This window comes from Neolewinella lacunae (assembly GCF_014349155.1).
GTDB classification, from domain to species: domain Bacteria; phylum Bacteroidota; class Bacteroidia; order Chitinophagales; family Saprospiraceae; genus Neolewinella; species Neolewinella lacunae.
Window position 1 is genome coordinate 1 of the sequence record NZ_JACSIT010000154.1, and the last position, 57671, is coordinate 57671.

44 protein-coding genes (1 of these 44 running past the window's edge) are annotated in these 57671 nt (G+C 58.5%); 19 read left to right on the forward strand and 25 right to left on the reverse strand.

What is annotated here, in order from left to right:
• Positions 1-88: 88 nt before the first annotated feature.
• Positions 89-1729, forward strand: coding sequence for an IS1182 family transposase (locus H9S92_RS21070; protein ID WP_187464761.1), 1641 nt, complete (start codon positions 89-91; stop codon positions 1727-1729).
• Positions 1730-1932: 203 nt separating this feature from the next.
• On the opposite strand, the gene pdeM is transcribed toward H9S92_RS21070, so the two are convergent.
• Complete coding sequence (gene pdeM / locus H9S92_RS21075; RefSeq protein ID WP_187468689.1) at positions 1933-2580, reverse strand: ligase-associated DNA damage response endonuclease PdeM; 648 nt, start codon at positions 2578-2580, stop codon at positions 1933-1935.
• 168 nt (positions 2581-2748) lie between these two features.
• On the opposite strand from pdeM, the gene H9S92_RS21080 reads away from it, so the two are divergent.
• Both H9S92_RS21080 and H9S92_RS21085 read left to right on the forward strand, forming a co-directional pair.
• Positions 2749-3648, forward strand: a complete 900-nt coding sequence (locus tag H9S92_RS21080) for an SdiA-regulated domain-containing protein (protein WP_187468690.1) — start codon at positions 2749-2751, stop codon at positions 3646-3648.
• An 87-nt stretch (positions 3649-3735) separates the two neighbouring features.
• Positions 3736-4710, forward strand: coding sequence for a polyprenyl synthetase family protein (locus H9S92_RS21085; protein WP_187468691.1), 975 nt, complete (start codon positions 3736-3738; stop codon positions 4708-4710).
• Here the strand turns inward: H9S92_RS21085 and H9S92_RS21090 are convergent.
• Positions 4707-5726 carry a glycosyltransferase gene (locus tag H9S92_RS21090; protein ID WP_187468692.1) on the reverse strand — a complete coding sequence of 340 codons (1020 nt, stop codon included), beginning with the start codon at positions 5724-5726 and terminating at the stop codon, positions 4707-4709. The genes H9S92_RS21085 and H9S92_RS21090 overlap by 4 nt on opposite strands.
• Positions 5726-8158 carry a DUF3536 domain-containing protein gene (locus H9S92_RS21095; protein WP_187468693.1) on the reverse strand — a complete coding sequence of 811 codons (2433 nt, stop codon included), beginning with the start codon at positions 8156-8158 and terminating at the stop codon, positions 5726-5728. Before H9S92_RS21095 ends, H9S92_RS21090 begins: the two co-directional genes overlap by 1 nt.
• Before the next feature lie 181 nt (positions 8159-8339).
• On the opposite strand from H9S92_RS21095, the gene H9S92_RS21100 reads away from it, so the two are divergent.
• Positions 8340-8945 (forward strand): superoxide dismutase, encoded by a 606-nt coding sequence (locus H9S92_RS21100; RefSeq protein WP_187468694.1) that lies wholly within the window; start codon positions 8340-8342, stop codon positions 8943-8945.
• Between the two features lie 89 nt (positions 8946-9034).
• A complete protein-coding gene (locus tag H9S92_RS21105) occupies positions 9035-10009 on the forward strand; it encodes a tocopherol cyclase family protein (protein WP_187468695.1) in 975 nt (324 codons plus the stop codon).
• A gap of 84 nt (positions 10010-10093) precedes the next feature.
• On the opposite strand, the gene H9S92_RS21110 is transcribed toward H9S92_RS21105, so the two are convergent.
• Complete coding sequence (locus H9S92_RS21110) at positions 10094-11959, reverse strand: AAA family ATPase (RefSeq protein WP_187468696.1); 1866 nt, start codon at positions 11957-11959, stop codon at positions 10094-10096.
• A gap of 168 nt (positions 11960-12127) precedes the next feature.
• Positions 12128-13798, reverse strand: a complete 1671-nt coding sequence (locus tag H9S92_RS21115) for an AMP-binding protein (RefSeq protein WP_187468697.1) — start codon at positions 13796-13798, stop codon at positions 12128-12130.
• Positions 13799-14117: 319 nt separating this feature from the next.
• On the opposite strand from H9S92_RS21115, the gene H9S92_RS21120 reads away from it, so the two are divergent.
• Complete coding sequence (locus H9S92_RS21120) at positions 14118-14507, forward strand: hypothetical protein (protein ID WP_187468698.1); 390 nt, start codon at positions 14118-14120, stop codon at positions 14505-14507.
• Positions 14508-14650: 143 nt separating this feature from the next.
• Here the strand turns inward: H9S92_RS21120 and H9S92_RS21125 are convergent, their stop codons facing one another.
• Both H9S92_RS21125 and porN read right to left on the reverse strand, forming a co-directional pair.
• Positions 14651-15304 (reverse strand): hypothetical protein, encoded by a 654-nt coding sequence (locus tag H9S92_RS21125; RefSeq protein ID WP_187468699.1) that lies wholly within the window; start codon positions 15302-15304, stop codon positions 14651-14653.
• 353 nt (positions 15305-15657) lie between these two features.
• Positions 15658-16530: a type IX secretion system ring subunit PorN/GldN gene (porN, locus tag H9S92_RS21130; RefSeq protein WP_246464039.1), complete on the reverse strand. Its 873-nt coding sequence runs from the start codon at positions 16528-16530 to the stop codon at positions 15658-15660.
• A gap of 185 nt (positions 16531-16715) precedes the next feature.
• Between porN and H9S92_RS21135 the strand changes: the two genes are divergently transcribed.
• The 3 genes from H9S92_RS21135 (at position 16716) to H9S92_RS21145 (ending at position 20516) form a co-directional block, all read left to right on the forward strand.
• On the forward strand, positions 16716-18605 hold the full coding sequence (locus H9S92_RS21135) for an amidophosphoribosyltransferase (RefSeq protein WP_187468700.1): 1890 nt from the start codon (positions 16716-16718) through the stop codon (positions 18603-18605).
• A 106-nt stretch (positions 18606-18711) separates the two neighbouring features.
• A complete protein-coding gene (locus tag H9S92_RS21140) occupies positions 18712-19260 on the forward strand; it encodes a hypothetical protein (protein WP_187468701.1) in 549 nt (182 codons plus the stop codon).
• A gap of 77 nt (positions 19261-19337) precedes the next feature.
• On the forward strand, positions 19338-20516 hold the full coding sequence (locus H9S92_RS21145; protein WP_187468702.1) for a cystathionine gamma-synthase: 1179 nt from the start codon (positions 19338-19340) through the stop codon (positions 20514-20516).
• A 309-nt stretch (positions 20517-20825) separates the two neighbouring features.
• Here H9S92_RS21145 and H9S92_RS21150 read toward each other — a convergent pair whose 3' ends face one another.
• The 5 genes from H9S92_RS21150 to H9S92_RS21170 all read right to left on the reverse strand — a co-directional run bounded on the left by H9S92_RS21150 (position 20826) and on the right by H9S92_RS21170 (position 26586).
• On the reverse strand, positions 20826-21938 hold the full coding sequence (locus H9S92_RS21150) for a mechanosensitive ion channel family protein (protein ID WP_187468703.1): 1113 nt from the start codon (positions 21936-21938) through the stop codon (positions 20826-20828).
• 274 nt (positions 21939-22212) lie between these two features.
• Positions 22213-23475 (reverse strand): hemolysin family protein, encoded by a 1263-nt coding sequence (locus H9S92_RS21155; protein ID WP_187468704.1) that lies wholly within the window; start codon positions 23473-23475, stop codon positions 22213-22215.
• A gap of 9 nt (positions 23476-23484) precedes the next feature.
• Positions 23485-24057, reverse strand: coding sequence for an LPS export ABC transporter periplasmic protein LptC (gene lptC / locus H9S92_RS21160; protein WP_187468705.1), 573 nt, complete (start codon positions 24055-24057; stop codon positions 23485-23487).
• A 12-nt stretch (positions 24058-24069) separates the two neighbouring features.
• Positions 24070-24249, reverse strand: coding sequence for a hypothetical protein (locus H9S92_RS21165; RefSeq protein WP_187468706.1), 180 nt, complete (start codon positions 24247-24249; stop codon positions 24070-24072).
• Between the two features lie 198 nt (positions 24250-24447).
• Positions 24448-26586: a peptidylprolyl isomerase gene (locus H9S92_RS21170; protein ID WP_187468707.1), complete on the reverse strand. Its 2139-nt coding sequence runs from the start codon at positions 26584-26586 to the stop codon at positions 24448-24450.
• Between the two features lie 1168 nt (positions 26587-27754).
• On the opposite strand from H9S92_RS21170, the gene H9S92_RS21175 reads away from it, so the two are divergent.
• On the forward strand, positions 27755-28360 hold the full coding sequence (locus H9S92_RS21175; RefSeq protein WP_187468708.1) for a toxin-antitoxin system YwqK family antitoxin: 606 nt from the start codon (positions 27755-27757) through the stop codon (positions 28358-28360).
• 2 nt (positions 28361-28362) lie between these two features.
• Here the strand turns inward: H9S92_RS21175 and H9S92_RS21180 are convergent, their stop codons facing one another.
• Positions 28363-29127: a helix-turn-helix domain-containing protein gene (locus H9S92_RS21180; RefSeq protein WP_187468709.1), complete on the reverse strand. Its 765-nt coding sequence runs from the start codon at positions 29125-29127 to the stop codon at positions 28363-28365.
• A gap of 374 nt (positions 29128-29501) precedes the next feature.
• Here H9S92_RS21180 and H9S92_RS21185 point away from each other — a divergent pair, with 374 nt between their 5' ends.
• From H9S92_RS21185 to H9S92_RS21210, 6 genes are all read left to right on the forward strand, one after another.
• A complete protein-coding gene (locus tag H9S92_RS21185; protein ID WP_187468710.1) occupies positions 29502-31784 on the forward strand; it encodes a hypothetical protein in 2283 nt (760 codons plus the stop codon).
• 125 nt (positions 31785-31909) lie between these two features.
• A complete protein-coding gene (gcvP, locus tag H9S92_RS21190) occupies positions 31910-34807 on the forward strand; it encodes an aminomethyl-transferring glycine dehydrogenase (RefSeq protein ID WP_187468711.1) in 2898 nt (965 codons plus the stop codon).
• A 134-nt stretch (positions 34808-34941) separates the two neighbouring features.
• Complete coding sequence (locus H9S92_RS21195; protein WP_187468712.1) at positions 34942-35484, forward strand: hypothetical protein; 543 nt, start codon at positions 34942-34944, stop codon at positions 35482-35484.
• A gap of 457 nt (positions 35485-35941) precedes the next feature.
• A complete protein-coding gene (locus H9S92_RS21200; protein WP_406612329.1) occupies positions 35942-37315 on the forward strand; it encodes a M28 family peptidase in 1374 nt (457 codons plus the stop codon).
• Complete coding sequence (locus tag H9S92_RS21205) at positions 37302-37862, forward strand: phosphoribosyltransferase (protein ID WP_187468714.1); 561 nt, start codon at positions 37302-37304, stop codon at positions 37860-37862. The genes H9S92_RS21200 and H9S92_RS21205 overlap by 14 nt, the downstream gene beginning before the upstream one ends.
• An 8-nt stretch (positions 37863-37870) precedes the next feature.
• Positions 37871-38401, forward strand: a complete 531-nt coding sequence (locus H9S92_RS21210; protein WP_222936199.1) for a GNAT family N-acetyltransferase — start codon at positions 37871-37873, stop codon at positions 38399-38401.
• A 99-nt stretch (positions 38402-38500) separates the two neighbouring features.
• Here the strand turns inward: H9S92_RS21210 and leuB are convergent, their stop codons facing one another.
• From leuB to H9S92_RS21245, 7 genes are all read right to left on the reverse strand, one after another.
• Positions 38501-39562, reverse strand: a complete 1062-nt coding sequence (gene leuB / locus H9S92_RS21215) for a 3-isopropylmalate dehydrogenase (protein ID WP_187468716.1) — start codon at positions 39560-39562, stop codon at positions 38501-38503.
• Between the two features lie 56 nt (positions 39563-39618).
• On the reverse strand, positions 39619-40221 hold the full coding sequence (leuD, locus tag H9S92_RS21220; RefSeq protein ID WP_187468717.1) for a 3-isopropylmalate dehydratase small subunit: 603 nt from the start codon (positions 40219-40221) through the stop codon (positions 39619-39621).
• Positions 40218-40664 (reverse strand): PIN domain-containing protein, encoded by a 447-nt coding sequence (locus tag H9S92_RS21225; RefSeq protein WP_187468718.1) that lies wholly within the window; start codon positions 40662-40664, stop codon positions 40218-40220. The genes leuD and H9S92_RS21225 overlap by 4 nt, the downstream gene beginning before the upstream one ends.
• Positions 40661-40909, reverse strand: a complete 249-nt coding sequence (locus H9S92_RS21230; protein WP_187468719.1) for a hypothetical protein — start codon at positions 40907-40909, stop codon at positions 40661-40663. Before H9S92_RS21230 ends, H9S92_RS21225 begins: the two co-directional genes overlap by 4 nt.
• A 34-nt stretch (positions 40910-40943) precedes the next feature.
• Positions 40944-42344, reverse strand: a complete 1401-nt coding sequence (gene leuC / locus H9S92_RS21235) for a 3-isopropylmalate dehydratase large subunit (protein WP_187468720.1) — start codon at positions 42342-42344, stop codon at positions 40944-40946.
• Positions 42345-42501: 157 nt separating this feature from the next.
• On the reverse strand, positions 42502-43752 hold the full coding sequence (locus tag H9S92_RS21240) for an ATP-binding protein (protein WP_187468721.1): 1251 nt from the start codon (positions 43750-43752) through the stop codon (positions 42502-42504).
• Positions 43753-43855: 103 nt separating this feature from the next.
• Entirely contained in the window at positions 43856-45010 is a 1155-nt protein-coding gene (locus H9S92_RS21245; protein WP_187468722.1) for a 2-isopropylmalate synthase, read from the reverse strand.
• Between the two features lie 248 nt (positions 45011-45258).
• Between H9S92_RS21245 and H9S92_RS21250 the strand changes: the two genes are divergently transcribed.
• On the forward strand, positions 45259-46824 hold the full coding sequence (locus tag H9S92_RS21250) for a hypothetical protein (protein WP_187468723.1): 1566 nt from the start codon (positions 45259-45261) through the stop codon (positions 46822-46824).
• A 43-nt stretch (positions 46825-46867) separates the two neighbouring features.
• Here the strand turns inward: H9S92_RS21250 and H9S92_RS21255 are convergent, their stop codons facing one another.
• The 3 genes from H9S92_RS21255 to H9S92_RS21265 all read right to left on the reverse strand — a co-directional run bounded on the left by H9S92_RS21255 (position 46868) and on the right by H9S92_RS21265 (position 51955).
• Positions 46868-50638 (reverse strand): reprolysin-like metallopeptidase, encoded by a 3771-nt coding sequence (locus tag H9S92_RS21255; protein ID WP_187468724.1) that lies wholly within the window; start codon positions 50636-50638, stop codon positions 46868-46870.
• Between the two features lie 348 nt (positions 50639-50986).
• Complete coding sequence (locus tag H9S92_RS21260) at positions 50987-51526, reverse strand: hypothetical protein (RefSeq protein WP_187468725.1); 540 nt, start codon at positions 51524-51526, stop codon at positions 50987-50989.
• Positions 51527-51577: 51 nt separating this feature from the next.
• Positions 51578-51955 (reverse strand): hypothetical protein, encoded by a 378-nt coding sequence (locus H9S92_RS21265; RefSeq protein ID WP_187468726.1) that lies wholly within the window; start codon positions 51953-51955, stop codon positions 51578-51580.
• 257 nt (positions 51956-52212) lie between these two features.
• On the opposite strand from H9S92_RS21265, the gene H9S92_RS21270 reads away from it, so the two are divergent.
• Positions 52213-53520, forward strand: coding sequence for a M16 family metallopeptidase (locus H9S92_RS21270; protein ID WP_246464042.1), 1308 nt, complete (start codon positions 52213-52215; stop codon positions 53518-53520).
• 103 nt (positions 53521-53623) lie between these two features.
• The gene (locus H9S92_RS21275; RefSeq protein WP_187468728.1) at positions 53624-55720 is read left to right on the forward strand and encodes a M16 family metallopeptidase; all 2097 of its coding nucleotides are present in this window, start codon (positions 53624-53626) and stop codon (positions 55718-55720) included.
• Positions 55721-55875: 155 nt separating this feature from the next.
• On the opposite strand, the gene H9S92_RS21280 is transcribed toward H9S92_RS21275, so the two are convergent.
• Both H9S92_RS21280 and H9S92_RS21285 read right to left on the reverse strand, forming a co-directional pair.
• Complete coding sequence (locus tag H9S92_RS21280) at positions 55876-56583, reverse strand: glycosyltransferase family 2 protein (protein WP_187468729.1); 708 nt, start codon at positions 56581-56583, stop codon at positions 55876-55878.
• A gap of 293 nt (positions 56584-56876) precedes the next feature.
• Positions 56877-57671 carry the 3' portion of a DUF4382 domain-containing protein gene (locus H9S92_RS21285; RefSeq protein ID WP_187468730.1) on the reverse strand. The gene runs 147 nt beyond the window's last position, so 795 of the gene's 942 nt are visible here — the last part of the coding sequence; the start codon falls outside the window, past its right edge; it ends in the stop codon at positions 56877-56879.

The following is a 57671-nucleotide window of genomic DNA, read 5'->3' on the forward strand; positions in this document are numbered from 1 at the left end:
GGGGCCGTCTAAAAAGTCTACTAGGGGGGCATTCTGGTACAAAATACGAAAAAGTAGTATTTTGAGGCTGTTCCCATCCCCGTAGCCGATGAGCACAAAAAGAGCAGTTTTCAAGCCTGACCTCCAGAACCAAGGCTTGCTATTCCCTCCACATCTTGCCGACATGGTACCGCCTCATCATAAGGCGCGGCTGATCAGCCAGATTATAGATGGGATGAACATTGATTCGATCCTAAGCACCTATTTAGGAGGTGGCAGTAGCGCGTACTCTCCTCGGATGCTGCTTAAGGTGTTGGTTTATGCCTATTCTGATCGGGTGTACTCATCTCGTTCGATTGAGAAGGCTTGCTATGAGAACGTGTGCTACATGTGGCTAAGTGGGATGTCCACTCCCGATCACAATACGATCAATAACTTTCGCAAGCACCGCATGGGTGGCCGGGTAAAGGAAGTGTTTGCCCACGTTTTGTTGACTTTACATGAACAAGGCTATGTCAAGCTGGATGATTACTTTTTAGATGGCACTATACTGGAGTCAGTAGCTGGCCGGTACACCTTCGTTTGGAAGTCAAACGTTGAGCGTTACAAGAAGTCGGTGCTAGACCAGATAGGGATGATCGTTTCTCAGATTGACGCTTTATGTGAAAAAGCGGATAAAGAGGATGAGCAAGCTGCCGATGGGGATGATCAAGGGGACAAACTCAGCGACAGTGCAGCAGTCCAAGAAACGATTGATCGACTCAACAAAGCCTTAGAAAGTCAGTCCCCCAGCACCAAGGAGGAAGCCAAAGAGGTCAAAAAGGCAAAGACAAAACTGAAAAACCTGGAGAGCAAGTCCTTGCCCAAACTCCAGGAATATGAGCGCCAGCAAGAATTACTGGGAGATCGGTCGTCTTACTCTAAAACGGATCATGGTGCTACGTTCATGAGGCCCAAAGACGACCACTTGGGCAACGGGGAGCTAAAACCCGGCTACAATGCTCAAGTGGGAACGGAAAACCACTTTGTTGTAAACTGGACAATGCACCAGACGCCTTCTGATGCGGCCTGCCTCATTCCTCATCTTGAAGACACCGAATCGATCTTAAGCCAAATCGGATTGAACTTGCCCAAGGCCATTACAGCCGATGCGGGGTATGGCAACGAAGAGGCCTATCGCTATTGTGAGGGCAAGGAGATAGAAGCCTACCTCAAATACCCGGGCTATTACAAGGAAGAGCAAGGAGTACTTAAAGCGCCATTTGCGCCAAGCCAGTTATACTATAACGAAGAGCAAAATGTGCTGATATGCCCCATGGGTCAGCATATGACGTATTGTGGAGAGGGAGAGGAGAAAACAGCAAGTGGGTATATCCGTGAAACAAGTAAGTACAAAGCCGTCAATTGCATAGGCTGCCCCTTGCGCGGGATGTGTCATAAACAAGACGGCAACCGAGTGGTAACCATTAGCCACAAAGGTCAAAGCTATCGCCAGCAAGCCCGAGCTCGTCTGAGCACGAAAGAGGGTAGAGCAAAGTGCCTGCGCCGTAACGCAGAAGTCGAGGGCTTCTTTGGCAACTTGAAGGCCAATCTGGGAAGACGTCGGTTTACACTAAAGGGACTTACGGGGGTTAACATTGAGATGGGCCTCCTTTCGATAGCCACAAATCTTCGTCGATTACATAAATTATCGATTGAGCAAGGGCGTAGTCTGCTTACTCCGGTCGTACAAAGGGCCCAAATGACCTAAAACGGCCCAAAAATCCGTCTAGACGGCATTTTTAACTCCCTGAAGGCCCACCCAGCATGTGGGGAGGCCCAAAAAAGGAACACATATTTTTTCTTAAATGTGTCAGAACGCAACCAGCACAGCCACCGTGGCGCACCCCACAGCTTTGGGGCTGACTTTTTAGACGGCCCCAGTCAGGATAAAGGAGCAAGGTAAGTCAGGAACTACATCCGGATCACCTGCCCCTCGGCCAGGACGAATACCTGATCGCCCGCCCGGACTTTTACCTCCGCGCACCCGGTAAATTCGCCGAAAGCGGGGAGGATACCCTGCTCCGCTCCGAAGTAAAAGGCGGGGAGTTTCAGGCCGTTGCCCGCCGCATCGAGCAGGCGGACGCAGGGGTGAACGTGCCCGCAAAGGTTATACTTGCCAGCGGGCCGTTCCTCCTCCGGCAGCGGATGGTGGCTCAGGGCCAACGGTCCGATGCACAGTACCTCCGGCTGCAACACCAGGCGGGATTCGGCGTAGGCGGAAGGCGGCAGGATATCGTGGTTCCCCGGGATGAGCTCAAACTGCACGCCGGGGAACTGCTCTAAAAAGCGGCAAAAGAGCGGCCAGACGTGGTTGTAGCTGCTGTGAAAGAGATCCCCCAAAAACAGGACGCGCTCCGGCAGGCAATCTTCCAACAGCATAGTCAGGCGACGAAAATTGGCCCCGGAAATGGCGGGGGGGACGGCAATGCCCGCCCGGCGAAAGTGGGCGCTCTTGCCCAGGTGCAGGTCAGCCAGCAACAAGGCACGCTCGGCTGGCCAATAGGCACCACGCGCGGGATGCAGCTGAAGGCGCTGCCCAAAGACCTCCACTTCTTCCATGCGGCGAAGGTAGGGAGGAGGAGTAAGGTTTGGCAGATAAATGCGATCTTGGGGGGCGGGATTTGCGCAACTTCCCTTCCACACCGGAGGGCGACCTATACCTAAGTGGAGGGTGGCGGCTAAAATATCCCCCGCCGGCTCACGTTTGTTGAACGAAAAACCAATTTAATGTTCCGATTCCTGCTGTTTATCCCTTTGCTTTTTGCACAAAGCAATGCTTTTCTTTCCGCCCAGTCTCCTTCCTTTGCTTACGATCTGGACGGTCTTTTACTCATCAGTGACCTGCCCGCCGAGCTGAATGAGGTCTCCGGCCTGTCCGTAGACCCGAACCAGAAAAACACCCTCCTGATGGTGCAAGACGAACTTGGCAAGGTCTACCGCGTATCCAGCAAAACCGGCGAAGTACTCTGGGCCACCACCTTCTGGAAAGATGGCGACTACGAAGACGTCGAAGCGGTGGGCAACGACATCTGGGTCGTGAAAAGCACCGGCACCCTTTACCAGATCAGCAACGCGGGCCAACCCGAACAGCACGTCGAGAAATACAATACCCTCCTGACGGAAGACAACGACGTGGAAGGGCTGGCGTACGACCGCGCGAAGAACCGGCTTCTGCTCGCCTGTAAAAACTACTCTACCGAGAACGGGGAGAGTAAGAATGGCCGTTACATCTTCGCATTTGACCTGGCCACCAAGACCCTGGGCAGCCAACCCGCCTTCGCCATTGAGCAGCAGGCCGTCCAGAATTTCCTGAGCAAATGCGATCAAACCGCCGGCCATGCCCAACTGTGCTCCTTTTTCATGTCCCGCGCTGAATACGACCTGGCACCTTCAGCCATCGCGGTTCACCCCTTCACCGGCCAACTCTTCATTACTTCCTCCGTTGGCAAGGTATTGATGGTGCTGGAGAGCAACGGACAAATTAGCTACCTCCACAAGTTAAACAGCGACCTTCTCCCCCAACCCGAAGGACTTGCTTTCGACGCCGAAGGGGAGCTCTACATCTCCACCGAACGCCGCAAGGACAGCCCCGCCCGTTTTTACCGTATTCCTTACCGGGCCAGGTAGAAAGCGCTTCCGGGATGTTTTCAATTTCTACTGAAAATACCCCGTCTTCAATTACCTTTGGGGCGCATCATCCTCCCCCGTCTTTATATGGGCCGTACCCTGGACCGGATCAAACAACCGATCGCCCAAGAGTTGGACGATTTCGAGAAGCGATTCCGGGATACCCTGCGTTCGCCGGTGGCCTTGATGGACCGCATCACCTACTACATCGTCCGGCGCAAAGGAAAGCAAGTCCGGCCCATGTTTGTCTTCCTGTCGGCAAAGGCCTGTGGCGGTTTTACCGACGAAAGCTACGTAGCTGCCTCCCTGATCGAAATCCTGCACACGGCCAGCCTGGTGCACGACGACGTGGTCGACGAATCCTACGAGCGCCGGGGGTTTTTCTCGATCAATGCCCTTTGGAAGAACAAGATTGCCGTTTTGGTGGGCGATTATTTTTTGGCCAAGGGTTTGCTCATTGCGCTCAAGCATAAGCAGTACCGCATCCTGGAGATTACCTCCACGGCGGTGCAGGCCCTGAGCGAAGGAGAGTTGCTCCAGATCGAGAAAGCCCGGCGACTGGACATCGACGAGGCGATCTACTTTGAAGTCATCCGTCAAAAAACGGCCAGCCTCATTGCGGCAGCCTGCGAAGCGGGGGCGGCATCGGTCACCCAGGACGAGACCACCCTGCGCCTGATGCACGACTTTGGGGAGAAAATCGGCATCGCCTTTCAGATCCGCGACGACCTGTTCGACTTTGGCACCGACAACGTCGGTAAACCCCTGGGCATCGACATCAAGGAGAAGAAAATGACCCTGCCGCTCATCCACGCCCTCAACCAGGCACCGGCGGGCGAGCGCAGCCACATCATCCGCCTGATCAAGAAGTACAGTGATAAGCCGGAGAAGGTAGCGGAGGTTATCCGTTTCGTCCACGCCAGCGCGGGTATTGCCTACGCCGAAGCGGCCATGTACCGTTACCGCGACGAGGCCTTTGCCCTCCTGCACCAGCTGCCTTCCTCCCCCGCCCGCGAGAGTCTGGAAGCCCTGGTCAACTACGTCGTTGAGCGGAAGTATTAGCCTGCGCAGGCTGCGGCGTAGACGGCCAGGTAGCCCGTCAGCATGGTCTCCACCTGAAATTCCTTTTCCACGTGGGCCCGGCAGGTCTGACGGTCTTTGCTCCTTTCGACTTCCCCCAGCACCTGCGTCAGCGCCGCCGTATCGCGTTTGGCGACCAAAATGCCCGTGGCGGGTGTAATGATTTCGGCTGCCGCCCCGCTCGCGAAACCCGCCACGGGCGTACCGCAGGCCAACATCTCGGCGTAGGCCAGGCCGAAAGGTTCGTCCCAGACGGGCGTCACCAGTCCCACGGCCGCCTGCCCGACCAGCGCGGCCAGCTCCGCCTGGGTGAGGTGTCCGGCGTAGTGAATGTCGCCGCCCAGTTGCGGGGCAATGGCGCGGGAAAAATAGTCCGGGTCGTACACCGGCCCGGCCAAGGTCAGCCGGTAGCCCGCCGCCCGCGCCGCAGCGATGGCGTACTCCGCCCCTTTTTCGGGGGTAAACCGGCCGTACCAGACCGCCGTCCGGGGCGACCCTGCGGCAGAATATGGCCAGTCTTCCAGGGCCAGACCGTTGTGCACCACGGTACTCTCCCCGACGTAGGGCGCCCACTGCCGGGCCACAAAATGGCTGATGGCCACGTAGCGGCAGCGGGCACTGGCGCGGGCCAGCCAACCCGTCAGCTGGAACGATCGGTAGGGCGGCGTATGCAGGGTGGTGACCAGCGGGGCGGGCAGGTGCCGGACCAGCAACGGCGGTAAAAAGTGAATGCTGTTGTTGTGGATCACGTCAAAATCACCCCGGCCCATGGAGCGCACGGCGGCGTAGGTGGCGCGTAAGGTGGCCAGGGCTCCCTTACCTGGGATGGCCTGTGGAACGATGCGGAAGCGGGGGTCAGAGTCGGGGTGGGCAAAGAGCGTGACGGAGTGTCCGCGGGCGCTCAGTTCGCGGGCCAGCAGGTGGGTGTGCATCTCCAGCCCGCCGTGGAAGGGCTCCCGGATGGGGTAGCGCAGGGGGGCGAGCAGGGCGATGCGCATCAGGCTACACTTAGTTCGGTGGGCTGGCCTACGAAGCCGAGGGCCAGGCGGAGTTCGCGGGCAAGGGCCAGACCAACAATGTAGCGTTCGCGGGGGAGACTGGCGGCGTAGGCCTCCGTCCAACCCTCCAGAAAAGCGTTCTGGGCGCGGTAGTAGTTGGGATGGATCTTGAGTTGCTTGAGGGCCTTGGTCAGGGCCAGGGCATCTTCCCAGCGCTTGGGCAGGGCGAATGCTTCGGTGATGAGGTGGTAGATGCGGTTTTCGGCGGCCTTTTCGAGGTCGGCGGGCTCCCGCCAGCGGTGTTTCCAGTGGTGGGAGTCGGCCACGATGCGTTCCAGGCGGGCGTGGTCGAGGGCACCTTCTGTTTCGAGCAACTCCTCCAGGCGGCGGTGCATCGTGAAGTTGATGGCCGCCTGGTAGGCATCGGGCAGGGGCATTCCGTTGGCGCGCATGGTCGACATCAGCTGGTAGTTGTCGTAGTAGACGTCGCTGAAGTTTTTGGCGGCAATTTCCATCGTCCGGTTGGTCATAAACAGCAGAATGCGCTGCTTTTCGTCCCGGAAAAGGTGCCAGATGGAGAAGGTTTCCGAGCCGAAGTTGGCGTTCATCATGGCGATGACCTCCCCCACGTGGCCGCCGCGGAACTCCCGCTCCAGGTCAGGGGTTACCGCAGCAAAGTCCTCCAGGTTGATGTCGTCGCGGATGCTCCCGATCAGGGTTTGCTGGCCGAGGTAGAGCACGGCAAAGCTGAAATCGGTACCACTCTGGGTGATGTTGGAGTGCACCGAAATATGGCCCATGGCCAGGCGGTAGGAGCCGGCACGGAGCTGGCGCAGGGTATGGATTTCGGCGCGGTAGTTGAACAGCTCCAGTTCGGCCATATTTTTCTCAAACAGGCTGGCGGCGGCAAAGTGCATGCCCACCCGGCGGAGGCCCACCCGGGCGGTCATGACCTCCTTGCGGTAGGCTACGGCGGCGCTTTCTACGCTGTTGCTCTCAATTTTTCCCAGGCGGTCCAGAAAATCGGGGTGGTAGTCCTGGCCAGACACCACTTCGCAGAGGTGGAGGGCACGGTTGGCGTACTGGAGCACCTGAAGGGTTTCGATGCCAGTGACTTCATTGAAGAACCAGGCGCAGCTGGTGTACATCAGCATGGCGTGGCGCTGCATCTCCAGCAGGCGGAGCATCGTGGTACAATCTTCCTTGCCGGGGTTGGGCAGGCGGCTGTGGCGGTTTAAAAAAGCCCGGACATTGTCCGGAGACCGATCCAGCACCAGTTCGATGTAGGCATCGCGGGCGGCCCAGGGGTCTTTGAAGAGGTTTGTGCCGAAGTTGGTAAAGACGGTGGCCAGGCGCTCGCGCACTTCATCCAGGGCCGCCCGCAGGGGGGCACGCCAGCGCTGGTGCCAGCCCGGTTGGCCGCCCGTGTGGCAGCCGCAGTCGCTGCGCCAGCGTTCGACGCCGTGGACGCAGGACCAGGAGCTGTTCTCAAAAATGCGGGCCTCCCACTCCGGGGGGTGTAGTTCCAGAAACTGCCCGTAGTTGGTAATCCGGTAGTCTGGGTGTTCTTCCAGATAATCCAGGCAGGCGGCCAGGGCCATTTCCCCCTTGCGGTGGTGGTGGCCGTAGCTTTCGCCGTCGGTGGCGATGTTGGCGAGTTGGATGGCGTCGTTGCGGTCGAGGCTATTGATCAGGCGGTTGGCCAGCAGACGGCCGTCGTTGAGCAGGCCTTCGAAGGCTACGGCCTTGGAGACGTCGCCGTCGTAAAAGAACAGGTCAATGGTCCGGCCACTGGGCAGTGGGCAGCGGTAGGCCCGCCGGGAATCCACCCCGCCGTGCACGTCGTGCCACTGGGGGTCGGCCTGGAAGCGGACGGCCTGACATTGCCGGGGGGCCAGGACGGTGAACTTGATTCCGGCGTCCACCAGGGCTTCCAGGCAAGCGGTATCCACCGCCGTTTCCGCCAGCCACATACCCTCGGGGGTTCGGCCAAAGCGAGCCTCAAAATCGGCAATCCCCCAGCGAATTTGCGTGCGCTGGTCGCGCGCATTGGCCAGGGGCATGATGATGTGGTTGTAGGACTGGGCCAAGGCATTGCCGTGCCCGCCGAAGCGCGCGCAGCTTTCCCGATCGGCCTTCAGCAGGCGGGCGTACGTGGCCGGGTCGTGCACCTCCAGCCAGGAAAGGAGCGTAGGACCGAAGTTCCACGACATCCGCTCGTAGTTGTTGCGGATCGTGGTGATGTGCTGCGCATTGTTGAGCACCCGGGCGGTAGCGTTGGGCGCGTAACACTCTTCGTTGATCCGCTCGTTCCAATCGTGGTATGGGGCGGCGGAATCCTGGACTTCAATGGTTTCCAACCAGGCATTTTCGCGGGGAGGCTGGTAAAAGTGTCCGTGGATACAGATAAATTTTTTCGCTTGTCCTGCCATAAGGGCGAAGATATGCAAGCCACCGAATGGACCGTTGCAATTAATCTTCAATATTCCGGTCCGTAGCAGCTGTTGCACCAAGAAAATAGCGGCCCCGAGCCAACCTGCCGCCCCTCCCGCTGTTAGTAAAGCGAACGCTGGAGCCAATCCCAGGCCCCCTAACTAAAAAAACACAGCAAAAATGTTCGAACTCCCCAAACTCCCCTACGCCTACGACGCCCTCGAGCCCCATATCGACGCCCGTACGATGGAGATCCACCACACGAAGCACCACAATGGCTACACGACCAATCTGAACAATGCCATTGAAGGCACGGAACTGGCCGGCAAAAAGATTGAGTCCATTCTCTCTAACGTCAGCAAAGCTGGTGCAGCTGTCCGCAACAACGGCGGCGGCTACTACAACCACAACCTGTTCTGGACCGTCATGGGCCCCAACGGCGGCGGCAAACCCAGCGGCGAGCTGGCCACGGCCATCGACTCCGCCTTCGGCAGCTACGATGCCTTTAAGGAAGAATTTTCCAAAGCCGCCGCTACCCGCTTCGGCTCCGGCTGGGCCTGGCTCATCGTCGGTGGAGACGGCAAGCTCCACGTCACTTCTACCCCCAACCAGGATAACCCCCTGATGGACGTTGCCGACACCAAAGGTACCCCTATCCTGGGCCTCGACGTCTGGGAGCACGCCTACTACCTCAACTACCAGAACCGCCGCCCCGACTACGTCCAGGCCTTTTTCTCCGTAGTGAACTGGGACGAAGTGGCCCGCCGCTACGCCGCCGCGAAGTAATCGCCCCGGAAAGCACCAAAGCACAACGCGCACGTGGATCGTCTTCCGCGTGCGCGTTTTCATTTTCATCCGTCGCTTCCTTCCCGCTTATGTCCTTTCTCGCACGCCGCCGCGCTACTTTTGATCCGCCCCGCTTCCAGGGCTGGGGGCGGCAACGGCGCTACTTCGAAGGCTGGTATTTCAAGATTGTAGTTCCCGAGCACAACCTGGCCTACGCCTTCATCCCCGGCATCAGTTACGATGCGGAGGGAGAGGGCCACGCCTTCCTGCAGGTTCTCGACGGAGTGGCCGCCACCTCGGCCTACCACCGCTACCCTACCGCCGATTTCCGGCCCGCCGCCGACCATTTTGCGCTCGAACTCGGTCCACACGCCTTCGCTACCGATCGCCTGCGCATTGCTTTGCCGGATTTGCAGTTGGATCTCGCATTCACCGACGTCATTGGCTGGCCGAAGCGGCCCCTGGCCCCGGGCGTAATGGGTTGGTACGGGTTCGTCCCGCGCATGCAGTGCTACCACGGGCTGGTCAGTCTTCACCACGGCCTGCGGGGCACGATCAGCGTCGGCGGGCAAAAGTATTCCGCAGCGGGCGGCACGGGCTACACGGAAAAAGACTGGGGCAGCGGCTTTCCGGCCGCCTGGATCTGGTGCCAAAGCAACCACCTTTCCGGCACTACGGGCCCCGCCAGCCTGATGGCCAGCGTCGCCAAAATCCCCTGGTTCGGCGCATCGTTCACCGGTTTTCTGGCCACTTTTCTCCTCGAAGGACAGCTCTACCTGTTCACCACCTGGGCGCGGTCGCAGGTGCAAACGACGTTTTTGAAGAGCAAGGAAGTGCAACTCGTGTTCTCCGCCCCCGGCCAACGCCTCATCATCACCGGCCATCCCGCTCCGGGCGGCGACCTGCTCAGCCCCATCAGCGGAGCCATGAACGGAAAGATCAACGAAAGCCTCCGCGCCGAACTGGACGTAAGCCTCTACCTCAACGATCAACTCCACTATTCCGGAACCGCCAGTTGGGCCGGGCTGGAAGTGTCGGAGAATGCGGAAGGGGGGTTAGTTTAGTAGTTTAGTAGTTTAGTAGTTTAGTAGTTCAGTAGTTCAGTAGTTTAGTAGTTTGCTGGTAACTAGTGAACTATGAACTATGAACTACCCCTCGGACAGTTTCCCGTCGTAGCCAAAAATATCCAGGTAGCCCTCTTCGCGCAGGGCGGGTTGGAGGCCAAAGCGCCGGGCGATCCGTTGCATTTCCGCCCCTTCCAGGCTGCCGGCGCGGCTGAGGACTGCACTGAGCTCCCGCAGCAAGGGCAGATGCTGGATGAGGATCTCTTTCGTTTCGGCCACCAGGCGGCTCATGAGCTTTTCGATGGTGGTATCGGTGACGGTCAGGTCCATGCGTAGGGGGCTGTGTTCCAGGTTATAGACCGCCTGGAAGTCTTCGTCGAAGCCGAACTTGCGGACGAACTCAATGGCCAGGCCGGTGGCCTGCTCGCGGTCGTGGCTGCGGCCCACGCTGGCGTGCTCGCGGCCAAAGACGAGCTCTTCGGCCAGGCCGCCGGCCAGGTAGACCTTAATCTTATCGAGCAGCGTCGATTTGGTGACGTGAATCTGGTGCGGAAAGGTGAAGCCCCCGGCGTAACTGCTGGCCACCTTGCTCTTTAGTTGCAGGGGCACCATCTGCGTTAAAACCATGTAAACTACCGCATGGCCACTCTCGTGGACGGAGATGTTGGCCACTGCATCGGCCTGGTTGGACTGGCGGATTTTGTCGATGCGCCCCACGTAGGGCACCTCCACCGTCTTGCCGCCGTAAGTGGCCCGGAGGACGCGGGCGACGGGGTCGTAGCCCAGCTTCATTTCCCTGGCCCCCAGCATGATGGCGTCGAAGAGGAACTTACTAAGGTTGGATTCGACGATGTCGACAATGGAACTGAACACCGGCCGGACGCCCTGCACGGGAAAAACACCGTTGCGGTAGATCAACTTATTGACTTCCGGACTGATGCTCAGGGAAACCCCGACCTTCGTTTTGATGCGCCGGACGATGCGCTTGAGTTCCTGTTGGATCAGTCGTTCGAAGTCTTGCTTGCGCAGGGCGTTGTAGATCAGGTGGATGTTGCCGAAGCGGGCCACTTGCTCGGGGCGGAACTTGCGGGCCAGGGCATTTTTGATGTCTACCAGCGTGATCTTCTTGGTGAAGGCGTGGTAGATGTCGGCATCAATATCCGCTTCGCTCGTTTCGGTAGCCATGCTGAAGGCCTCGTCGAGGTTCCCGGAAATGATGATGAGGCTTTTGGAGTGGTTGACGGGTTCGTAGATCTTCTTTTCCTTTTTGGCCTTGAGGATGAACTTCATCATCTGCTCTTCGCTGATCTCGGCCAGGTCGGCCATGCTCATATCCAGGCCCAACTGTCCTTGCAGTTGCATCGCATCCCAGGTGTTGAGGCTGTGGTATTCGATGATCTCTTCGCCGCGGGCTTTGGCCTTCTCCTTGTCGCGTTTGCTGGCGAAGAAGTTGAGCAGGAAGCGGTCCAGGTCTTCGCGGCGCTTGCGGCTCAGGCGGCCGTCGGAGAGCAACTCCCAGAAGTCGGTGAACTTGGTCTGGGGCAAGGGCGTCCCTTCGGCGTCGAGGGTATTAAAGCGTTGGATTTCGTCGAAGAGGAGAATGGCCGGCTTTTCGTCGTTCAGGCCAATGTTGTTCAGTATCTGGGCGACGGTGTTGGACCAGCTCGACTGGTCGGTATTGCTCAGTTCAATTTCGGTGAAGCGGTCCTGAAAATCGAGGAATTTGACCAGCTTGCGGATGAGGTCCGTTTTCCCGACGCCGGTCATTCCCCAGAGGTTGACGATGACGGGGCGCTGGAGGAGTTCCGGCAGGAGGTACCAGACCTGGATGTAATCGAGCAAACTATCGATGATGTCATCAATGCCGATGAATTCCCGTTTCAGGTATTTTTTGCAACGTTCCAGCTTCTGCATTTTCTGCTGGATGGCGGCGCTATCGATGTCGATCATTGGGCGATGGCTGGGAGTAGGGTGGGTGTGGGTCGGCTAGGGGGATACAATGGGCGCGGGCGGACGAAAGTTGCGGTGGGCGGTCGGGACGTCCCCCGCTCCTTCCACCGTTCCTGGCACCTGCGCCCGCGCCCACTTTACAAGCTAAAATGGTGGGCAGTTGCTGCCTCAGGCGTCGCGCAGGTGGCGACGGATGATTTTGCCGACGTTGCTTTTGGGCAGGTCGTCGCGGAATTCCACTTCTTTGGGCACCTTGTAGCCGGTGAGGTTTTCCTTGGCGTAGTTGATGACGTCCTCGGCCTTGAGGGATTTGTCCTTTTTGACGACGAAGACCTTGACGACTTCGCCGGATTTCTCGTTGGGCACGCCGATGGCCGCCACTTCGAGGATGCCGGGGTGACCCGCCAGGACGTCCTCTACTTCGTTCGGGAAAACGTTGAAGCCCGAGACGAGGATCATGTCTTTGAGGCGATCAACGATGCGGAAGAAGCCGTCGGCACTCATCACGCCGATGTCGCCGGTGCGCAACCAGCCGTCGGTAGTGATGACTTCGGCGGTGGCTTCCGGGCGGTTGTAGTAGCCCTTCATGACCTGGGGGCCTTTGATGTGGATTTCGCCGCGTTCTTCGGGGCTGGCCACGCGGTTTTCCTCCTCGACCCAGATGCGCATTTCGGTGCTGGGCAGGGGGACGCCGATGGTGCCGATGCGCATTTTATCGTTGAGCGGGTTCATGCATGCCGAGGGGCTGGTTTCCGTCAGGCCGTAGCCTTCACTGAGGGGCACGCCGGTTAGTTTTTGCCAGCCTTCGGCGACGGGGCGCTGGACGGCCATACCGCCCCCGACGGCAATTTTGAGGTGGCGGAAGTCGAGACCCTGGAAACCGGGGTCGTTGATCAAGGCATTGAAGAGGGTATTGACGGCGGTCAGGCCGGCAATTTTGTTGTCTTTGAAGGCCTTATTGATGGTGCTCAGGTCGCGGGGGTTGGTAATGAGCACGTTGCAGATGCCGTGGGAGAAGAGGGCGACGGAATTGACGGTGAAGGCGAAGATGTGGTAGAGCGGCAGGGGGCAGAGCATACGTTCGTCGCCGCCAGCCGTCAGGGCCTGCGTCATCCAGGCGCGGCTTTGCAGGGCATTGGCCACCAGGTTGGCGTTGGTCAGCATGGCGCCTTTGGAGACGCCGGTGGTGCCGCCCGTGTACTGGAGGGCGATGGTATCCTCGGCCTGGCCGGTGAAGGCAGGCAGGCGGTGCTTGGCCCCTTCGTCAAGCGCCGTCTGGAAGGTCACGGCCCCGGGCAGGTCGTAGGCGGGCACCATCTTTTTGACGTTGCGGACCACAAAGTTGGTAATCCCGCCCTTCAGGAAGCCCAGCAATTCACCGATGCTGGTGGTAATGACGGTCTTGATGTCCGTCTCCCCGATGATCTGCTGGAGGTTGGCGGCGAAGTTTTCGGCGATCACGACGGCCTTGGCTCCGGAGTCGGCAAACTGGTGCTTCATCTCCCGCGGCGTGTAGAGCGGGTTGGTGTTGACGATGACGAGGCCGGCCTTGAGCACGCCGTGCAGTGCGATGGGGTACTGTAGCAGGTTAGGCATCATGAGGGCAACTTTGTCGCCCGGCTGCAAGCCCCGGTAGTGGAGGTAGGCCCCGAAAGCGTCCGACAGTTTATCCAACTCCGCGAAAGTGATGGTTTTGCCCATGCAGCTGAACGCCGGTTTGGGGCCAAACTGCTTGGTGGAATCCGCTAACAGGTCCTTCAGCGTGGTAAAGCGGGTCAAATCGATGTTGGCGGGGATCCCGGCCGGGTATTGGGTAAGCCAGGGGCGCTGGTCGGTCATAGCATGATTGTTTTAAGCGAACGTGGGGGCAAAGTACAAAAATTAGCCATATTGTACCCGTGGTCAAGGCGGGGAAATGAAAGTATTCCTCGCTGCTTTCCCGGCGGAGGAGCCCCCCCATTTGCCCGGCAGCGGCCAGGACCAGCCCCACCGCCTCGGGGCTCAACTATCCACTGCCTGGAGACGTTTTCATGGTGTACCGCGCTTTGCCACAACGTTTCCCCACCGTACTTTGTCGCTTTGACTGATACATATCGCCCAGCCGTTATCGGTCTTTGGGTTCACAACATTCATTCGTACTATAAACTACTTGCACCAGATGGAACACGGACTTCTCACCGAGGCACAACAGAAAGACACGGAACTGATCCAACTTCTCCTCGATAAAATAGTCAAGAAAAAAGGCTTCGAAAACATTTGCGCCAATGTAGAAGGCTACGAGACCCCCGCCAAGATCCGCCGCAGCAAAGACTCCGAAGAGTACTTCATCCCCGATTGCACGGGCGAAGTCAACGGCCGCAAGTCCTACTTCGAGCTGGGCATGAAGTCGCTGGACGAGCGCGAGCTGGTCACCAAGTGGCGCCTCCTGGCCAGCCTGGCCACCCACAAGCACGGCAAACTCTACCTGGCCGTCCCCCGCGGCCACATGGCCTTCACCACCCGCATCCTGGCCGACTACCCCATCCAGGCGGAAGTGGTCAAACTCTGATTTTCCGGAGCAACTCCGGTTTGCAAAAGCCCCGATACCCTTTTCTCAAGGTGTCGGGGCTTTTGCGTTGGGGGGGCGGGAGCAGGGCGGCGAGGAGGCAAAGGCTGGTTTTGCTAATTTTCATGTGCGCTGTGGTGAGCGGGTCATTCTACTACCCGGAAGGTGAATTTGCCTCCAAGAAGGTAGCCCTCATAAGTCTGCACAAAATCACCGGCTACTTGATCCCAGGCAAGAAAATCATTGAAATTATCCATCGTTGAAAACCGGTTGATCCTATTGATAAAGACGTTTTTCCTGAGGTTATTTTTACAAGAATAGTAGGTGGGGTGGCGATAAGTACCCTGCTCCTCACCGGATATCGAGGTAGTACTGTAATCTCCGGGGGCCACTAATACAATACCAAAGCGAACTGCATAACCAAACTCCGTCTCTTCAAAAAGATAATCATAGCCCCCAAGCTGATTGATCTCCACCGAACCCCTTTCTACTATAACTTGTGAAGTTGTGTAAGTCCTCAGTTGAGATTCGCTTATTAGCGAAATATAGAGCGAAGAAAAAAACTTGTGATCCACCAATTCAATATCGTTTTGGTTGCCTACGACCTTGACAAATTTAGGAAAATCCGCCACCACCCACAGAGTATCACCCACTTGGTAGATGTTTTCCCTTCGTCCTATATCTACGGGGATTTCCATTTCAAGCACGTCTCCGAATTCGTCTTCTTCGCAGGCGCAGCTGGCGAGGGTGGTCAGGAACAGGGCGGCGAGGAGGCAGAGGCTGGTTTTGCTGATTTTCATGTGCGTAGAAGGCTGCCTTACCCATCTCCGACGCAATTGCTGAATCAAGAACTGGCGTCCGCTCCAATCCCCCATACGCACCAGCCCCCAAACGTACGCCGTTCAAAAGTCTAGGGTTCATACCAAGAAGTTATGCAAAGGACGTGAAAGGTGAGGTAAAGAAACCCAAGCTAAGTCCCCACGCCCCATACTTCCAAATATTACAAACAATAAATAGGTTCCAACAAGTAAAAATCTTTATTAGGGCGTATTCATCCCGCATTTTTGGACCAGAACATCCCCTTACTGCACCACCATTAAAAAGCCCTGGCGACAAATGAAAGGCTCACGCGGAACTATTTCCTTCGCAAAGTTTAATGACTCCAACCATCCTGCTCCCGCGCCAGATTACCCGCTTTGATGCGTTCTGCTTCCAGCAGCCGACTGCGGCCATCGGCGTGGTAATCGGTAATGCGGCGGTTGTGGATATTGCTTTCTTTAACGATGGCGCTGTTGAAAAAACGGCTTTCAAAAAGGTCTTCCCAACTGCGGTTGCCGGCGTCATTTCCCTCCAGATAGGCCTGCTCGGTGGCCAGCATTTCCCGGGCTGCGGGGTAGTAGACCCAGAAGGCGGGGATTTCGTAGAGGTAGTTGCCCGTCTCGTCGTACACATCTTTCAGGGGCGCAATGCCCAGAATTTGGGTCCGCATGCTGCCCGCGGCCTTGTCAAAATACGTTATTTCCTGGAGGCGGTAGCGCCGGAAATCGGCCGGGTTGAAGGCGCGGGGCACCGCCCGGTAGCTCACGCTTTGGTCGCGCGGGTCGATGATGGCCACGGTATCGGCCCCGCCGTTGATGGCGGTCCGCTCCAGAGCGCTCAGCGGGGTCGTGAACTTGTCGTCGATGGTGCTGTACAGCTGGATTTTGCCCGCGTCGGCGGCTTCCACCAGAAGGCTCACCAGCGGCCGGGGCGGGTAGGCGAAGGGAAGGTTGATCTTCTCGCGGCTGTCAATCGTCCGCCAAATCCGTTTTTGCCACATCACATCGGCGGCGCGCAGGGGCGTACCGGCCAGGGCCGGGCTCTGGGTCTTTTGCCGGTCCGCCACAATATCGTTCACCGGCGTAGGAAAGCTTTTTTCAACGGCGGGGCTGCCCGGTGCGGGCAGGGTGGCTTGCTGGGCGCGGCCGCAGGTGCCAGGAAGGGTGAAAAGCAGGGTAAGGCCAAGGGCCAGCAAACGGTAAACCATAAGGCGCTGTGTTTTTGCGTGTTTGCTGGAAAAACCCCGCCAGGCCACGTGCTAGTACGGCAACCCAACTTCTTAACTTTTGGGGCTGGCGGACAGAAAAATTCACCTTAACTAAGCCATTGCAGGTATCGAGGTGTTATTCCTCTTTACCTTTGCCCCCCTTCAAGTAAGGTCCAACCAACAACATGAGCGACGTAATCCACCACGAATGCGGCCTGGCGATGATTCGCCTCCGCAAACCGCTGAGTTATTACCAGGAAAAGTACGGCACGCCCCTCCACGGCCTCAAGTGCCTGCAGCTGCTGATGCGCAAGATGCGCAACCGCGGTCAAGACGGGGCGGGCATGGCCACCATCAAGCTCGATCATCCCCCCGGGCAGAAGTTCATCAGCCGCCGCCGCTCCAACGCCAGCAACTACCTCGATGACCTCTGGGAGGCCGTCTACCGCCGCTTCGATGAATTGCCCCCCGAGCGCCTGGCCGACGGCGAGTGGCTCAAAAGCAACCTCCCCTACACCGGGGAACTCATGATGGGCCACCTCCGCTACGGCACCCACGGCAACAACGACATCGAAACCTGCCACCCCTTCCTCCGCCAAAGCAACTGGAAAACCCGTGCCCTCATCATCGCCGGCAACTTTAACCTCACCAACGTCGATGAACTCTTCCAGGAACTCGTCGACCTCGGGCAGTACCCCAAAGAAAAATCCGACACCGTCACCGTCCTCGAAAAGATCGGCCACTTCCTCGATGATGAAGTCCAACGCATCCACACCTGGCACAAGCCCGACGGGCACTCCAACATCAAGATCAACGACATCATTGCCGATGAGCTCGACGTACAACGCCTCCTCAAACGGGCCAGCAAGAAGTTCGACGGCGGCTACGTCATGGGCGGCATGATCGGCCACGGCGACGCTTTCGTCATGCGCGACCCCTCCGGCATCCGCCCCGCTTTCTACTTCGAAAACGAAGAGTTCGTCGCCGTCGCCTCCGAACGGCCCGCCTTGCAAACGGTGTTCGACATTCACTTCAACGAGATCAAAGAAATTGAGCCAGGCCACGCCCTCATCATCAAAAAAAGCGGCAAGGTCACCATGGAGCGCTTCGCCCCCAGCCTGCCCCGCGCTGCCTGTTCCTTCGAACGCATCTACTTCAGCCGGGGAACCGACCGCGACATCTACCTCGAACGCAAGGAACTCGGCCGCCGCCTCGCCCCGGCCCTGACCAAGGCCATCGACTACGATTTCGATAACACCGTCTTCAGCTACATCCCCAATACGGCCGAGACCGCCTTCCAGGGCATGATCGAGGGCCTGGAAAAAGAACTGACCGACTGGAAAAAGAAGCAGATCAAAAAGCTTCAGAAAAAGGGCAAAAACGGCATCGGCAAAATCCTCAACACCAAAGTCCGCAACGAGAAAATCGTCGTCAAAGACGGTAAAACCCGCACCTTCATTGCCGATACCCGCAGCCGCGATGATATGGTCAGCCACGTCTACGACGTCACCTACGGCATCGTCCGCGACGAAATAGACACCCTGGTGCTGATCGACGATAGCATCGTCCGCGGCACCACCATCCGCGATTCGATCATCAAGATCGTCAGCCGTCTCCGGCCCAAGCGCATCATCATCGTCTCTTCCGCCCCCCAGATCCGCTTCCCCGATTGCTACGGCATCGATATGTCGAAGATGGGCGAGTTCGTCGCCTTCAAAGCCATGGAAGCCCTGCTGGAAGAAAAGGGCAAGAAGAAGTTGATGAAACAGGTCTACAAAAAAGCCCTCGAAGAACTCAAGAAGCCCAAAGAGGAGATGGAAAACGTCGTCCTGGAACTCTACAACCAGTTTTCCTACGAGGAAATCAGCAAGAAGATCGCCCAGATCGTGACCCCCGTTGGGACGAAGCCGAAAATCGACGTCATCTACCAAACAGTGGAAAACCTGCGCGCATCCTGCCCCAACAACAACGGCGACTGGTACTTCAGCGGCAACTACCCCACCCCGGGCGGCTTCCGCGTCGTCAACCGGGCTTTTGTCAATTACATGGAAGGCAGCAACGAGCGGGCGTATTAGGAGGGTCTTGCATCCTTCCTGCCGGGTGCACTTTAGCGGCGAATGTGGAAAGTATTTCCCCAATTCATATTGGTGCATTATTTTCCCACCTTCCTAATACCTTTCTATGCACCAAGACATTCTTGACGACGGCTTCCAGAACGCGGAACCTGAGTTCGACCCGAAAACCATCACCCGGATCAATGACCTTAAGATCGAGATCAACGATCACTTGAAAAAAATGCTCCAGGGTCGCTACACACTCATCGCCCTGGTAGCGCTGTCCTTCCTGGCCATCGCCGTCACCCTGGTGGTCGGTAACCCGGCCGTAACGACTACCGATATCATTGTGGAAGGGGCCATCCTGGTGGTCTTCTACGCTGGCCTGGCCTTTCTGGTAAAGTACAATCCCCTGCTGGCTTTCAGCCTGGGCTTAGGCCTCTATATTTTGTACCAGCTGCTGACGGGCATTGTTGACCCTTCGTCCATCGTCAAGGGCTGGCTGATCAAGATCGTCGTCATCATTGCCCTGAGCCGGGCGATTCACGGTGCGGTAGAAGCCAAAAAACTCCTGCAAAAGTTACGGGACATGGGCGTTCCCCGCCGGGAAACCGATATCGTCTTTAACGAACTTCAACCGATTCCCCGGACGAAAAGAAAGCGCATCGAAGATTAAGCTATCGCTGGGTCCATCAACCTGGGCCCGGTTCTATTCGTTAGCTTTGCTCTCCTTCCAATAAAACCACCGCCAGTATGTCTGCCAAAAAAGACGCCGCCTTCGCTACCAAGTGCATCCACGGAGGCCTTAACCCCGACCCCCTCACCGGCGCGGTCATGACCCCCATCTACCAAACCTCCACCTACGCGCAGTCGGCCCCGGGTGAGCATAAGGGCTACGAGTACGCCCGCACCCAAAACCCCACCCGCGATGCCCTGCAGGCCAACCTCGCTTCCATCGAAAACGGGAAGTTCGGCATTTGCTTCAGCAGCGGCCTGGCGGCGATGGACAACGTCCTGAAACTCCTCAGTCCGGGCGATGAGGTGCTGGCCAGCGACGATCTCTACGGCGGCTCCTACCGCCTCCTCACCGCCGTCTTCGGCCGCTTCGGCATCCAATCGCGCTTCATCGATATGCGGGACCCCGGGCACGTACTCAGCCAGCTCTCGCCGGCCACGAAGATGCTCTGGATCGAAACGCCCACCAACCCGATGCTCAACATCGTCGATATCCAGGCCCTGACCGATATCGCCCGCTCGCGCGATATCCTCTCCGTCGTCGATAATACCTTCGCCAGCCCCTACCTGCAGCAGCCCCTGGAATTGGGCGCCGACCTCGTCCTTCACTCCGCCACCAAATACCTCGGCGGCCACAGCGACGTCGTGATGGGTGCCGTCATCACCCGCGATGAACTCCTGGCCAAGCGCCTCTATTTCCTTCAGAACGCAGCCGGTGCCGTGCCCGGTCCTCAGGATTGTTTCCTCGTTTTGCGCGGCATCAAGACCCTGCACCTGCGGGTCCAGCGCGCCTGCGAAAACGCCCGGCACCTGGTAAAAGTCCTCCAGGACAACCCCCTGGTGGCCAACGTTTATTACCCCGGTTTGCCAGATCATCCCCGCCACGCCGTCGCCGCCCGGCAGATGCGCGACTTCGGGGCCATGGTCTCCTTCGACCTCAAGGAAGACACCCTCGAGGCCGCCACGCAGGTGATGAAAAATACCCACTACTTCACTTTGGCCGAGTCCCTCGGCGGCGTCGAGTCCCTCATCGGCCACCCCGCCACGATGACCCACGCCAGCATCCCCCGCGAGCAGCGCCTCAGCGTCGGCCTCACCGATAGCCTCATCCGCCTCTCCGTCGGCATCGAAGATGCGGCCGATCTCGTCAAAGACCTCGAAAACGCCCTGGCCGCCGCCGTCAGCGTAGCAGGCTAAGCCTCCCAACAATTTGCGGAGAAAAGGGGCGCGGACGCAGGTGCAAAGGCAGCAATGAAGGAGCAAGGATTGGCAGCCCCTCTGGTCCCAGGCAGTCTGATCTGGTGGTCTGTCAAATTTCCTCTGACGTCGAATCTGTAATCGGGGTATAATACCCGGTTGAGGGTGTCCCCGCCCGAATAAGAGGACCCGGTTATGGATGTGCTCACGCTCAGCCGGACGGAAGTTCGGGTGGCCATGGACTGGTGGTCTGTCAACCGTTGGTGAATCCCAAACAGTTACTATACATCTTAAGAGCTTGACGGACCTCTACTCCTCTTTTTCCGCCGGAAGCAGCGCGGGGTTGGCGACGTTCTGCATCTCCACCCGCGTTTTCGGCAGCGAATCGCCGTGGTGTTCCTGGATCCACCTGATAAGGTGCTCCCGGGTGTTGCAACGCAGATCAAAAGTCGAAGGCGCATCCTTGGCACTCACCAGGATACGGATGGTGACCGACTGGTCCGAATTGTCCGTAACGGCAACGCTTTTCACCCGACCGTCCCAGAGTTCCTGCGTAGGCACCCAGCGGTCCACTTCATCGCGTAGCTCCTGCACCGGGAAGGTATAGTCTACGTACATGAAGACTGTGCCGATGAGCTCCGAGTTCGTCCGCGTCCAGTTTTGAAATGTATCGTCGATGAATTTCTGGAGGGGGATGATGAGCCGGCGCTGGTCCCAGAGCCGCAGGGTGACGTAGGTGAGGGTAATTTCCTCCACCCAGCCGTATTCGCCGTTGACAATCAGTGCGTCGTCCAGCCGGATGGGCTGCGTAAAGGCAATCTGGAAACCAGCCAACAGGTTGGCGATCGACTTCTGCGCCGCCAAACCGATGATGATGCCGCCCACCCCGGCGGAGGTCAGCAGGGTGGTGCCCAGGTTCCGCATGCTGTCAAATTGCATCATGATCAGGGCCAGCATGATGAAGAAAATGACGATGGCCGCAATCCGCTGTACATACTGTAATTGGGTCAGGATTTTCCGCTCCCGAAGGTTGTCCTTATCATCCACGGTGTACCGGTGACGGACGGTATCGGCCCCGATCCCCACCAGCCGGATCAGAAAAAGCCCCACAAAGAAGTAAAAAAGGGTACGGATCAGGTAAACCGCTGGCGTCAGGACGGGGTCGGGCTCCCCCTCTTCCACCGGCGGTATGCCCGACCAGAAACTGAGGGCAAGAAAGAAAGTCAGGATCCAGAACACCAGGTTGCGGGTGCGCTGCGTAAAGGCTTCCAGCGAGTAGCTGCGCACGCGCCGGGCCGTGGCCGACACCAGGGGATAGGCTACCAGGACCGTAATTGTGGCCAGCACCAAAGCAAAGCCAAAGAGCACCGCCATCCGTAGGTAGATCGGCATCGTTTCCAGAAGGTCAAATAATTCTTGCATACACAAAGGGTGTTTTGGTGCCAGACGGGGTGGGTGAAGGCCAGGGCACCACTTCGTTGGGTGGCAATCAACTTCCCAACGGGTTCTGCAGGGTCAGGTTCATTGCTACCCGAAAATCCACCCCTTTTGCGGGAGTCCGCTGTTGGGAAACCAACCCTCGCTCCTCCCCCTTTGGGGGTTGGGGGGCCAACACTCTCCCCCCTTCGGGGGGGCGGGGGGGAGCACCTGCGAACGCGCCCAAAACTTTTTCATCCTTCCCGACGAAAGGGAGGTGCTACTCGTTTTCTTCCGGGCCGAAGCGCAATTCCAGCACCTCAATGCGGGTATTGGAAACCTCGAGCATGCGGAGGTGGAAGCCTTTGAGTTCCAGTTCGTCGTTTTCCTCGGGCACGCGCTCGGCTTCGGTAACGACGAAGCCGGAGAGGGTGTGGTAATCCCCTTCCGGCAGGTTCAGGTTGTATTTTTCGTTGAGGTAGTCGATCTCCAGGCGGCCACTGAAGCGAAAAACACCGTCTTCGAGAACTTCTTCGACGTATTCGTCGTCGTCGTATTCATCCTCAATTTCACCGAAGATTTGCTCCAGGAGGTCTTCCATGGTGATGACGCCCGAAATGGAACCAAATTCATCCACCACGCAGGCGATGCTGAGTTGCTCCTTGATGGAACGATTGAGCACATCGGTAACCCGGGCTACTTCGGGGACGAAGGTGAGCTCCATAACCATGCTGGCCAGGGATTCGGGCAGTTTGAGCAGTTGCTGGTGGTGCACGTAGCCGAGTACAGCGTCAATTTCACCGTCGGTCACGATGAGCCGGCTCAGGCGGGTTTCCTGAAATTTGGCCGCCAGATCATCGAGCGAGGCGGCCACGTCAATGCTCTGAATTTCAGTGCGGGGCACCATACAATCGCGAACGCGCACGTCGTGCAAATTCAGGGCGTTGCCAAAAAGTTTGGTGTCAATGCCGTTGGTCTCTTCATCGGAAGAAGCCTGGCTTTCGTTGACGAAGTTTTCCAGGTCAAGGCGGGTCAGCACCGTATCGAGTTCTTCGCCCGGCCGGTTGAAGACGAGTTTAAGCAGCCAGTTGCTCGTTTTGGTCATGATCAGACTCGGCAGGTAGAGCAACCACTGGAGGCCCCGCAGCGGAAGGGCAAAGAAGTAGAGCGCATCGTCCGCAAATAAGCGGAAGACGGTTTTGGGGACATACTCCCCGAACACCAGCACGATGAGGGTAATGAGTACGGTGCTGAGCAAAAGCTGGGTGGCCTCGCCCTCAATGCCGAGTTGGGTATTGATCAGCCAGCTCAACGGGAGGGACATCAAGGTGGTAAAGGCCACCAGGGCGATGTTGTTGCCCACCAGCATGGTACTCAGAAACTCGGCGGGTTGATCAAACCAGCGGGCCAGGATGCGGCTGCGGCGGGTACCACGTTTTTTCTTCAGTTCTACCCGGAGCTTATTGGCCGAGACGTAAGAAATCTCCGCGCCGCTGAACAGGGCGGAAAGGACCAAAGAAAGGAGGATGAGCACGGTCTGCATAAAGTAGATTTACTCTTCCGGACGGTTGAGCGGGATGCGGCCGTCCACTTGCAATACCCTGGCGTTGGCAAAGCTTTGGTCGGCCTCCAGCCCATAGCCAGTGATCAGGTAATCGGGCTGGCGCAGGACGACGAATTTGCTCGTGTAGATGCGCTGGGTGTTCTCCTGCCAGTTAAGTTCTTCGGTTTCGAGGCGTTGCAGGTCGACCGATTCCCAGATGACGCTGTCGCGGACCGTAATCTCGTTGACCCGCCGGCGGTAGACCCCCCACTGGGCAATGAGGGTACTGCTGGTATCCTGGTGCTCATCGAAGAAAGTAACGTGCAGGCCCGCAGGAAACTCCTGCCGCTGGTCGGCATTGTCCAGATAATTGAGCATGATGGGTGCGGTGGCGATGACGCGGATGCGGGCGGAATCGCTCCAGAGGATTTCCACGTTTTCGGCAACTTCCACGCCGGCTTCCATGCGTTCCGCCAGCTCGGCTACCTCAGCGGGGTCATTGATGCAACCCGCAAGGGTGCTCAGTAAAAAGACAGCGATTGCCGCAGCGCGCCATGCCTTTTGTTGCCCCGAACCGTCCATAGGCAACTGGGCTTAAGCGAGTTGGGCCTCCACCGTATCGAGCAGCAATTGGCCGTAATACTCGGGACTTTCGGGTACACCGCTGTTGTTGGCCTTGTAAATGTATACCACCAGGAATACGAACAGCAGGAGCGCAATGGCGGCACCCATAACAACGTATCCTTTGGTACCGGAAGATTTAATCTCAGACATAGCTAGGGCAATTTTCACTTGCGGGGGTAAAGATAAGGACTAAAAGGCGGTAAAATGCACCCTCAGCACCACAAAGCAGCGCAATCGTTAAATCGGCGCAAAACCAGCGTGGAGTCCTTGGCAGCACCCGAAAAAACGGCGGCGCGACCAACCCGGGGTTGGCCGCGCCGCAGCGTGGAATGCGCAGGGGCTGCCGGGTTAGCGGCAGTCGGTTGCAGCGCGTTCGTCTTCAATCTTGGCTCCCACGCGCAGGGCGGGCAGGATGCTGTTGGCGGCCTGCAGGCGGATAGAAGTGTGGATCTGGTTGCGGGCGCCGGGCAAATTGCCGCTCGTGGCACCGCTGGGGTTGGAAACGGCAACTACCACGTACACGCCGGTATTACCGACGACGGGCTTGGAAGGCACGCCGATTTCCGACATGGCGGCAGCAGCAACCACTTTGGGCTCGCGGCCCAGGCCGGGCAGGTTCACCAGGGTGGGGTTGCTGAACAGCGTATCCACTTCCACTTCGTACTGGGCGGCGATGGCGCTGAGGTCTTTGCCCGCCAGCATTTCGGCCAGTTTCTTGCCCTTGGCGCGGTCGCGCAGGGTGGTGGCGAGGGCTTCCTTAACGGCGGCAACGGGAGCGACGCCGGCGGGGATGACGTCTTCCAGACCAACCAGAACGTAGTTGTTTTCGTAGAACAGCTGGGGATCGGAGAAGGTGTACACCACCCCGCTCACGTCGCCCTCACCGGCGGAAAAGGCCCAGCACATCATGTCCTTCACCTCTTGTCCGCCGCCCAGGCCGGGCAGCGTATAGTTGCTGATGGGGAGGGGGTTGGTAGTGGTGATCTCCATTCCGGCAGCTTCGGCGGCGGCTTTCAGGTCGGCCAGTTTGTTTTTGCCGTTCAGGAAAGTCTGGGCTTTGGCCAGGGTGGCATCTTCCGTTTCGTTGCTGGGCAGGATGGGCTCAACGAGGTAAGCCACCTTCGCCCGGGGGCTCGTGCTGGCGCTGCGGCTCATGACTTCCACGAGGTGGACGCCGAAAGAGGTACGGACTTTGTACAACTTGCCAACCTCCCCGGTAACGAAGAGCACATTGTCAAAAGGCTTAACGAACTGGCCGGGAGTTACTTTTTTGTACACGCCGCCTTCGGAAGCGGAGCCGGGGTCTTGGCTGAAGGTTTCGGCCAGGCTGGCAAACTTGCCCCGGTTGGCTTGCAGCACGTTCATCAGGCTGTCAATCACCCGGTTCGCTTCGGTGAACTGGGCGGGGGTAGACGCTTCGCGCAGGATGTGGCGGGTACTGGCCGAGTCTGACATCGTCCGGCGGTCAACCAGCTTGAGCAGCTTCATGGCATTCCCTTCTACGTACGGGCCGTAGATCGCACCCTTTTCCAGTTGGTTGAGCACTACGTCGGAAATGACGGGGCTGAGGGCAGATTCGGCAACGAAAGTACCGTTGTAGCTGCCGCGGTTGGCCAGGGCGAAGAGGCTATCGCCGCTTTCCGTGGTTTCTTCGCGCCACTCAGCGGCCAGTTCCTGCAATTGCGTACGGATGGCGGCCGAGTCTTCTGCCGTCGGCTCTACCTTAAAGCTGACGTAGCTCAGCAGGCGGGTTTCCTCGGGGTTGTTGAAAACACTGCGGTTTTCGTCGATGTAAGCTTGTACGTCGGCATCTTCCACCGTCACTTCGGTATCGGCAATCTTATCGAAGGGAACTTTCACGACGGCAAATTGCCGGCTCTTGATCTGCTCATCGGCGTAAGCCTGGGCCTGCCAGGACGGGGCGTACATGGCCTTGCTGACCAGCGCGCCCATCTTCTCTTGCAGGCGGGTGGCCACCACTTCCCGGCGCTGGTATTTCCAGATGGTGCGGATGTTGGGGTTGAGCGTACCGTCGTTGATGGCGTCGTCGAGGGTATTGTTGTCGATGTGGCCCTGGATCTGGCTCAACAGGTTGCGGTTGAGCTGGCCCGTGTTGGGGTCCGTGAGGTTGCGGGCAACAACGGGGCTGGGGTTGGGGCCGAACTCCAGATCGGTCAGCTCTTCCTCCGTTACGGCCAGGCCAATGCTTTCGGCCTCTTCGGCTACGAGACCTTCGTTGACGTAAAACTGCCAGAGGTTATCCCGGTTCTGGTAGGCATCGCCACCGTTGAAGGCCCCACTGAGGGTACGCTCGAATTCGGCACGGTCAATTTCCCGTTCGCCCACCCGGCCCATGGCTTGTTCAACGGGGCCGATGGGGCCGTTGGCGCCGGAAGTCATTTCCGAGAGGATGAACAACGCGATGCCACCACCGATGAAGAGGAGGACGATGGCGGTATTTTCCCTGATTTTCCCGATCAATGCCATACTGCTAATGCTTTTCGTTGGCCTCACACGGGGGAGGCACTATCTTGGTATTGTAATGTCTGTTGTCTCCCAGCAAAAACGGCCTCACCAGGGGCAGAGGGCCCGGACCGCTGTTCGTTGGGGCGGCGAAGATACGACTTTTTGAAAAAGGTGGGCAAGCTAAAGAAAAAGACCCCGCTTTTTAAGCACAGCCATTGGGCGCGGCCGCAGGTGCCCGCAACGTTGGAGGAGCAAGGCAGCCCCACCAAAGACTTCCCCGGCAGAAGGTACCCTGCCCCAAAACGGAGGGAAGCAATGGCCCGCTCCGCCAAAGGGACAGGATCGCAAAAAGAGAAGTCCCGTCGCCCAACGGGAAGGAGAGGATATTAAGTACGTTGCCCAAAAGGGTAAAAAACGGGTTTTAGGTGTTTTCTCCCCGGGCGCAAGGAAGGGGTTGCCCGGGAAAAAAATGATCAGGTGTTTACTTCTGGTCTCGAAATGGTCTAATCTTTCCGGGCTGTCGCTTCATCCGGCGGCCGGGGGTGTCCCAAATTTAAAACAGGGTGGCGACGTAGGGAAGCCAGCACCTGTGGCAGGAAGACGGACGATTGCATTTACGGCCTCCCATCCTCCGAAATCTTAAAATCCGTTAATAGAATGCCGAAGCCAAGGAATTTGGTGGGCAGCTCCGGCGGAAATTCGATGGATTTCCTCAACATAACGCGGGGGGCCACCCCGTGGTATGGCCTTAATTCTCTTAACATTTGGAGCGAAGCAGCCGGAAAAAGCTGGATAAAACCGCCCGAAAAGGAAGGAAAATGCCGCTGATTTAAAGATAAGTTAAGGCCTGAAAAAGGCTTCCTTTTTGCGGGTTTAAAGTTAGGCTGTCTAATTCATTGGGGTTAACCCGTACTCCCCCAAGGGGCTGCATTTTTCCGCTGCGCGGGTTTTTCACCACTAAGGCATTAAGGGCACTGAGTTGCACTAAGGGTTTGGCAAAGTTGAGCCTCTCTCAGCCGATGATCCCATTGGCGAAAATTCGCACGGCTTTGACCTTGCTAATTCGACAGCCTAGGTTTAAAGTCCCTGCTCCTGACTTCCCCTGCTCCTTTGTCGGGGGGGAGCACCTGCGTCCGCGCCCCTGGCCGCACTTTCAGCTATTCCCCGCCGCCGCTTACCTTTGCGGGAAATGCTGCCCACCGCTATGCGCTACCTGCTTCCGATCCTGCTCTTCCTGTTCCTGTTCCGTTGCCAAAACGCCCCAGCCCCCGTGGCGGTGGAAACGGCCGTAATTGACAGCCTGGAGTACGTCATCAGCCCCATCCCTGGCACGACGACGCTGCGGGCGGAGAAAAGAGACCCGCTGGGTGCCCTGGTGGAAGCCGGTTTTGTGTTAAATGGGCTGAAGCAGGGCACGTGGACGACCTACGACGGCGGCGAAGCAGCCCCCCGGAAAATCGTGAGCTACGTCGACGGAGCACTCAATGGCCCTTACCTGGAACTGGACGAACTGGGACGCATCGCGGTGCTGGCCAACTACAAGGCCAACGTTTTGCACGGCAGCTACGGCAAATATAAGATTGGCCGGCCCGAGCTGACGGCCAGCTACATCGACGGTCAACTGGACGGCACGATGGCGGAATTTGACTACCGCAACAACAAAATCAAGCAGGAAGCAACCTACCGCATGGGCGTCTTACACGGCCCTTTCCGCTACTTCAACGAAGAAGGAAAAATCACCCTGGAGTACGTCTACCAAAACGGGGAGCGGGTAAGCGGCGGCATCGTCGAATAAGCTTATTGTTCATTCGCCGTTGCTTCTTCAGCAACGGGCATCGACTCTACAAAAGCTTTGGGCGTTTGGCCGAGGGCGTCGCGGAAAGCCTTATAAAAGGTACTCTTGTTTTTGAAGCCGCAGCGCTGGGCGATGCCGAAGAACGTGCGCTGCTGAAACTCCAGGGCTTCGAAGCGGCGCTGCACCTCCGCAATCCGGAAGCCATTGACGAAGGTGAGGAAGTTGCAATTCGCGTGGCGGTTGATCACCTGGCTGAGGTATTTGGTGTTGGTGTCCAGGCGGAGGGAGAGCTTGCGGAGGGTGAGGTCGGGGTCCAGAAAAAGCTGCTCGTTGTTCATTACCGTGTTGATGCGCTCGTAGAGGCGCAGCTCGTCGGTCCCCTGCAAACTGCTGGTGCGGTAGCGGGCTTCGAGACTGAGCAGGGAGTGGCCGCCAGCGTGGTGCTTCTTGCTGCAGTCTACCTCGAAGGCCAGGTAATTCACGATGGCTCCCTCCTTATTATGGATGGGGTGGATGACCAGCTGGCAGCGGTACGAATCCCCGCTTTTGCGGTAGTTGGTAATGGTTTCCTTGAAGGGTTTCTCGCTGGCCAGCCCCTGCCGGATGCGTTCGAGCACGTCGGGCTCCGTTTTTGGGCCGTGGAGAAACTCGGCGGGGGAACAGCCCAGCACTTCTCCCAGGCTGTAGCCGGTGATCGCTTCAAAGTCGTGGTTTACCCACAGGATGCGGCGGTGGGCGTCGGTTAGGATGACTGCAATTTGGTTCATACGTAAAGACAGGTGTGATAACTTCAAAAGTAGTAATGCGGGCAAAGGCGGGCTGCTATAAAAGCCTCCCGGAGTGCGCGCCCTGGACATACTCATGCCCAGTAATAATGGTTATCGGTATTGATCCCGCCCAGCGCAGTGGTGAAGTAAAATCAGGAGTGAGCTGGGGGGGCACACCGGATAACCTTATAAATCTAGGCCAAATTTCCGGCATTTGCAATTCCGGCACGCAAGAATTCATACTTCTGTATCAAAAATGGCAAAATTTAGATGAAAAGCGCGGGCTTGGCGGCCTTTGGGTTATGTTTGTCTTTCAAGAATGCCGTTGGGTCCATCCGCCGGGCCCGGAAAACAGCAGGCAATACCGAACTACCGTGGAGCCACAAACAGTTACCCGCTGGTCTTTGGGGGGGATTCCGTACGGCGGGGCAACTCAGCCGGCGGGGCTCCTGCGCCTCCGGGGCCCGGGGGCGGCTACGCACATCAGCCTGGCCCTGCACGCTGCCCTGGAGCAGGGCCTGGCGGTATGCCTGCGTTGTTTATCCGCGCAGCAGGCCGCCCTGCTTACTGCCGGGCTGGCCAAGCCCCCCCGCTTCCCCGCCGCAGCTTTGCTGCGGGCCGCAGCAACGGAGGACAGCGGCGTGTTTGGGCCCTACGGATTTGCCGAAACGGTGGGTTTGTGGTTAAAAAATGGCCTTTCCCCGGCGGCGGCGCTGCTCAATCCCTTCATTTCTACGGATAGTTTCGAGTTTACGCCCGCCGAGTTCCTGGAGCTTAAGGAGCGCTTGTTGCAGACGCTGCGGAAGTACGAAAAGCTCCCCCGCGTTTCCAAAGGGCTGGAAGACCTCAACACCGGTTTTTTCCGCCACCGCAGCCTCACCGAGAGCCAGCAGTTCATCACCCAGCACGTGGAGCAATATTTGGCGGAGGGCAGTGCCCTGTACCGCGACTTCCTCCTGGCCATCCACGGCCACGCGCGGGCGGCGCTGTTTGCGGGCCAGCGGAACTTGCGCAGCCGGCGGGATACCCTCACTGCCTTTACCGACCGCCTCGCAGAAATTCCTGCCGCCAACGCACGCCAGCAACGCAAAAGCCTGCCCCAGCTTCGCGAAGACTGGGCGGCGTACCACCTTTTGCACTACGGCACCCCACCCGCCACCGAGAGCACCGCTGGCCCGGAAGCCCTGGCCAAGGCTTTTGCCGCCGAAGCCAGTGCCCTCACCCAGGCCCGCGAACAGCTGGGGCGGGAGTTGCAGGCCAATTCCCTTTCCCTCAACGCCGTTACGGTTGACCCCAGCCTGGGCGACCCGGAAGTTTTCCGGCGCCTGGCCGACCGCCTCACCGAGCTGCTCAGCAAAATGGACGAGGCGGGGCTCTACCAACTCCCCATCGGGGGAAACAACGCCGCAACCGCCCCCCGGCAACTGCAGCTGCTGGAAAACACCCTGGAAAAATTGCGCAACACCCAGCGCCATCTCGGGGAATTGCCTGACTTTTACGCGCGCCGCCACTTCTGGTACGCCCAGCCCGCCCGCCTGCGCCGGCTGATGGCTCCGCTGCTGGACCTGCCGGCCGACGACTGGGAAATTGCCTTCACCAGCTGGTACTTCGAACGCTGCCTGCAGCGGGTGGAAGTCCCCGGAGCCCATCGCCTGGACCCCGCCGCACTGGCCCGGCTGGCCGACGAACTCCTCACCACCGCGCGCAACGGGCGGGCGGGTGCGGACGCCTCCGCGCTGCGCATCGTCTTGCCCGGCCAGCCAGTGCCGCCGCCCACCGGCGCGGCCGATGTGTTGATTGACCTGACGGACGAGGCAGCTGACCCCGCCTGGAAAAAAAATACGGTCTACCAACTCGCACCCTTGCAGGATGCAACGGCGCGGTACCTGACCTTGGCGGGCTGCCTCGCGCCGGCGCTGGCCCTGACGCAGCCCTTTGCGACCCTGCGGCCGCCGGAGTGGACGGCCGTGTACGTAGCGGAAGCGCCCCCGCGCACGGGTGCCGGAGCGGGTTTCCAGCTGGGCGAAGGGCCCTGGAAAACCCTCCCCCAGTGGCCGGGGGCCAGCGCCGGGCACCTCCGGCTTTTTTTCCCGGATCAACTGAGTGCCGACGATGGGGCGACGGTCCTGCGGCACTGGGAAGACTGGCTGCTGTGCGCGCCCCGCCTCAGCATTTTCCACCGCTGGCCCTCCGATCGCATCACACAGGCTCTGCTCAGCGACGGCTTCGGGGCCGATTTCCTCGTCGCAGCCCTCATCCGCAGTGCCGAGGCTGCCGCCGCCGTTCCTTTCGACCGCGAAACGCTGCTGGCGATGGGCCGCGAAGTCCGGACCCGCTGCGGCTTGCAGGATCCCGGCCCCCACCCGCTGGCGGAGCACCTGGTACCGCTCCTGCAAGACCGGCTGCCCCAGCATTTTTTCGAGGTGCACGTGCCCTGGCGCGACACTTTTTTGCCCCTTCTGGTGATGGCCCCCGACGGCAAAAAAACCGTTTTACTGCCCGACGGCCGTCTCCCCGGCCAGGCCCCGGCGGAGGTGGAAGCCCTGCGGCAGCGGGAGCTAAGCACCGTGGGCTTGCGGTGTCTGGCCATCGATGCGGAAGGGATCTGGGGCGCGTCCGCAGGTGCAACGGAAGCCTTAAGGCAAAGTTTGAGATAGGGGGAGCACTTCCCCCGCTCCCCGTCCATTTTTGGCACCTGCGTCCGCGCCCGAACACAACACTTTTGCCCAGCTTGGGTTACCTTTGCGCCGCGATTTCATTACCCCCTAACCAAGCCTGCGCCATGCCCGCACTTACCCCCCGCTTCGATCAATTTCGTGACCGCCACCTGGGCCCCGACGCGGCCGATACCGAGGCGATGCTGCAAGCCATCGGGGTGCAGTCGCTCGACGAACTGATCGACCAAACGGTACCCGCCAACATCCGCGATCATAAGGCGCTCAACGTACCGCCTGCGGTCAGTGAATACTACTACCTGCAGCACCTCAAGGGCATTGCCCGGCGCAATAAAGTGCTCCGGTCCTTCATCGGGATGGGATACTACAACACCGTTACGCCGAGCGTGATTTTGCGCAACGTGTTCTCCAATCCCGGCTGGTACACCCAGTACACACCCTACCAGGCGGAGATTGCCCAGGGCCGGCTGGAGAGCCTGCTGAACTACCAGACGATGGTGGCCGACCTGACGGGCCTGCCCATTGCCAACGCCAGCCTGCTCGACGAAGGCACCGCTGCGGCCGAGGCCATGACGATGCTCCACGCCGTACGCAACAAGCGGGTGCGCGAGGAGGCCGTGAGCACCTTTTTGGTCTCCGACCAGGTGCTGCCCCAGACCATTGCCGTATTGCAAACGCGGGCCGAGCCCCTGGGCATTACCATTGACGTGCGTCCGGTGGAGGCTTTCGACTTCCCCGCCGATAAAGTCTTCGGGATGCTGCTGCAGTACCCCGGGGCGGACGGGCTCATTTTCGACCCCCGCGAGTTGGTGGCCCGCGCCAAAGCGGCCGGTGCCTTTACCGTGGTGGCCACCGATTTGCTGGCGCTGACCATGCTGACCCCGCCCGGAGAATGGGGAGCCGACGTGGTGGTGGGCAATTCCCAGCGTTTTGGGGTGCCGATGGGCTTTGGCGGACCGCACGCCGCCTTCTTTGCCACCCAGGATGAGTACAAACGGCAGATCCCCGGCCGCATCATCGGCGTCAGCCAGGACCGCCACGGCCACTACGCCCTGCGCATGGCCCTGCAAACCCGCGAGCAGCACATCCGTCGGGAAAAAGCCACGTCCAACATCTGCACCGCCCAGGCGCTGCTGGCCAACATGGCCGCCTTTTACGCCGTCTACCACGGGGCACAGGGTCTCAAGGCAATTGCGCAGCGGACCCACCATTTCACCGTCATTCTGGCCGATGCCCTGCGCGCGGGCGGCTTTACGCTGGCCGGCGACGCTTTCTTCGATACCCTCCACGTGGCCGTGAGCCCGGAAAAAGCCCGCGAAATCCGCGACCGCGCCGAAACCGAAGGCTACAACTTTTTCTACCCTGGCGAGGGGGGCATCCGCCTGAGCTTCGACGAGAGCGTGGCGACCACCGATTTGCAGGCCGTATGCCGCATCTTCGGAGTGGCCCTCGACTATGCTGGTGCGGAGCTGACGCCCGAAGGAGGCGTGGCGGGCATCAGCGACCGCATTCCGGCCAGCCTGGTGCGGCAGTCGGCCTACCTGACCCACCCTAACTTCAACAGCTACCGTACGGAGACCACCATGATGCGCTACATCAAGCGCCTGGAGAACAAAGACCTTAGCCTCGTCCACTCCATGATCCCGCTCGGCAGCTGCACGATGAAGTTGAATGCGGCTACGCAGTTGATTCCCGTCAGCTGGCCGGAATTTGCCGACCTCCACCCCTTCGCGCCGATTGAGCAGGCCCAGGGCTACCAGCAAATCTTTGCCGAACTGGAGCGTGACCTGGCCGAAATCTGCGGCTTTACCGCCTGCAGCCTCCAGCCCAACAGTGGGGCCAGCGGTGAGTACGCCGGTTTGCTGGTCATCCGGGCTTACCACCACGACCGGGGCGACTTCCACCGCAACGTAGCCATCATCCCCGAATCGGCCCACGGTACCAACCCCGCCAGCGCCGTGATGGCCGGCATGCAGGTGGTGGTCGTTAAGTCCGACGCCGCTGGCAACATCGACCTGGCCGACCTCAAAGAAAAGGTAGCGGCCCACCGCGAAAACCTCTCCTGCCTGATGATTACCTACCCCAGCACCTACGGGGTATTTGAAACGGGCGTCACGGAATTTTGCGAGCTCGTCCACGCAGCGGGCGGCATGGTGTACATGGACGGGGCCAACATGAACGCGCAGGTGGGCCTGACCAGTCCGGGCCGCATTGGTGCCGACGTTTGCCACCTTAACCTGCACAAGACCTTCGCCATCCCCCACGGCGGCGGTGGACCCGGTATGGGCCCAATCTGCTGCAATGAAAAGCTCGCCCCCTACCTGCCTGGCCACCCGCTGCAACTCACTGGCGGCCAGAAGGCGACCCAAGCCGTAGCGGCAGCGCCCTGGGGTTCGGCCTCCATTCTGCTCATCAGCTACGCGTACATCCGCCTGCTGGGTGCCAAAGGCCTCAAAGCCGCCAGCGAATACGCCATCCTGAACGCCAACTACATCAAGGCGCGGATTGAAGCCCACTACGACGTCTTGTTCACCGGCGAAAAAGGCCGCGCCGCGCACGAGCTGATCCTTGACCTGCGCCCGTTCAAGACGGTGATGAGCGCCGGCGACCTGGCCAAGCGCCTGATCGACTACGGCTACCACGCTCCCACCCTGAGCTGGCCCGTGGCGGGTACCGTGATGATTGAACCCACCGAAAGCGAAAGTAAGGAGGAACTGGACCGCTTCTGCGACGCCCTGATCGCCATCCGGGCCGAAGCCGACGCCATTGCCCGCGGCGAGGCGGATGCTCACGACAACGTGTTGGTCAACGCCCCCCATACCGTTGCCGAAATCACCGCCGACGCCTGGAGCCACCCTTACGGAAGGGAAGCTGCCGCCTACCCCCTACCCTACCTGCGCCAGGGCTACAAATTCTGGCCCTCCGTTGGCCGCGTAGATGATGGCTACGGCGACCGGAATTTCGTCTGTACCTGCCCGCCGGTAGCTGCTTACGCGGAGGAATAGGTCGCCCGGGGAAAGCAGGGGACGGCACGAAGGACGCAACACCTCCGTCTGCCGGGAATCCCTGCCCGGCAAACAAAAACGCAAATCTCCCACGCAGGATAAACCCTGTGGCCAGGCCGTACCTTTACCGAGTTATGAAATACTTGATTCCTGCCATTTGCCTCCTCCTTGGAGTTTGCTCCTGCGGTGCCGAGGGTCCGACCGACCCGGCGGTACGCCCTTCTTTCTTTGACCTGAAGGGGTACTTCGACGCGGAAATCGAGCGGCTGGAAGGGTATCCGCTCACCGTCACCAAAAGCATCCAGCTCAACGGGGAAACGGAAACCAAGCAGCTGACCGACCTTAACTTCTCCAATGACCTTCGCCTCTTCCGCGAATCCGACATCAACAAGCCCGCCTGGCAGGACAAATACCGCAGTGAAGTCCAACAACTTTCGGGTCAGCACCAGCTCACCACTTATACTGCCCTCGACAGCAGCCTCCAAACGAGGGTGCTTACCGTGGAGGAAGACCTGGGGGTAGTAACCCACGTCAGTATCCGCCGCAAAACGGGCACGGTGCTCTCGAAGGGAGACCACCAACTGGAATACGACCCCGCCACAGGCTACCGGGTGCGCACCCTACAGATCAATCGCTTGGGTAAAGACGTCGATGCCCTCATCGAAGTGAGCTGGTGATCTGGTATTATTGCAATGGCCACAATAAAAAAGAGGTAGTGCCACCACGGCACCACCTCAGCCCTAACCAAATAAAACCAAATTAAAGTCTGCCTACAGAAATTGTCTTTCTGATTGGCTTGGCTTCAAAGGTAGGGGCTAAAATTCGAAAAATTCATACTCTTACCCCACTTTAGCCCGCCCTTCCACAATTCATCCTTTGGGGGCATCGTAAAATATTAGCTGGAAAAAAGCCTCTCAAGAGAAACAATCCTTTGCAAAATTTACGCTCCGTAAAATTTACTATTTCTCATTTATTCCCCTTAATTCCTATTTTCGCCGCAAACGTAAAATATTGTTCCATAAACACGCCTCGCCGCAAATTAAGATTCTGAAATAGTAGCCTATGTTTCTATACTCTCCTTTGGCAGCTTTGTCCCGTGGCTTATCCGGGTTCATTTATAGCGTCGTAAAAAGCGTGATTTTGTGTGCGCTATTTCTGGCCCCGGCGGCGAACCTGCGGGGGCAGTCGGACGATGCCTTCGTGCTGAAGAAGATTTACGACCTGGCCCTGACGGAGGGCGAATGCTACGATTGGCTGCGGCATCTTTCGAAGGATATTGGTCCGCGCCTGGCCGGCAGCCCCGGTGCGGATGCAGCCGTAGCCAGCATGCAGCGGCTGATGGATACGTTGGGCTTCGACACCGTTTACCTCCAACCCTGCCTGGTGCCCCGGTGGGAGCGGGGCGGGCCGGCCAGCGGTCGCATCATCAACAATGCCATTGTTGGTACCGAAAGCCTCAACGTCATTGCCCTGGGCAACACGAAGGGTACCGGGCCCGACGGCGTAACTGCGCCGCTGGTGGAAGTCTTCAGCCTCCAGGAGGTAGAAAAACTGGGCCGGGCGGGGGTGGCCGGGCGCATCGTCTTCTTTAACCGGCCCATGGACCCTACCCAGGTCAATACCTTCGCCGCTTACGGAGGGGCCGTAGACCAGCGGGGAATGGGGCCCAGCATCGCTGCCCGCTACGGCGCGAAGGCGGTATTGGTCCGGAGCATGACGACGGGCCTGGACGATGTCCCACACACGGGTGCAGTGGCTACGGTTGACTCCGTCCCCGCCATCCCTGCCCTGGCCGTAAGCACCAACGACGCCGAAAAACTCAGCCGTTTACTCCGGCACGGGGAAGTCCGGGTACACCTCCAATCCGACGGCCGCATGTTGCCGCCCGTGCGCAGCTACAACGTAATTGGGGAAGTGCGGGGCACAGAATTTCCGGAGGAGATCATTCTCGTTGGCGGTCACCTTGATAGCTGGGACGTGGGGGAAGGGGCGCACGACGACGGGGCGGGCATCGTCCATTCCCTCCAGGTTTTGCCCCTGCTGCAAAAAATTGGCCACCGCCCCCGGCGTACCTTCCGCTGCGTCCTGTTCATGAACGAAGAAAATGGCTTGGCCGGCGGCCGCGCCTACTGGGAGGCCAGCAACGCCATGGGAGAGTTCCACCTGGCGGCCCTGGAAAGCGACAGCGGCGGATTTACCCCCCGCGGCTTCAGCGCCCAGGCGGAGAACGAAGTTTTTAAAGATTTCTTTGCCCGCATCAATACCTGGCTTCCGCTGCTGGAGCCCTACGGACTGGCCTTTTTCACCGGAGGCAGCGGTGCTGACATCAGCGGCCTCAAATCCCAGGGCGGCCTGCTGCTGGGTTTCCGCCCCGACTCCCAGCGCTACTTCGACTTTCACCATACTGGTACCGACGTATTCGAGAATGTCAACAAAAGGGAACTTGAAATGGGGGCCGCCGCCATAACTTCGCTGCTTTACCTAATTGACCGCCATGGACTCCGGTAAGACCGACCGCATCATCCTCCACAACCTGCCTTTTAAGCCGATGCTGACGGAAGCCGCCATCCAGCAGCGCGTCGGGGAACTGGGTCAAACGCTACGGGAACGCCTGGCGGGGGGGCAACCCAGCTTCGTGGTTATGCTCAAGGGGGCTTTCGTTTTTGCCGCCGACCTCATCCGGGCCTCCCGGCTCAACGGCGAGGTTTGCTTTGTACGCACCAGCAGCTACCGCGGTACGGCTTCGGAGGGGAAGGTCCGCCTCCACCTGGCCCCCGACCCCGCCGAGATTACCGGCCGCGACCTGGTATTGATCGAAGACATTGTGGACAGCGGCTACACCATGCAGGCTTTTCTGCCGGAGCTGGAGCGCCTCCAGCCCCGGTCGATCACCCTGGTTACCTTGCTCCACAAGCCCGAAGCCCAGCAAGTTCCGCTGAAAATCGACCTGGTTGGCTTCGTCATTCCTCCTCATTTTGTGGTAGGCTATGGCCTGGATTACGACGGGCTGGGCCGCCACTTACCCGCCATCTACCAACTTGACGAGCAGTACTAATGCATCCCATGCGCATTCGCCCCATCACTTCTGCGGATAACCGCGCCGTAGCGCAGGTCATCCGCACCGTCATGCCCGAGTTCAACTGCGTTGGGGAGGGCTTTTCCATCAACGACCCGGAGGTGGACGATATGGCTGCCCACTACAATTCTCCGGGGGCCACTTTTTTTGTTTTGGAAACGGGCGCGGCCGCAGGTGCTCCCCCCCGCCCCCCCGAATGGGGGGAGTTAGGACGAGGAGCAGAGATTGTCGGGTGCGCCGGCTTTGCTCCTCTGACGGGCAGCGACGGAAAAACCTGCGAACTCCGCAAGATGTACCTTCTACCTTCCGCCCGGGGCCAGGGCGGTGGCAAAATGCTGATGACGGCCTGCCTGGAAGGGGCCCGGCAAGCGGGGTATACCCAGATCTACCTGGAAACCGTCACGGCCATGGAAACGGCCCAGCAAGTCTACCTCCGCAGCGGCTTCCGCTACATTGAAGGTCCGCTTGGCGCAACGGGGCATTCGGGATGCGACCGTTTCATGATTCGGGATTTGTAGCGTTTCCCATTGCAGGAAGGGCTGGGGGCGGGCCAAACTTTGCTCTTTAGTCCCATTCCCAGCACCTGCGGCCGCGCCCAAAATGGCTCATTTGCGGTGTCAGGCCCCGAGGGCGTCGGCAATCAGATCGCCCATGGCGTTGGTGCCCACTTTGTGCTGCGGGTGGAGGTCTTCGGTGCCCACGCCGGATTCGAGAGTGGTATTGACGGCGTGGCGAACGGCATCGCCCTCCGCCACCAGGCCCAGGTGATCCAGCAGCATGGCCGCCGAGAGGATGGTGGCGACCGGGTTGGCACGGTCTTGCCCCGCCCCTTCCGGCCAGGAGCCGTGGATGGGTTCAAACATTCCCACTGCCGCACCGACGCTGCTGGAAGGCAACAGGCCAAGCGAGCCCGCCAGGACGCTGGAGGCATCGGAGAGGATGTCGCCAAACAGGTTGTCAGTAACGATGACGTCAAACTGGGCGGGATTCAGGATGAGCTGCATGGCGGCGTTGTCCACGAACATGTAGTTGAGCGCCACATCGGGGTTGTTAGCAGCCATTTCCTGGGTCACTTCGCGCCAGAGGCGGGAGGATTCCATGACGTTGGCCTTATCGACGAGCGTGAGTTTGCCCCGGCGGTTCCGGGCTGCCTCGAAGCCCACCTGGACAATGCGCTCCACTTCGGCGCGGCTATAAATGCAGGTATCGTAGGCGGTGTTGCCCCCGTCGCGGCGGCCTTTTTCACCGAAGTAGGTGCCGCCGGTGAGTTCACGTACGATGAGCATATCGACCCCGACCATGCGTTCCGGGCGCAGGGGGCTCAGGTGGGTCAGCTGGGCGTAACCCGCCACGGGCCGCAGGTTGGCGTAGAGGCCCAGCTCCTTGCGCAGGCGCAGCAGGCCCTGCTCGGGGCGCACCTTCAGCGTGGGGTCATTATCGAAACGGGGGTGGCCGATGGCTCCGAAAAAAATGGCGTCAGATTCCTTGCACAGCGCCAGGGTTTCTGGCGGCAGGGGATCTCCCGTCTGGTCAATAGCTACCGCCCCAACGGGGGCAAAGTGGTAGTGAAAAGTGTGGCCGAAGCGGACACCTACCCGATCCAGGACTTTGATGCCCTGTTTGATGACTTCGGGGCCGATGCCGTCGCCGTCCAGCACGGCAATTTTGAATGATCCCATAGCGGAGATAACAATGAGAGTGAAGAAAAAATGCGCGGGAAGGGGCGTAGCTCTTCCTAGCGCAGGGAAAAATCCCGGCGGCTGCGTTCAAAAGCCTCGATTTGCGCTTTCTGGCTCAGCAGAAAATCGATGTCGTCGTAGCCATTGATCAGGCAGGTTTTTTTGTAGCCATCGATTTCGAAGGAGGAGACGGTGCCCGTGTTTTCATTGCGCAAGGTCTGTGCTTCGAGATCGACGGTAAACTTCGCAGCGGGGTCAGCCTCAATGGTCCGGAAAATTTCGTCGAGCAAGGCCGGGCTGACCACCAGCGGAAGAATGCCGTTGTTGAGGGCATTGCCGCGGAAGATATCGGCGAAGTAGCTGGAGATGACGACCCGGAAGCCGTAGTCGCCCAGCGCCCAGGCAGCGTGTTCCCGGCTGGAGCCGCAGCCGAAGTTGGCCCCGGCCACCAGGATTTCACCGGTGTAGCGGGGGTTGTTGAGCACGAAGTCGGCCTTGGGCTGGTTGAGCTTGTCGTAGCGCCAATCGCGAAACAGGTTTTCGCCAAATCCTTCGCGGGTCACGGCCTTGAGGAAGCGCGCGGGGATGATTTGGTCGGTATCGACGTCCTCAATGGGGAGTGGGACGGCGGAGGAGCTTATTTTTTCTAGTGGCCTCATAGTATGTTGTGTTTTTCTTTCAGTTCTTGAAAGGTGATGACTTTGAAATATCCTTTGCTGACCAGGCCGTCGTACAATTTCAGGTCTCCCGTAAGAAGATACTCGTCCTTATAGCTACTTAAGGCGACAAAGTTGAGGTCACGATCGTCTATATCATGTACCAAGTTGGCAGCACGGGCGTAATGAGGAATAGGGATAAGATCGTCGCTAATAAACTCTACTTCCCTATACAGTAAATTTAAGCCCGTCCGAACGGCCGTTGAAGCCACCTTAGTCAACTCGACGATGCGAGTAAAGTGCTGATCCATTTCTAGCTGTAGATACAAGGGGGCAATTAGCCTTATATCATATTTCTGCCTATTAAAAACGAATTGGGAAATACTACCCTCCGGTTTCAATAGCGCTGAAAAAATTATGTTGGTGTCAACGATGTATACAGTCACTCCTCTTCGTTTGACATTAAATGCTCAAAACCAGGCTCTTCCTTCAGCAGCAACTTAGTACGTTCCCAAATTCCGTTTCGTACGTCATCCACCAAACTGTCTATTTCGGAAGGTGTCGCTTGGCTCTTGGACATGACTTCCGTAAACTGGAAGTGTTCCAGTGCTTTTTTGATGGACTCCCCAGTCATATCATTCGGAAACCGAAAAATGATCTCTTCATCCGTCCGTTCAATCGTGTAGTTCATCTCATCAATGTTTGAAGGATTAACGATCAACCCACTAGGCGGGTTGCATGAGTTCCCGCACATCCGTAACCCGCCCAGTAAGCGCAGCAGCTGCAGCAGTAAGCGGAGACGCCAGGATCGTCCGCGCTCCAGGTCCCTGGCGACCTTCGAAGTTGCGGTTGGAAGTGGAGACGCAGTATTTGCCGGAGGGGACCTTGTCTTCGTTCATGCCCAGGCAAGCGGAGCAACCGGCTCCGCGGAATTCAAAACCCGCCGCTTCGAGCACTTGATCGAGCCCTTCGCTGATGGCCTGCCGGGATACCTGCTGGGAGCCCGGAACTACGATGGCCGTCACCGAATCGGCCACCCGCTTGCCGGCAACCATTGCGGCTACGGCGCGGAGGTCTTCGATCCGGCTGTTGGTGCAGGAGCCGATGAAAACGTAGTCGATGGGCAAATTTTCCAGTGGCTGCCCGGTTTCCAGGCCCATGTACTGCATGGCTTTGGCCAGGCCCGCGTCGCCGTGAATTTCGCTGGTAACGGGAATACGCTCTTTTACGCCCATCCCCATGCCGGGGTTGGTGCCGTAGGTGACCATCGGCGTGATGTCGGAAGCGGCGAAGTTGATTTCGCGGTCGAACACCGCGTCAGGGTCCGAAGGCAGGGTTTTCCAGTAGGCCACCGCGTCTTCCCAGTCTTGGCCCTGGGGACTGAACTGCCGCCCAAGGAGGTAATCGAAAGTCGTCTGGTCGGGCGCAATCAAGCCCCCGCGGGCCCCCATCTCGATGCTCATGTTGCACACCGTCATGCGGCCTTCCATGCTGAGGCTGCGCACGGCCGAGCCGGCGTATTCCACGAAGTAGCCCGTGCCGCCGCCGGTGCCGAGCTGGCTGATGATGTAGAGGATGAGGTCTTTGGCCGTTACGCCGGGGGCGAGTTCTCCCTCGACGTTGATGCGCATCTTCTGGGGCTTGGTCAGCAGCAGGCACTGCGTAGCCATTACCTGCTCCACCTGGCTCGTCCCGATGCCGAAGGCCACCGCCCCGAAGGCGCCGTGGGTGCTCGTGTGGCTGTCTCCACACACCATCGTGATGCCGGGCCGGGTGATGCCGAGTTCGGGGCCGATGACGTGAACGATGCCCTGGTAAGGGTGGCCGAGGCCGTAGAGTGCTACCCCGAATTCGTTGCAGTTGTCCGTCAGCATTTTCACCTGCTTCCGGCTCAGGGGTTCGGTAATGGGTTTGTCCTGGTCTTTGGTTGGTACGTTGTGGTCGGCCGTCGCCACAATGCGGTCGGGGCGGAAAAGTGGCAGTTCGCGGGCGCGCAGGCCGTCAAAAGCCTGGGGGCTGGTCACTTCGTGAATCAGGTGACGATCGATGTACAATACCTGGTTGCCACCCGCCACTTCCGTGACTACGTGCGCGTCCCAAACCTTGTCAAATAATGTTTTTCCCATGTTGCTCGGGGCTAATTCTTGTTCTGGCAAAGATAATGCGCCCGGGCTTGGCGGCCAGACCGCATATCCGGGGATTTACGGTGGCGGGAGGGTTTTAGGGGGCGCGGCCGCAGGTGCCGGGGAAAGGATTGTGGAGCGGGGGAGGTCTGGCCTCCCATCAGTACAAAAACCCAAATAGCCAAAGCGGTATCCGGAATTTGTCATCCGTCACGTCAGTATCCACCACTGCAAAGGCATTGTCTTGCTGCCCAATTTGCTGCCGTGTTTTTCCCGCCCCGCCCACCTCAAAGAGGTAAGACTGGTCTCGGTACTGCAACAAGAAGTCTCCGGCGGGGGGCAACCTGAGCTCCGTACGTACTACGTGCGTATCATAAGTCAGGTAGTTGAGCTGATTGATGAAGAAGGTTTCCCGGATGGTCCCCAAGTTGGCTTCGTTGGGAGCCAGCGCGTACAACAAATTAGGATTGTTGAGATATATTTTATCTGGTTTTGCCAGTGCACTTATCCCCTTGGCCGCGGAGCGGAGGTTGATCAACAGATTGGCATCTTCCAATAGGTCGAGGTAACGCACGACCGTCTCCCTGCTCATGGAAAGTCGCTCCGCCAATTTTGTAATGTTTGGCTTAAAGGGCACGGAGGAAGCGACGGCATACAGTAAGCGGCCTAGTTTGGCATAATCAGCCTCACCGGAGGGAATTACCGCTGGGATATCGCTCTCCAGCACCAGTTGGACCGATCCATTCAGCCGCGATAGATACCCACTGGTACCTTCCAAACTATAGGGATAGTAGCCAGATTGGGTGTAAGCCGCAAAGTGCGCCAGTGGCTTGATGTCCCAACGCTCCGTAAGCTCCCGTACGATTTCCGTTGAGTGTTCCAGCACGTCCAACACGTCATAGACTGGTAGTCCAGCCAAGCCCAACTTCAAACTCAGGTACTCCCGAAAGGACAGCCCCGGCACGCGGTGCTGGAGGACCCGGCGGCTCAAATCAGCCTTCTGCTGCAAAATATGGATGGCCGACGAGCCCGTGAACGACACCGTTAAATCCTGCCGGTAAAGATCATATACCTGCTTCAACTCCTGCGCCCAATCCGCACCGTAGCCATAGCGGTGAACTTCGTCAATCAGCAGATACCTACCGCCGAGCGCACGGAATTCCTGCGCAAAGTCCAGAAGGCGCGTCGCTTGAAAGTAAACGTCCCCCAAATCCACGTACATGGCCTGCTCTGGCCCCATTCCGAGCGACTTCAATCGCTGCAACAGCAGGGTTGTTTTGCCTACCCCCCGGGTTCCCAGTAGAGCAGACAGTGGGTAATCCCAATCTATTCCATCATAGAGCGGCCGAACGAAGGTGGTAGGTACCGACGCAAGTGCATCCTGGCTAATCCGTTGAAGACGAGTAATCATATTTTTGCAGTCAGTCAGCTGCAAAAATAAGATATTTTGACGTCAGCCAACTGCAAATTCAGCGAATTTTGACGTCAGCCAACTGCAAAACCCTGATTTGACCCTAGTGGGCCATCTCGCTCACCAGTTCTTTCAGGTCTTTGTCCTCTACCTCCTTTTTGCGGTCGGCCACTTCAAGGAAGTCTTTGTAGAGCTCATCGAGTTGCACCTTGGTGATGTCGTAACCCAGGTTTTTGAAGCGGTAGGCCAGGGCTGCACGGCCACTGCGGGCGGTAAGGACGATTTTTGAAGCGTCCACGCCGACTTCGGAAGGGTCGATGATTTCGTAGGTATCGCGCCGCTTGATAACGCCGTCCTGGTGGATGCCCGAGGAGTGGGCAAAGGCATTGTCGCCCACGATGGCTTTGTTGGGTTGGACGACCATGCCCATGCTTTCGCTCACCAGGTGGCTGGTTTCGAGGAGAAGTTTGGCGTTGACGTTGGTGTGGAGGCCGAGGTGGGGGTGCTGGCGCATGATCATCACGACTTCCTCCAGGGCGGTGTTGCCCGCCCGCTCGCCAATGCCGTTGATGGTACACTCGATCTGCCGCGCGCCGTTACGGGCCCCGGCGATGGAGTTGGCCGTGGCCAGTCCCAGATCGTTGTGGCAGTGGGTGCTCAGGATGCAGCGTTCGATGCCGATGACGTTATCGCGCAGGTAAGCAATTTTTGCCCCGTATTCATCGGGCAGGCAGTAGCCGGTAGTATCGGGGATGTTGAGCACGGTGGCTCCGGCGTTGACTACGGCCTGGATGACGCGGGCGAGGAACTCGTTGTCCGTCCGGCCCGCATCTTCGGCGTAGAACTCAACGTCTTCGACGAAGCTTTTGGCGTACTTCACGGCGGCTACGGCCCGCTCGATAATCTGATCGGGCGTGGTACGGAGTTTATATTGGATGTGGCTGTCGCTCGTCCCGATGCCGGTATGAATACGGGGGCGCTTGGCCGTGGAGAGGGCCTGGGCGGCCACCTCAATGTCTTTCATCACCGCACGACTGAGGGCGCAGACGATGGGTTCGGTAACGGCGCGGCCGATTTCCTGGACGGACTTGAAGTCGCCGGGGCTGGAAATGGGAAAACCCGCCTCGATGATGTCTACCCCCAGCAACTCAAGCTTGCGGGCAATGACGAGTTTTTGCTCGGTATCGAGCTTACAGCCAGGAACTTGCTCGCCATCGCGCAGCGTAGTATCGAAGATTTGAATTCGGTTAGTGCTCATATCTGGTTGGGCCCGTAACGATGGGCGTGTATATCTTTGTAGCCGCAGGTGGCAGAACTTTCGTCCGGTCCCCCACTAAAAGGGGCCCAAAATTGCGGCAAATTTGGTCAGGGACCTAAAATTAAGGCATCTGCCGCCAATCCCGGCACCCAAATTGCAACTTAAAAGAGTGGGTTTGCTATAACAACTCCGCCCCAAAATAGTTGGAAATTCCTGTCTACCAGCCAATTACCCCAAGACTTTATACAATGCCAAAGCAAAAGACCGATGATCTCCTAAAGTTGGTGGCTTCGCTCAATCGGGCGGAGAAACGACACTTTCGCCTCTTCGTCAAGCGCAACCAGCACGCGGATGCCGACATTTTGTTCTTGCAGCTGTTCGACATTCTGGAGCGCACGGGGGAGTACGACGAGGAGTACCTGCTCAAGCGCATCGAAGGCATCAAAAAGAGCCAGCTCTCCAACCTCAAGGCCCATCTCTACAAGCAATTGCTCACCAGCCTCCGCCTGCTCAATCGCAACAAGGACGAAGAGATTACCCTGCGGGAGAACCTGGACTACGCACGCATCCTCTACAACAAGGGGCTTTACCGTCAGGCTTTAGACATTCTGGACAAAACGAAGAAGCGCGCGCTGGAGATTGAAGTCAACAACATCGCCCTGGAGGTCGCCCAGTTTGAAAAACTGATCGAGGGGCAGTACATCACCAACAGCCTGGCCAACCGGGCCGAAGAACTCAGCCTGGAGTGCATCGCCCTGGCCAACAAGCTCTCGGCCACCGACGCCTACTCCAACCTCGCCCTGCGCCTCTACGGCCTCTACCTCAAGACGGGGCTGGTGAGCAACGAACAGGAGTTCTTCATGGTCAAGACCTTTTTTCGCAGCCAATTGCCGGCGGTGACCTACGAAGACCTCGACTTCTGGGGCAAAATCTACTACTGCCAGTCGTACACCTGGATGCACCTAATGTGCCATGAATACCCCCTCTGCTACCGCTACACGCAGCGCTGGGTGGAGCTGTTCCGCGACAACGAGCAGATGATCCAGGTCAACCCGCCGCTGTACCTGAAGGGCATCCATAACAACCTGGCCACGCTCTTCAATATGTGGCAGTACAACAAATTTACCGAGCAACTCCACCAGCTCGATCTGTTCCCCCACCAGTTTGACCTGACCAACAACACCAACGTCGAAGGGCTCTATTACCTCTACCAGTTCGACCACCAGATCCGGAAACACTACATGGAAGGGACTTTCAAGGAAGGACTCGGCCTGGTGCCCCAGATCATGGAAGTGATTGCCGCCGATAATTACAACTGGGACGATCACCGCATCATGATCTTCCACTACCGCATCGCCTGCCTTTACTTTGGCAGTGGAGATAACGATACGGCCATTGATCACCTCAACGAGATCATCAACCAGCGGACGCCCAACTACCGCTCCGACATCCAGGCCTACGCCCGCATCCTGAGCTTGATTTGCCACTTCGAGATGGGCAACGTCCAGCTGGTCGAATACCAGGTAAAGTCCGTTTACCGCTACCTGGCCAAGGTGGAGCACCTGCAGGAAACCCAGCAACTCATCTTCCGCTTCCTGCGCCGCATCCCCCGCATCCGGGAGGATCAACTGAAGGAAGAGTTCCGCAAACTGAAAGTCAAGCTCGACGCCGTAGCCGCCAAACCCTTCGAGAGCCGTCCCTTCACCTGGCTGGACATCCCGAGCTGGCTGGAGTCGAAAATCGAAGGTGTAACGGTGCAGGAGGTCATCCGCCGCAAATTCGAAGAACGCAAGCTGGAAGAAGCCGCAGGGTAGTACCGCCGGAGGGAACCCTCCCCCTCCGGCAGTACCGACCGGTTTAGCGCTTAACGATCCGGAGCACCCGGCGGTAATTTTCCGCCCCGCTGATCTCCAAATGGTACAGGGCCGGCGGAAGACCCTCCAGGCTGATCGTCGGCTGTCGTTCCACCATGCGGCCCCGGCGGACTTCCTGCCCCAGGGCATTCATTACGCGGAAGTCCAACTCCTGAGGGACGCCCTCCCCTACGCTCAGCGTCAGCAGTCCAGTAGTTGGGTTGGGAAAGGCCGCGATCTCTGCTCCGCTGCGCAGGAAACTCACCGCCCGCAGGGAAGAATAAGCAATTCGCCCATCCACGTCTTCCTGCCGAAGGCGGTATAAGTAGGTATTGCCTTCTGCCACTCCGGGGTCATTGTAGGCGTAGGCCGCTGTGCCATCTGGTCCACTGCGCGGTAAGTAAGCCAGGGCGGACCAATCGCTGAGGCCCTCCAAAGATCGCTCAACGGTAAATCCAGCGTGGTCGGCATCCTGCTCCACGGCCCATTCCAACTGTGCCGATTTGCCGAGCGGCCGGGCCGTGAAGGTGAGCCAGGATACCGGCAATACCGTCGTGCGGGCAACGAAGCTGCGTTCGCAGCTGCGCACCGTGCCTCCACTGGCCAACTGAGCCTCCACTACGTAGGTGAACACCTGGCCATCGGTGGCGCAGTAACCGCGGTTATTCGTGACGTTGGGCGTAATCGCCGCAGGCATGAAGTTGAATCCATTGGTGCTTACCAGCAGGTTATAAGCTACCACCCCGCCACCGGAATAGGGCAGGATATTGAAGCCGAGGAAAACAGCCCCTTGAGAGCACTGCACGTTAGGCTCAATTTCGATTTCTTCGGGGTCTTGGGCGGGGGAGATGAAAGTGATGGCGTCTTCCAGGATGCGCAGGGTAAGGTCAATATCTTCCGTCGCACCGCTGCCGTCGGTCGCCCGCACCGTGATGGTATAATCACCGGGAGAGAGGCTGGCCTCCCCCGTCAGATTGACCGTTGCGGATTGTCCGTTATTCAGCGTGGTGGGGTTCAGACTAACGTTCAGTCCCGGGGGAGCCGATTGAACGGCGAGGGATGCGGGGCCCACCAGGTCACCCGTGAAGAAGTTCACCTGCATGGTCGTCTTCGCCGTTTGCCCTTCACAAATCTCCAGGGGAGAACCGTTGGCCGAAAGCGAATTGCCCGCCGGCGGGGCCGTGCCGTAGGTGACCATAAAGGTGGCCGACTGGGCTTGCGCGACGGGGCTGCAAGTCTCATCTTCCGCAATCACGAACCAGGGGAATGGTCCGCTCCCGTTGGTGATGAATTCAGTAATGTCTCCGTTCAAACTGGTATTGGGGGTGGTGAACACCACGTTGGCCGAACAAGCGGCGTTGCGGCACAAGACCACCCGGTAGCGCGTAGCGTTGGGCACGAAAGTCCAGGCAAAGTTCGTCGCAGTAGCGTCCGTAAAACCGTTGTTGGCCGGAGAGAGCAACACGGGAGCCTCCAGTGGCGGTTTGACGGTGAGGGTGAAGTCTTCCGATTTGGTGGTTACCCCCCCGTCATCGGTGGTGATGACCTGAAAGACGTAAGTGCCTGGCGCAACGGACCCCAAATTGCCGAGGGTGAAATTTACCGTGCGGGTGACGTTGGCGGTCAGAACCTGTGAGGAGGGAGAGAAGGTGGCACTGGCCATGCCCGGTAAGCCGCTGGCCGAGTAGGTGATCGTACCCGTGTATCCCTGGAGACTTTCCAAAGCAAACTGGTAGCCCCCGATTGATGTCACCCCATTACAGGCCAAAGCCGTACTGCTGACGGGCCGAAAATCGTAGTCTTCCTGCTCAATGCGAAAATTGGCGTTGCTGATGTCGAAGAAGATGTTGCCATTACACCGCACCATAATGCGGGCGCTGGTAGTGGTAACGGAGGGAGCGGCCACGGTTGCACTTCCATTATTGGGCACCGTGGCCAAAAGCTGATCGAAGGTATTGCCACCGTCGGTCGATAGGACAATGTCCACCATTCCGCAACTGATGGGGGCGGTACTGGTTCCCGCCACGTTCCAGGTGACGGAAACGTTGTTGCCCGCTTGCCACGATTCTCCGCCGTTGGGTGCCGTTACGGCGTACTGGCTGCCGGTGTTGACGACGTTGATGTCCGTTTCCCGCTGGACCGGACAGCCATAGCCCGCCGCCCCGAAGTCGCGCAAGGTTACGATGAAGGTCATTCCCCGCGTCACCCGGGGCAACACTTCCCAGGGGCTCACCGTGCCCGCTGCCAGGTCGGCAAGATCGGGGAAATAGCGCGTGGGCTCCGGAGAAGGGGGCCTGGAGCGGAACAGCGGTCCGGTAGTGGCGGTGCCCGTCGGGAACCCCGTCCGCGCGGGGCCTAGATCAAATTGTTCCCAGCAGTAGGACAGGTCATCTCCGTCGGGGTCCGAACCGGCGGCCGTAAGGAAGAAGGGCGTATTGGCGGGAATGGTGAAGGAACCCAGCGGCGCCAGGGCCGGGGCCGTATTGGTGGTGATGGAGGATACGGCACAGCCCGCCCCGGCGCCCAGCTCCATGTAATTGGCAATTTCTATGATGCTCGCCGCGTGGTAATATGCATCGCTGCTCACCTGAATGTTGTCCGCAGCGCTACAGATTCCGGCGTAGGCCATAATGGTTGTCCCGCTGCCTGGCTCGTAGGCGGTACTGGCGTTGCGGTTGTCGCAGTTCGGTGTACCCCCGGCATTGAAGGTGTGATCGGCCCCAAACTGGTGCCCCATTTCGTGGGCGACGAAATCAATGTAGAAAGGATCGCCCGTGGGGTTGGGCAAACCCGTAACGCCCCGGGCCTTACGGGTGGAAGAGCAGGGACTGCCCAAAGAAGCCACACCGCCACCGTTCGTGCTGAAGACGTGCCCAATGTCGTAATTGGCCGTGCCGATCACCGCATCCACCGTCGCCTGGTTTTCGGCCAGCATGGCAAAAGAGTCGTCGTTGGTGTAAGGGTCAGATGCCGGATTATTGTACACCAGTTGCACGCCATTGCCGGGCGTTGGCAGGTTGATGATGGTCAGTTGCAGCGATAAATCGGCCATGTAGACCTGGTTGACGCGGTTGATGGCATTCATCATCTCGGCAATAGCCAGCGCTTCGGTCCCCCCCACGGCATTGAAGTACTCCCCCGTACAGGCCAGGGCCAGGCGGTACTCGCGCAGCCTGCAATCGCCTACGGACTTTTCCGGCGTCATTCCGGCCAGTTCTTCGAGGGCGTCTTGGTCGGGGACGAAGCCGCAGGCCTCCTTCCGGTCTTCGCCCTGGGGATAGTCCCGGGTGAAGTAACTCTGGTAACGGTCGTTTTGCTTCCAGTACAGTGGGTCCACGTACCAGCGCCCCTCGGGGCCGCCGCTGACGCTGGCGTGGAAGCCCAGTGAGGTCCAGCTGACCACCACCCGGCGGTGGGGTGCAGCTACGTCCCAGCCAAAAGCCGTAACGTAGCCCGGGAAAGCAGCCTCCAGCTCAGGCGTTACCATGCGGTAGCGGGTCAGCTGAAAAGTGGCCTTGCTTCCGTCGGGAGCGGGGAGCACGAGCTTTGGCGCAGGGCCGGGGGCAGCGGCGTCGCGCAGTGGGGCCTTGGCCAGTAGCGTAGCCAGCCCAGTGGGGTCGGCCAAGCGGAAGTAGCCCGCCGCATTGGGGGTAATCCGTCGCTCCAAACCTAGCGCAGCGGCTTGCTTGGGGACGAAAGGCGTAAAAGGGTCCGACTGGGCCACCAGCCCGGCTCCCGTAAACAGGAGCAGGAAAGCAAAAAAGAGGGTCCGCATGGGTCGTAATTTGAAACAGGTTAAGTTGAACAAGACACAAAATGGTTAAGCCCCTGCCCGTGCTAAGACAGAAGGAAGTAGTTGGCGCATAGCAAACGGCAGTAAGGAATGCGGACAGATTCCTTCCCAAATTGAGTAATTCAACCTTGAAAGCACGTTGGGGATTCGATCAGAAAATCAAAATCCCAACCCGCTCCTTTTTCACCAGGACAGCTAGCAAGGGTAAAAATACGCACTGCCTGGCCAGATTGAAGCACCGGGAAGTGATCTTTAAACCAGATTTTTTTCTATTGCTCCCCTTACTTTGCTCTTTTGTCCTGCCCATTGCACCTGCGACCGCGCAAAAAATCAGCGAAAGCGCAGCGCAACCTGTCGGCCTTCGAGCGTGTCTGGTGCCTCGTCAAAAAGGAGGACGGTGTAGGCCATGCCACGGCCCACGCGGTAAATGGCCACCAGTTGGGCCTGCCGGTAAGTGCTGTAGCTGCGCTTGGGCCGGAAGGTGTACATGCGCGCCCAGTCGGCATTAAAAACCGCCATTTCTTCGGCATCAAAAGAGTGTACGGCGGTGACGGCGTCTTCCTCATTACTGCCCAGATTGAGCGCCAGGTGCCCGGCCTGGAGGTGGGGCCGCCCCGCAAAGGGGTGGTCGGGGCGCTCCAGGGCCAGGTGAAAACGCAGCTCCAGTTTTTCCCGTTTGCTGTGCAGGGTCAGTTGGCTTTCCAGATAGTCATTGGCCGCGTTGGGCAATTGACGAAAATCGCTTTCCAGGGGGTGATTGACGCGCACCTCCAGGCTATCCAGCAGGTCGCTGAACGCAGGGGTAAGCGGGAACTGGGCCCCGATGCCGAGCGAAAGCGCCGTAAAAAAAACGAAAAGGAGGGTGCGCATAGACAAGAAACGCCCGACCGACCGGGCATATTTTGTGGCCCGGAGCGGTCCCTAAACCCGCCAATCGACCGAATGTAAGCGCTCAACGAGCAGGTTGGTGATGCGGCGGTTGGCGTCTTCATCGTGGGCAAGGAAAAATTCAAATTCGGCGGCGGTAAACTGCCCGATCACCAGGCCAAAGAGCATGCCCCGCAGGTGTTTATCGCGGGTGACGACTTCTTTGATCCGCGCAAACCGGTCTTTGACGGGCACCTGCAGGAGGTTGATTTTGCGCTTGGCCAGTGCAAAACGGAAGAGGCCCAGCAGCAACTCGTGTTGCATTTTCAGGATGGGCCGCAGGGTCTCGTTCTGAAAGTTTTCGGTGGGCGCGGTCGCAGGTGCAAGGGAAAGAACGGGGCGCAGGGCAAGGCGGGCAGCGTCGTTGGTCATAGCAAAAGGATGAAGGGGCAGACACCGTCTTTGGTCGGCCTGAATAGGCGGTCAGTCGATGGCCTGAGCGGGGTTTTGCCGAAAATCAGGTACTTCCGCAAACGATTCTACTCTTTTTCGGTTCAGTTTGCTGGCGCCCTTTGATTTGGTTGGCGGACGCGTTCTGCCCGTCAGCGGACCAGGGCCCTTTATATACTACCTACCTTGCGCAACCTTAAAAACGAAGTCGCACTATGCTTACCAAAAGAATTAGCACCATGCTGATCCTCAGTACTATGGTACTGGGTCTATCCGCACAAAAGACCAACATTGAGTTTACCAGGTACACGCTGGACAATGGGTTGAAAGTCATTCTCCACCAAGACAATACCACGCCCATCGTTGCCGTCTCGATCATGTACGAGGTAGGGGGCAAAGACTCCTACGAGGGCCGCACGGGTTTTGCCCACTTCTTCGAGCACCTGCTGTTTGAGGGAAGCGAAAACATCGGTCGGGGGCAGTTTGCCAAGTACGTGGAAGACGCTGGCGGCGTGCTTAACGCCAATACGAGCCAGGACCGGACTTACTACTACGAGATCCTGCCCAGCAACCAACTGGAGCTGGGCCTCTGGCTGGAAAGCGAACGCCTCCTTCACGCCAAGGTAGAGCAGGAAGGCGTGGACACCCAGCGCGAGGTCGTAAAAGAAGAACGCCGGCAGAGCTACGATAACCGCCCCTACGGCCAGCTGCTTTATGAGCTTTTCCGCCACGGCTTCTCCCAACACCCCTACAAGGACCCCAACATCGGGTACATGGAAGACCTCAACAGTGCGGAGGCGGAAGATTACGTCAAGTTTTACAAGACTTACTACGTACCCAACAATGCCGTGCTTTCCATTGCCGGGGATATTGAGCTGGCCAGCACCAAGCGCCTGATCGAAAAGTACTTCGGCGACATCCCCCGGGGTGCGGAGCCTCCCCGCGTCAAGGTAGTGGAGCCCAAGCTGGCGGGGGAGGTGCGGGACACCATCTACGACGCCAAAGCACCGCTGCCCGCCCTGGTGATGGGCTACCGGACTCCCGAGCGCAACCACCCTGATTACTACGCCATCAGCATGTTCAACCAGGTCTTGAGCCAGGGCCAAAGCTCCCGCCTCAATAAAGTGTTGGTGGACGAAAAACAGCTGGCCGTGCAGGCGGGCACTTTCCCTTCTTTCACCCAAGACCCCGGCCTGGCCATTGCTTTTGCCATCCTGAAGCCCGGTGCGGAGGTATTACCCGCAGAGGAAGCCTTTAACGCCGAAGTAGAAAAGCTGCAAACTGAACTCATCAGCGAGCAGGAATTCCAGAAGCTGCGCAACCAGGTAGAAGCGGACGCCATTTCCGGGTACGGCTCAATGGCCGGCATCGCCGAAAGCCTGGCCAACTACGAAATGTACCAGGGCGACGCCAACCTGATCAATACGGAAACGGAGCGCTACCTGGCCGTCACCCGGGAAGACATCCGCCGCGTAGCCCAAACCTACTACCGCCCTGAGAACCGCGTAACCCTCTACTGGCTGCCTGGCGAAAAGCCCAGTAAGTAAGTCGTTCGCCATTTCGTCCGCCGGCCGTTCTGGTTATTCGCGGATCGGTTCCCTTAACCCGTTCCAACGCGATCTTTTACGATCCACCCAAAAATAAGCTACAATGCAACGCATTTTTCTCAGCCTTTTTGCGCTCCTGCTGCTGGCCGCTTGTTCGGCCCCTAAAACGAGTGCTCCCACCACTGCGATGACCAACGACAATTTCCGCGCCAAAGCGCCAGCACCCGGTCCTGCGCCAGAAATCCAGCTCGGTGATTTCCAGGATTTCAAGCTGGACAATGGCCTGCAGGTCGTGCTGGTGGAAAACCACAAGCTTCCCCGCGTCAGCTACCAGCTCTTCGTTGACGTGCCCCCGCACCTGGAGGGCGAGTACGCGGGCGCTGGCGACCTGATGGGGCAAATGCTGCGCCGCGCCACCTCCACTATGTCCAAGGAGGAAATTGATGAGTCCGTAGACTTCATTGGTGCCTCCCTTTCCACCAGCAGCAGCGGTGCCTTTGCGGCAACCATCAGCAAGTACAAAGAGCAGATGGCCGAACTGATGGCCAAGGTGGTGCTGGATGCCAAATTCCCACAGTCGGAATTTGAGAAAGTGAAGTCGGATGCCGCCGCTGGCCTCAAATCCGAACTCAGTGACCCCGACGCGATTGCCTCCCGGGTGCGCCGGGTGCTGGTTTACGGTCCTGACCATCCCTTCGGCGAACTGACCACGGAAGAAAGCCTGGCCAACATCGATCTGGCGGCCATCGAGAAGTATTACCAAACCTACTTCGTGCCCAACCGCAGTTACCTCGTACTGGTGGGCGACCTGACCCGCGCGGAAGCCGAAAACCTGGCCAGGAAGCACTTTGGTGCCTGGCAGCGCAAGGAAGTATCTACGCCAGCACTCACTACGCCCGAGCGCCCAACAGGCGTGGTGGTTAATTTCGTCCCCCGCGCTGGTTCCGTACAGTCCAACATCATCATCAGCCACCCGGCCCGCGTAGAGCCCGGCACCAAAGAAGCCATCCGCGCTGGCATCGTCAACAGCATTCTGGGCAGTGGTTTCAACGGCCGCTTATTCCAGAACCTGCGGGAAGACAAAGGCTACACCTACGGCGCTTATTCGAATATCGCGAACAGCGAAGTGATCGGTAGCTTCCAGGCCAACGCGAACGTACGCAACGAGGTGACGGATTCTGCGGTGACCCAGTTCATGATCGAGTTGGCTGAAATCAGCAGCGCACCGGTCACCGACGATGAACTCAAGCGAGCCAAAAGCCAACTGGCGGGTTCCTTCGGACGTGCCCTGGAAAGCCCGGAACGCATCGCCAGCTACGCCCTGAACACCGTACGCTACGGCTTAGACCGCGATTTCTACCCCACCTACCTCAAAAAGGTAGAAGCCACGAGCCAAAATGACTTACTGGAAGTGGCGCGCGACATCATTACCCCGCAGAATACCCACATTATTGTCGTCGGGGAGAAATCCGTAGCCGAAAAACTGGCCCAGTTTGCTACCAATGGCAAAGTCAACTACTACGACGAAAACGGACGCCCCATGAATATGGAGGAGATGGCGGCCCCGAGTGATCTCACGGCGAAAGGGGTGCTGGAAGGCTACGTCAGGGCCATCGGCGGAAAGGAGGCGGTTGCCGCTGTTAAATCAATGTCCTCCACCATGGAGGCCAGTGTCCAGGGGCAGACCATCACCCAGACCATCGCTAAGGAGGGTGGCGATAAGTTCAGCAGCCAGACCGTAATGATGGGCATGGTGATGGCCGACCAGCGCTACAACGCCGGCACCGCCAAAATGACCCAGCAGGGCCAGGCCGTCCCCGCCAGTCCGGAAATCACCGCCGCCCTGGCCCAACAGAGCGCGCTTTTCCCCGAGGTGGATTTGCTCAACGACCTGGAGAAGGTGAGCCTGGAAGGCGTGGAAACGGTCAACGGGAAAAAAGCTGTAGTCCTGGCCGTGCAAGGCCCCAGCGGAACGGCCCGCCACTACTTCGACCAGGAAACCATGCTACAGATCCGGCAGGTAAGCACGCAGGGTGGACAAACGGTAACCATAGATATGGGCGATTACCGGGAAGTAGAGGGTGTGAAAATCCCCCATCTCCTCACGATAAGTGGGATGCTGCCCTTCCCCCTGGAAATGAAGGTAAAGGAAGCCAAGATGAATGCTGATCTGGACCAGTCTCTGTTCACTGTCGATTAGGCAACTGCTGTGTTGCTCGGCTGAGGGCCCTTCGATGGGACATTGGACAATCCCCCCACCCGGGTGCGAAAAGAAAAACCGGAAGGCCTTACCCAACCCTGATTTGGTTCCGAAAACCAGGCGGGTGGGTAAGGCCTTCCGGTTTTATTTTGCCCCTAGCGGAATAAGCCGTATTTGACGATGCAGTAGATGGCGCGTACGCCGTCTTTCCAACCAATCTTTTTGCCTTCTTCGTAGGTTCGGCCGTAGTAGCTGATGCCCACTTCGTAAATGCGAACATTGGGGATTCGGCTGATCTTGGCGGTCACTTCCGGCTCGAAGCCGAAGCGTTTTTCCTCGAGGCGGAGCGACTGAATCATTTCCGTCCGGAAGAGTTTATAGCATGTCTCCATATCCGTCAGGTTCAGGTTCGTGAAGATGTTGGAGACGGTGGTGAGAAATTTATTGCCAATGGTATGCCAAAAGAAGAGGATGCGGTGGGGCTTACTTCCCTGAAAGCGGCTGCCGTAGACAACGTCAGCAAAGCCATCCAGAACGGGGCGCAGCAGGTCGTTGTATTCTTCGGGATCGTACTCCAGGTCCGCGTCCTGAATGATGAGATACTGGCCCGTGGCGCGGGAGATGCCGGTGTGCAGGGCAGCGCCTTTGCCCATGTTCACGTCGTGGGCGAAGTACTGAATGTTTAGGTCGGGGTGGGCGGCACGGTAGCGGGTAACGGCGCCGGCGGTATCGTCGGAAGAGCGGTCGTTGACGATGATGATTTCCTTGTTCAGCCCGCCGATCAGTTCCACCTTCCGCACCTTATCGAGGATCAGGTGAATGGTGCGTTCTTCGTTGTAGGCAGGGATGATGATGGATAACATAGGCACAGGCTTATGGATAAGTGCGCGGCGAAGGTAAGGGCCAAGCCCTAAAAAAAACACCCCAAACCGGCGGTGCCGGGTTGGGGTGGCTGTACAATGGGATTAAAACGGGAACTTCTTGAGACGATAACTACGGGTAAATAGCCGTAGGTGGTTTTGGGGACCGGACAAAAATTACGCCCGAAGAAAAAATCCCCCGCTGGTGCTTTGTCCGGCGGGGGAAGAGTTGATGCAGGGGCCTGCTGCGCCTTTAAAGAGCCTCGGTGGGGAAACCACCTCTCCCGGCTGCCGCACTAGGGAAGTAGGGCCGACAGGGTAAAGTTGGCGGAAGTATTGGAGTTGACACCAACGGAGATGTTGAGTAAGTTAATGCTCAGGCCAGCAGTCAGGCGAAATTCGCCGGCCAACTCAAGTCGGCCGTCGTTGTCCTCATCCTGGTAGGAGAAGGCAACCAGTTCATAGTCACCCGCCTCCAGAAAGGCGAACTGGTAGTCGCCACTTCCAGATAGGCGCGTTGAGGATACGGCGTTGAGGAATAAGTTGTTTTCGTCGCCTTCTGCTTCAGTGTCCGTGTAGGTACCAGCAGCATAGGCGTAGATGACGACCTCTCCTTCTTCGCCGGTAGCGTTGGTCACGGTACCAGACAAGGTACCTACTTCATCTTTTTCGACGTAGCGGAGGCTACTTTCTAAGCGGCTTTCGCCCGCAAAGGCGTAGCTGCCTCCGGAACGCAGGAGAGCTTTGCGTAAGTCGAAGTCGATTACGGCTTCCGTGGTGGTTCCCTGCTCGATGTCAACCGACGTATTTTCTACCCGCAGTGCACCATCACCAGCTACGGTCAGGGCAGTTTTGGCACCGTCCATGGTACGGACGTAGGCACCGGGGGAGTTGCCAGCGGCGTCGGTAGCATCGTCTAGGACGATTTCCAGGGTGTTGTAGGTCTTAGCCTCCAGGTCAGTCGTGAAGAGCATTTCGGTGACGCCATTCTGGAGAGCGGAAAGTTCCACGGTGGTCTTTTGGAAACCGGATATTGGCTCTCCATCCAGGCGAACCTCGGCAATGGTCACAAAAACAGCAGAAACGTTGGG

Excerpts from the sequence above, each read along its gene's own strand:
- H9S92_RS21070 (WP_187464761.1), top strand. The coding sequence starts at position 89 with ATGAGCACAAAAAGAGCAGTTTTCAAGCCTGACCTCCAGAACCAAGGC.
- pdeM (WP_187468689.1), bottom strand. The coding sequence starts at position 2,580 with ATGGAAGAAGTGGAGGTCTTTGGGCAGCGCCTTCAGCTGCATCCCGCG.
- H9S92_RS21080 (WP_187468690.1), top strand. The coding sequence starts at position 2,749 with ATGTTCCGATTCCTGCTGTTTATCCCTTTGCTTTTTGCACAAAGCAAT.
- H9S92_RS21085 (WP_187468691.1), top strand. The coding sequence starts at position 3,736 with ATGGGCCGTACCCTGGACCGGATCAAACAACCGATCGCCCAAGAGTTG.
- H9S92_RS21090 (WP_187468692.1), bottom strand. The coding sequence starts at position 5,726 with ATGCGCATCGCCCTGCTCGCCCCCCTGCGCTACCCCATCCGGGAGCCC.
- H9S92_RS21095 (WP_187468693.1), bottom strand. The coding sequence starts at position 8,158 with ATGGCAGGACAAGCGAAAAAATTTATCTGTATCCACGGACACTTTTAC.
- H9S92_RS21100 (WP_187468694.1), top strand. The coding sequence starts at position 8,340 with ATGTTCGAACTCCCCAAACTCCCCTACGCCTACGACGCCCTCGAGCCC.
- H9S92_RS21105 (WP_187468695.1), top strand. The coding sequence starts at position 9,035 with ATGTCCTTTCTCGCACGCCGCCGCGCTACTTTTGATCCGCCCCGCTTC.
- H9S92_RS21110 (WP_187468696.1), bottom strand. The coding sequence starts at position 11,959 with ATGATCGACATCGATAGCGCCGCCATCCAGCAGAAAATGCAGAAGCTG.
- H9S92_RS21115 (WP_187468697.1), bottom strand. The coding sequence starts at position 13,798 with ATGACCGACCAGCGCCCCTGGCTTACCCAATACCCGGCCGGGATCCCC.
- H9S92_RS21120 (WP_187468698.1), top strand. The coding sequence starts at position 14,118 with ATGGAACACGGACTTCTCACCGAGGCACAACAGAAAGACACGGAACTG.
- H9S92_RS21125 (WP_187468699.1), bottom strand. The coding sequence starts at position 15,304 with ATGAAAATCAGCAAAACCAGCCTCTGCCTCCTCGCCGCCCTGTTCCTG.
- porN (WP_246464039.1), bottom strand. The coding sequence starts at position 16,530 with ATGGTTTACCGTTTGCTGGCCCTTGGCCTTACCCTGCTTTTCACCCTT.
- H9S92_RS21135 (WP_187468700.1), top strand. The coding sequence starts at position 16,716 with ATGAGCGACGTAATCCACCACGAATGCGGCCTGGCGATGATTCGCCTC.
- H9S92_RS21140 (WP_187468701.1), top strand. The coding sequence starts at position 18,712 with ATGCACCAAGACATTCTTGACGACGGCTTCCAGAACGCGGAACCTGAG.
- H9S92_RS21145 (WP_187468702.1), top strand. The coding sequence starts at position 19,338 with ATGTCTGCCAAAAAAGACGCCGCCTTCGCTACCAAGTGCATCCACGGA.
- H9S92_RS21150 (WP_187468703.1), bottom strand. The coding sequence starts at position 21,938 with ATGCAAGAATTATTTGACCTTCTGGAAACGATGCCGATCTACCTACGG.
- H9S92_RS21155 (WP_187468704.1), bottom strand. The coding sequence starts at position 23,475 with ATGCAGACCGTGCTCATCCTCCTTTCTTTGGTCCTTTCCGCCCTGTTC.
- lptC (WP_187468705.1), bottom strand. The coding sequence starts at position 24,057 with ATGGACGGTTCGGGGCAACAAAAGGCATGGCGCGCTGCGGCAATCGCT.
- H9S92_RS21165 (WP_187468706.1), bottom strand. The coding sequence starts at position 24,249 with ATGTCTGAGATTAAATCTTCCGGTACCAAAGGATACGTTGTTATGGGT.
- H9S92_RS21170 (WP_187468707.1), bottom strand. The coding sequence starts at position 26,586 with ATGGCATTGATCGGGAAAATCAGGGAAAATACCGCCATCGTCCTCCTC.
- H9S92_RS21175 (WP_187468708.1), top strand. The coding sequence starts at position 27,755 with ATGCTGCCCACCGCTATGCGCTACCTGCTTCCGATCCTGCTCTTCCTG.
- H9S92_RS21180 (WP_187468709.1), bottom strand. The coding sequence starts at position 29,127 with ATGAACCAAATTGCAGTCATCCTAACCGACGCCCACCGCCGCATCCTG.
- gcvP (WP_187468711.1), top strand. The coding sequence starts at position 31,910 with ATGCCCGCACTTACCCCCCGCTTCGATCAATTTCGTGACCGCCACCTG.
- H9S92_RS21195 (WP_187468712.1), top strand. The coding sequence starts at position 34,942 with ATGAAATACTTGATTCCTGCCATTTGCCTCCTCCTTGGAGTTTGCTCC.
- H9S92_RS21205 (WP_187468714.1), top strand. The coding sequence starts at position 37,302 with ATGGACTCCGGTAAGACCGACCGCATCATCCTCCACAACCTGCCTTTT.
- H9S92_RS21210 (WP_222936199.1), top strand. The coding sequence starts at position 37,871 with ATGCGCATTCGCCCCATCACTTCTGCGGATAACCGCGCCGTAGCGCAG.
- leuB (WP_187468716.1), bottom strand. The coding sequence starts at position 39,562 with ATGGGATCATTCAAAATTGCCGTGCTGGACGGCGACGGCATCGGCCCC.
- leuD (WP_187468717.1), bottom strand. The coding sequence starts at position 40,221 with ATGAGGCCACTAGAAAAAATAAGCTCCTCCGCCGTCCCACTCCCCATT.
- H9S92_RS21230 (WP_187468719.1), bottom strand. The coding sequence starts at position 40,909 with ATGAACTACACGATTGAACGGACGGATGAAGAGATCATTTTTCGGTTT.
- leuC (WP_187468720.1), bottom strand. The coding sequence starts at position 42,344 with ATGGGAAAAACATTATTTGACAAGGTTTGGGACGCGCACGTAGTCACG.
- H9S92_RS21240 (WP_187468721.1), bottom strand. The coding sequence starts at position 43,752 with ATGATTACTCGTCTTCAACGGATTAGCCAGGATGCACTTGCGTCGGTA.
- H9S92_RS21245 (WP_187468722.1), bottom strand. The coding sequence starts at position 45,010 with ATGAGCACTAACCGAATTCAAATCTTCGATACTACGCTGCGCGATGGC.
- H9S92_RS21250 (WP_187468723.1), top strand. The coding sequence starts at position 45,259 with ATGCCAAAGCAAAAGACCGATGATCTCCTAAAGTTGGTGGCTTCGCTC.
- H9S92_RS21255 (WP_187468724.1), bottom strand. The coding sequence starts at position 50,638 with ATGCGGACCCTCTTTTTTGCTTTCCTGCTCCTGTTTACGGGAGCCGGG.
- H9S92_RS21260 (WP_187468725.1), bottom strand. The coding sequence starts at position 51,526 with ATGCGCACCCTCCTTTTCGTTTTTTTTACGGCGCTTTCGCTCGGCATC.
- H9S92_RS21265 (WP_187468726.1), bottom strand. The coding sequence starts at position 51,955 with ATGACCAACGACGCTGCCCGCCTTGCCCTGCGCCCCGTTCTTTCCCTT.
- H9S92_RS21270 (WP_246464042.1), top strand. The coding sequence starts at position 52,213 with ATGCTGATCCTCAGTACTATGGTACTGGGTCTATCCGCACAAAAGACC.
- H9S92_RS21275 (WP_187468728.1), top strand. The coding sequence starts at position 53,624 with ATGCAACGCATTTTTCTCAGCCTTTTTGCGCTCCTGCTGCTGGCCGCT.
- H9S92_RS21280 (WP_187468729.1), bottom strand. The coding sequence starts at position 56,583 with ATGTTATCCATCATCATCCCTGCCTACAACGAAGAACGCACCATTCAC.